This is a genomic window from Sphingomonas sp. Root710, assembly GCF_001429065.1.
GTDB lineage: Bacteria > Pseudomonadota > Alphaproteobacteria > Sphingomonadales > Sphingomonadaceae > Rhizorhabdus.
This window is the reverse complement of sequence record NZ_LMIB01000001.1, coordinates 280,748-338,418: the sequence shown is the minus strand read 5'-3', so window position 1 is coordinate 338,418 and position 57,671 is coordinate 280,748. Positions and strand designations below refer to the sequence as shown.

At 61.6% G+C, this 57,671-nt stretch carries 54 protein-coding genes (2 of these 54 running past the window's edge); 35 read left to right on the top strand and 19 right to left on the bottom strand.

All coding sequences use genetic code 11. The annotated features are described in order from the left end of the window. Positions 1–757: the 5' portion of a LysR substrate-binding domain-containing protein gene (locus ASE00_RS01620; RefSeq protein WP_056377240.1), read on the bottom strand. 119 nt of this gene lie to the left of the window's left edge; the window shows 757 of its 876 coding nt (coding positions 1–757); its start codon is at positions 755–757; the stop codon falls past the left edge of the window. Between the two features lie 115 nt (positions 758–872). Here ASE00_RS01620 and ASE00_RS01615 point away from each other — a divergent pair, with 115 nt between their 5' ends. The 3 genes from ASE00_RS01615 (at position 873) to ASE00_RS01605 (ending at position 3,733) form a co-directional block, all read left to right on the top strand. Continuing rightward, complete coding sequence (locus ASE00_RS01615; RefSeq protein WP_056377239.1) at positions 873–1,673, top strand: crotonase/enoyl-CoA hydratase family protein; 801 nt, start codon at positions 873–875, stop codon at positions 1,671–1,673. Between the two features lie 186 nt (positions 1,674–1,859). Next, positions 1,860–2,651 carry an alpha/beta fold hydrolase gene (locus tag ASE00_RS01610; protein WP_056377236.1) on the top strand — a complete coding sequence of 264 codons (792 nt, stop codon included), beginning with the start codon at positions 1,860–1,862 and terminating at the stop codon, positions 2,649–2,651. A gap of 137 nt (positions 2,652–2,788) precedes the next feature. Further along, a complete protein-coding gene (locus ASE00_RS01605) occupies positions 2,789–3,733 on the top strand; it encodes a bile acid:sodium symporter family protein (RefSeq protein ID WP_156405231.1) in 945 nt (314 codons plus the stop codon). Positions 3,734–3,768: 35 nt separating this feature from the next. Here ASE00_RS01605 and ASE00_RS01600 read toward each other — a convergent pair whose 3' ends face one another. The 3 genes from ASE00_RS01600 to ASE00_RS01590 all read right to left on the bottom strand — a co-directional run bounded on the left by ASE00_RS01600 (position 3,769) and on the right by ASE00_RS01590 (position 6,963). Continuing rightward, positions 3,769–4,731, bottom strand: coding sequence for a LysR family transcriptional regulator (locus ASE00_RS01600; RefSeq protein WP_056377233.1), 963 nt, complete (start codon positions 4,729–4,731; stop codon positions 3,769–3,771). Positions 4,732–4,983: 252 nt separating this feature from the next. Then, entirely contained in the window at positions 4,984–6,507 is a 1,524-nt protein-coding gene (locus ASE00_RS01595) for an aldehyde dehydrogenase family protein (protein ID WP_056377231.1), read from the bottom strand. A gap of 18 nt (positions 6,508–6,525) precedes the next feature. After that, positions 6,526–6,963, bottom strand: coding sequence for an Lrp/AsnC family transcriptional regulator (locus ASE00_RS01590; protein WP_056377230.1), 438 nt, complete (start codon positions 6,961–6,963; stop codon positions 6,526–6,528). Between the two features lie 144 nt (positions 6,964–7,107). On the opposite strand from ASE00_RS01590, the gene ASE00_RS01585 reads away from it, so the two are divergent. Next, positions 7,108–8,184, top strand: a complete 1,077-nt coding sequence (locus ASE00_RS01585; RefSeq protein WP_056379181.1) for an ornithine cyclodeaminase — start codon at positions 7,108–7,110, stop codon at positions 8,182–8,184. Here the strand turns inward: ASE00_RS01585 and ASE00_RS01580 are convergent. Then, on the bottom strand, positions 8,181–9,110 hold the full coding sequence (locus ASE00_RS01580; protein ID WP_056377228.1) for a LysR substrate-binding domain-containing protein: 930 nt from the start codon (positions 9,108–9,110) through the stop codon (positions 8,181–8,183). The genes ASE00_RS01585 and ASE00_RS01580 overlap by 4 nt on opposite strands. 107 nt (positions 9,111–9,217) lie before the next feature. Beyond that, the gene (locus ASE00_RS01575; RefSeq protein ID WP_321163994.1) at positions 9,218–10,297 is read right to left on the bottom strand and encodes a CaiB/BaiF CoA-transferase family protein; all 1,080 of its coding nucleotides are present in this window, start codon (positions 10,295–10,297) and stop codon (positions 9,218–9,220) included. A gap of 38 nt (positions 10,298–10,335) precedes the next feature. On the opposite strand from ASE00_RS01575, the gene phhA reads away from it, so the two are divergent. Together phhA and ASE00_RS23695 are read left to right on the top strand one after the other, a co-directional pair. Continuing rightward, entirely contained in the window at positions 10,336–11,211 is an 876-nt protein-coding gene (phhA, locus tag ASE00_RS01570) for a phenylalanine 4-monooxygenase (RefSeq protein WP_056377226.1), read from the top strand. 199 nt (positions 11,212–11,410) lie between these two features. Next, entirely contained in the window at positions 11,411–11,623 is a 213-nt protein-coding gene (locus ASE00_RS23695; protein WP_056377224.1) for an MbcA/ParS/Xre antitoxin family protein, read from the top strand. Here ASE00_RS23695 and ASE00_RS01560 read toward each other — a convergent pair. The 3 genes from ASE00_RS01560 to ASE00_RS01550 are packed head-to-tail and all read right to left on the bottom strand — an operon-like array spanning position 11,620 to position 12,991. Then, positions 11,620–12,162, bottom strand: a complete 543-nt coding sequence (locus tag ASE00_RS01560; protein ID WP_056377221.1) for a GNAT family N-acetyltransferase — start codon at positions 12,160–12,162, stop codon at positions 11,620–11,622. The two genes, ASE00_RS23695 and ASE00_RS01560, sit on opposite strands and share 4 nt — an antisense overlap. 24 nt (positions 12,163–12,186) lie before the next feature. Beyond that, positions 12,187–12,393, bottom strand: a complete 207-nt coding sequence (locus ASE00_RS23690) for a DUF4880 domain-containing protein (protein ID WP_056377220.1) — start codon at positions 12,391–12,393, stop codon at positions 12,187–12,189. Further along, a complete protein-coding gene (locus ASE00_RS01550; protein WP_235538498.1) occupies positions 12,377–12,991 on the bottom strand; it encodes an RNA polymerase sigma factor in 615 nt (204 codons plus the stop codon). The genes ASE00_RS23690 and ASE00_RS01550 overlap by 17 nt, the downstream gene beginning before the upstream one ends. A gap of 215 nt (positions 12,992–13,206) precedes the next feature. On the opposite strand from ASE00_RS01550, the gene ASE00_RS01545 reads away from it, so the two are divergent. Next, positions 13,207–15,219: a hypothetical protein gene (locus ASE00_RS01545; protein ID WP_056377218.1), complete on the top strand. Its 2,013-nt coding sequence runs from the start codon at positions 13,207–13,209 to the stop codon at positions 15,217–15,219. 15 nt (positions 15,220–15,234) lie between these two features. Here ASE00_RS01545 and ASE00_RS01540 read toward each other — a convergent pair whose 3' ends face one another. The 4 genes from ASE00_RS01540 to ASE00_RS01525 all read right to left on the bottom strand — a co-directional run bounded on the left by ASE00_RS01540 (position 15,235) and on the right by ASE00_RS01525 (position 17,768). Next, a complete protein-coding gene (locus ASE00_RS01540) occupies positions 15,235–15,939 on the bottom strand; it encodes an extensin family protein (RefSeq protein ID WP_056377216.1) in 705 nt (234 codons plus the stop codon). A gap of 72 nt (positions 15,940–16,011) precedes the next feature. After that, entirely contained in the window at positions 16,012–16,311 is a 300-nt protein-coding gene (locus ASE00_RS01535; protein WP_235538497.1) for a hypothetical protein, read from the bottom strand. A gap of 256 nt (positions 16,312–16,567) precedes the next feature. Further along, the gene (locus ASE00_RS01530; protein ID WP_056377213.1) at positions 16,568–16,873 is read right to left on the bottom strand and encodes a hypothetical protein; all 306 of its coding nucleotides are present in this window, start codon (positions 16,871–16,873) and stop codon (positions 16,568–16,570) included. A 184-nt stretch (positions 16,874–17,057) separates the two neighbouring features. Next, positions 17,058–17,768, bottom strand: coding sequence for a DJ-1/PfpI family protein (locus ASE00_RS01525; protein ID WP_200957864.1), 711 nt, complete (start codon positions 17,766–17,768; stop codon positions 17,058–17,060). 153 nt (positions 17,769–17,921) lie between these two features. On the opposite strand from ASE00_RS01525, the gene ASE00_RS01520 reads away from it, so the two are divergent. The 18 genes from ASE00_RS01520 to ASE00_RS01435 all read left to right on the top strand — a co-directional run bounded on the left by ASE00_RS01520 (position 17,922) and on the right by ASE00_RS01435 (position 42,291). Further along, positions 17,922–18,887 (top strand): GlxA family transcriptional regulator, encoded by a 966-nt coding sequence (locus ASE00_RS01520; protein ID WP_056377209.1) that lies wholly within the window; start codon positions 17,922–17,924, stop codon positions 18,885–18,887. 441 nt (positions 18,888–19,328) lie between these two features. Continuing rightward, complete coding sequence (gene argE, locus ASE00_RS01515) at positions 19,329–20,519, top strand: acetylornithine deacetylase (protein ID WP_235538496.1); 1,191 nt, start codon at positions 19,329–19,331, stop codon at positions 20,517–20,519. Positions 20,520–20,740: 221 nt separating this feature from the next. Further along, positions 20,741–21,934 (top strand): pyridoxal phosphate-dependent aminotransferase, encoded by a 1,194-nt coding sequence (locus ASE00_RS01510; protein WP_056377204.1) that lies wholly within the window; start codon positions 20,741–20,743, stop codon positions 21,932–21,934. 215 nt (positions 21,935–22,149) lie between these two features. Beyond that, the gene (locus tag ASE00_RS01505; protein ID WP_056377202.1) at positions 22,150–24,417 is read left to right on the top strand and encodes a TonB-dependent receptor; all 2,268 of its coding nucleotides are present in this window, start codon (positions 22,150–22,152) and stop codon (positions 24,415–24,417) included. A gap of 3 nt (positions 24,418–24,420) precedes the next feature. After that, on the top strand, positions 24,421–25,959 hold the full coding sequence (locus ASE00_RS01500; RefSeq protein WP_056377200.1) for an aldehyde dehydrogenase family protein: 1,539 nt from the start codon (positions 24,421–24,423) through the stop codon (positions 25,957–25,959). Positions 25,960–26,222: 263 nt separating this feature from the next. Beyond that, a complete protein-coding gene (locus ASE00_RS01495) occupies positions 26,223–27,215 on the top strand; it encodes a helix-turn-helix transcriptional regulator (RefSeq protein ID WP_056377199.1) in 993 nt (330 codons plus the stop codon). 145 nt (positions 27,216–27,360) lie between these two features. Further along, positions 27,361–29,526: a PQQ-dependent dehydrogenase, methanol/ethanol family gene (locus ASE00_RS01490; RefSeq protein WP_056377197.1), complete on the top strand. Its 2,166-nt coding sequence runs from the start codon at positions 27,361–27,363 to the stop codon at positions 29,524–29,526. Positions 29,527–29,571: 45 nt separating this feature from the next. Beyond that, the gene (locus tag ASE00_RS01485) at positions 29,572–30,531 is read left to right on the top strand and encodes a threonine dehydratase (protein ID WP_056377195.1); all 960 of its coding nucleotides are present in this window, start codon (positions 29,572–29,574) and stop codon (positions 30,529–30,531) included. Between the two features lie 378 nt (positions 30,532–30,909). After that, positions 30,910–31,881 (top strand): LysR family transcriptional regulator, encoded by a 972-nt coding sequence (locus ASE00_RS01480; protein ID WP_162256389.1) that lies wholly within the window; start codon positions 30,910–30,912, stop codon positions 31,879–31,881. A 137-nt stretch (positions 31,882–32,018) separates the two neighbouring features. Beyond that, positions 32,019–33,008: a VOC family protein gene (locus ASE00_RS01475; RefSeq protein WP_056377191.1), complete on the top strand. Its 990-nt coding sequence runs from the start codon at positions 32,019–32,021 to the stop codon at positions 33,006–33,008. Beyond that, positions 33,005–34,144: an FAD-dependent oxidoreductase gene (locus ASE00_RS01470; RefSeq protein WP_082594403.1), complete on the top strand. Its 1,140-nt coding sequence runs from the start codon at positions 33,005–33,007 to the stop codon at positions 34,142–34,144. Before ASE00_RS01475 ends, ASE00_RS01470 begins: the two co-directional genes overlap by 4 nt. A 22-nt stretch (positions 34,145–34,166) precedes the next feature. Then, a complete protein-coding gene (locus tag ASE00_RS01465; RefSeq protein WP_056377187.1) occupies positions 34,167–35,093 on the top strand; it encodes a 3-keto-5-aminohexanoate cleavage protein in 927 nt (308 codons plus the stop codon). 39 nt (positions 35,094–35,132) lie between these two features. Further along, a complete protein-coding gene (locus tag ASE00_RS01460) occupies positions 35,133–36,281 on the top strand; it encodes an alpha/beta hydrolase family protein (protein ID WP_056377184.1) in 1,149 nt (382 codons plus the stop codon). Beyond that, positions 36,278–37,321, top strand: a complete 1,044-nt coding sequence (locus ASE00_RS01455; RefSeq protein WP_056377182.1) for an SMP-30/gluconolactonase/LRE family protein — start codon at positions 36,278–36,280, stop codon at positions 37,319–37,321. The genes ASE00_RS01460 and ASE00_RS01455 overlap by 4 nt, the downstream gene beginning before the upstream one ends. Before the next feature lie 212 nt (positions 37,322–37,533). Beyond that, positions 37,534–39,726 carry a TonB-dependent receptor gene (locus ASE00_RS01450; protein WP_082594401.1) on the top strand — a complete coding sequence of 731 codons (2,193 nt, stop codon included), beginning with the start codon at positions 37,534–37,536 and terminating at the stop codon, positions 39,724–39,726. Between the two features lie 176 nt (positions 39,727–39,902). Next, positions 39,903–41,522 carry a phytoene desaturase family protein gene (locus tag ASE00_RS01445; RefSeq protein WP_162256388.1) on the top strand — a complete coding sequence of 540 codons (1,620 nt, stop codon included), beginning with the start codon at positions 39,903–39,905 and terminating at the stop codon, positions 41,520–41,522. Next, positions 41,519–41,737 carry a hypothetical protein gene (locus ASE00_RS01440; protein WP_056377176.1) on the top strand — a complete coding sequence of 73 codons (219 nt, stop codon included), beginning with the start codon at positions 41,519–41,521 and terminating at the stop codon, positions 41,735–41,737. The genes ASE00_RS01445 and ASE00_RS01440 overlap by 4 nt, the downstream gene beginning before the upstream one ends. 2 nt (positions 41,738–41,739) lie before the next feature. Further along, entirely contained in the window at positions 41,740–42,291 is a 552-nt protein-coding gene (locus tag ASE00_RS01435; protein WP_056377175.1) for a nuclear transport factor 2 family protein, read from the top strand. A 22-nt stretch (positions 42,292–42,313) separates the two neighbouring features. Here ASE00_RS01435 and ASE00_RS01430 read toward each other — a convergent pair whose 3' ends face one another. The 4 genes from ASE00_RS01430 to ASE00_RS01415 are packed head-to-tail and all read right to left on the bottom strand — an operon-like array spanning position 42,314 to position 46,256. Beyond that, positions 42,314–43,078, bottom strand: coding sequence for an SDR family NAD(P)-dependent oxidoreductase (locus tag ASE00_RS01430; protein ID WP_056377172.1), 765 nt, complete (start codon positions 43,076–43,078; stop codon positions 42,314–42,316). A 36-nt stretch (positions 43,079–43,114) separates the two neighbouring features. Beyond that, positions 43,115–44,437 (bottom strand): MFS transporter, encoded by a 1,323-nt coding sequence (locus ASE00_RS01425; RefSeq protein ID WP_162256387.1) that lies wholly within the window; start codon positions 44,435–44,437, stop codon positions 43,115–43,117. Positions 44,438–44,468: 31 nt separating this feature from the next. Beyond that, a complete protein-coding gene (locus ASE00_RS01420; RefSeq protein ID WP_056377168.1) occupies positions 44,469–45,227 on the bottom strand; it encodes an SDR family NAD(P)-dependent oxidoreductase in 759 nt (252 codons plus the stop codon). Then, positions 45,228–46,256: an amidohydrolase family protein gene (locus tag ASE00_RS01415; RefSeq protein ID WP_156405228.1), complete on the bottom strand. Its 1,029-nt coding sequence runs from the start codon at positions 46,254–46,256 to the stop codon at positions 45,228–45,230. Between the two features lie 318 nt (positions 46,257–46,574). Here ASE00_RS01415 and ASE00_RS01410 point away from each other — a divergent pair, with 318 nt between their 5' ends. The 6 genes from ASE00_RS01410 (at position 46,575) to ASE00_RS01385 (ending at position 52,246) form a co-directional block, all read left to right on the top strand. Further along, complete coding sequence (locus tag ASE00_RS01410) at positions 46,575–47,483, top strand: methylenetetrahydrofolate reductase (protein ID WP_235538494.1); 909 nt, start codon at positions 46,575–46,577, stop codon at positions 47,481–47,483. 16 nt (positions 47,484–47,499) lie between these two features. Next, positions 47,500–48,354 (top strand): formyltetrahydrofolate deformylase, encoded by an 855-nt coding sequence (purU, locus tag ASE00_RS01405; protein ID WP_156405227.1) that lies wholly within the window; start codon positions 47,500–47,502, stop codon positions 48,352–48,354. Between the two features lie 32 nt (positions 48,355–48,386). Beyond that, positions 48,387–49,226, top strand: a complete 840-nt coding sequence (locus ASE00_RS01400; RefSeq protein WP_235538493.1) for a tetrahydrofolate dehydrogenase/cyclohydrolase catalytic domain-containing protein — start codon at positions 48,387–48,389, stop codon at positions 49,224–49,226. Next, complete coding sequence (locus tag ASE00_RS01395) at positions 49,216–49,680, top strand: dihydroneopterin aldolase (protein WP_056377162.1); 465 nt, start codon at positions 49,216–49,218, stop codon at positions 49,678–49,680. The genes ASE00_RS01400 and ASE00_RS01395 overlap by 11 nt, the downstream gene beginning before the upstream one ends. After that, positions 49,677–51,080 carry an aminomethyltransferase family protein gene (locus ASE00_RS01390; RefSeq protein ID WP_056377160.1) on the top strand — a complete coding sequence of 468 codons (1,404 nt, stop codon included), beginning with the start codon at positions 49,677–49,679 and terminating at the stop codon, positions 51,078–51,080. The genes ASE00_RS01395 and ASE00_RS01390 overlap by 4 nt, the downstream gene beginning before the upstream one ends. Before the next feature lie 215 nt (positions 51,081–51,295). Then, a complete protein-coding gene (locus ASE00_RS01385; protein ID WP_056377158.1) occupies positions 51,296–52,246 on the top strand; it encodes an alpha/beta hydrolase family protein in 951 nt (316 codons plus the stop codon). A 98-nt stretch (positions 52,247–52,344) separates the two neighbouring features. Here the strand turns inward: ASE00_RS01385 and ASE00_RS01380 are convergent, their stop codons facing one another. Together ASE00_RS01380 and ASE00_RS01375 are read right to left on the bottom strand one after the other, a co-directional pair. Continuing rightward, the gene (locus ASE00_RS01380) at positions 52,345–53,223 is read right to left on the bottom strand and encodes an oxidoreductase (protein ID WP_056377156.1); all 879 of its coding nucleotides are present in this window, start codon (positions 53,221–53,223) and stop codon (positions 52,345–52,347) included. Between the two features lie 50 nt (positions 53,224–53,273). Beyond that, positions 53,274–53,693, bottom strand: a complete 420-nt coding sequence (locus tag ASE00_RS01375) for an acyl-CoA thioesterase (RefSeq protein ID WP_082594395.1) — start codon at positions 53,691–53,693, stop codon at positions 53,274–53,276. 246 nt (positions 53,694–53,939) lie between these two features. Between ASE00_RS01375 and ASE00_RS01370 the strand changes: the two genes are divergently transcribed. From ASE00_RS01370 to ASE00_RS01355, 4 genes are all read left to right on the top strand, one after another. Further along, on the top strand, positions 53,940–54,149 hold the full coding sequence (locus tag ASE00_RS01370; RefSeq protein WP_056377153.1) for a hypothetical protein: 210 nt from the start codon (positions 53,940–53,942) through the stop codon (positions 54,147–54,149). Beyond that, positions 54,137–54,367: a hypothetical protein gene (locus ASE00_RS23685; RefSeq protein ID WP_162256386.1), complete on the top strand. Its 231-nt coding sequence runs from the start codon at positions 54,137–54,139 to the stop codon at positions 54,365–54,367. Before ASE00_RS01370 ends, ASE00_RS23685 begins: the two co-directional genes overlap by 13 nt. Before the next feature lie 81 nt (positions 54,368–54,448). Continuing rightward, positions 54,449–56,686 carry a TonB-dependent receptor gene (locus tag ASE00_RS01360; protein WP_162256385.1) on the top strand — a complete coding sequence of 746 codons (2,238 nt, stop codon included), beginning with the start codon at positions 54,449–54,451 and terminating at the stop codon, positions 56,684–56,686. A gap of 129 nt (positions 56,687–56,815) precedes the next feature. Continuing rightward, positions 56,816–57,671, top strand: partial view of an aldehyde dehydrogenase family protein gene (locus ASE00_RS01355; protein WP_056377149.1) — the 5' portion only. It continues 632 nt past the right edge of the window; the window shows 856 of its 1,488 coding nt (coding positions 1–856); its start codon is at positions 56,816–56,818; the stop codon falls past the right edge of the window.

Genomic DNA, 57,671 nt, shown 5'->3' with positions numbered 1-57,671 from the left:
CCCGGTCCGGCGCGAAACGCTGCGCCTTTGCTGGAACCAATGCGACCCCCAGTCCGCTTTGGACGAGGCTCAGAATCGTTTGAAGCTGCACCGCTTCTTGCACGATGCGCGCGACGAAACCGGCATTCTGGCATGCGGCGACCGTCGTCGCGCGCAATATGCTAACCTCGCTGTGCACGATGAAAGGCTCGTCGGCCAATTGCCTCAGGTCCAGGCGCCGTTTGCGTGCAAGCGGGTGGGAGTTGGGAAGCGCCGCCACCAGTTGATCGCGCTCCACCACCGCTGTCGTGACTTTGCTGCTTCGTTGCAGCGGCAGTCGAACGAGACCGAGATCGAGGGACCCCGCCTCGACCTTGTTTTGTATCTCGAGACTATTGCCCTCGTTCAATATGAGTTCGACGGCGGGATATTTCCTGCGGAAAGGTTCGATGAGACGCGGCAGCAATGCGAACGTCGCCGAACCGACGAAGCCGATGGTCAGCCGCCCCCGTTCGCCGGCCACGCCTTGTTTGGCGGCCTGGCGCACCTGTTCGGCTTGCGCCAAGGTAGCACGCGCAGGCTCCAGGGCGGCCTCTCCTGCTGCGGTCAGGGTCACGCCGCGCGGATTGCGATCGAACAGCGGCGCGCCCAGCTCCTGCTCGAGCTTGCGGATCGCCACCGTCAGCGGCGGCTGCGATATGTGCAGCCGTTCCGCGGCCCGGTGAAAATTGGACGTCTCCGCCAGGGTGACGAAATAGTGGAGCAGGCGCAGTTCCATGATATCTCCAAGCTATCGCTCGACGGGCTTTAAATATTATAATCGATAGCCCGTCATGCGGTATCGAAAAGGTTGAAGCGGCCGGAACGCCGTAAAATTGGGAGATCTGCCCGCAATGGAACCGTTTCTCGTCATCACGCGTGAAGGGCCCGTGGTAACGGCCACGCTCAATCGCCCCGATGAACGCAACGCGATCACCGACGTCGCTTATAGCGATGAGATTGCCGAGTTCTGCAATTCCATCGGCTCGGATGCTACGGTCCGGGCGCTGGTTCTCACCGGCGCCGGCAGCGCATTCTGCGCTGGCGGTAACGTGAAGAATATCCGCGACAAGGTCGGCATGTTCGCCGGATCGCCCTATGAACTCCGCAACCGCTACCGCACGGGAATCCAGTCGATCCCGACGGCGCTATACGACCTTGAGATACCCGTCGTGGCCGCCGTCAATGGCCCCGCCATCGGCGCCGGTCTCGATCTCGCCTGCATGTGCGACATCCGCGTCGGAGCGGAGAATGCCATCTTCGCCGAAAGCTTCGTGAAGCTCGGCCTTGTCCCCGGGGATGGCGGGGCCTGGTTGCTGCCACGGATCATCGGCATGTCCCGTGCTACGTTGATGACGCTTACGGGCGATGTCATCGATGCCGCGAAAGCGCTGGAATATGGACTGATCGACGAAATGGTGCCGGCTGATCAGGTGCTCGCGCGGGCACATAATATAGCGGGCAGGATTGCCGCCAATCCCGGCCATGCCACCCGCATGGCCAAGCGCCTGCTGCGCGAAGGGCAGGATATGAAACTGGGGCCGATGCTCGAATTGTCCGCGGCCTATCAGGCGTTGGCCCATCACACCCGGGATCATGAAGAAGCGATCGCGGCCTTTCTCGAAAAGCGCCCGCCGCGGTTCCAGGACGCATGAAACCGCCGCTATCGGCGCGCAAATGCCGGGCAGGAATATCCGCGATGAGAAGACGGTTCTTGTTGGCGCACGCGCCGGACCATAGGCCGGCCCGGTCGGATCTAAGCCGTTGGAGTTGTGCTGCCTGAAGCGGACCCCGCTCGATGCAGCGCTTACCTACGGCTTTGCTCACATGGAGAGACCAGGATGGCGCAGACGCAATTCAAGCAGGTCGGCAAGGTACGGGTCGCCTACGAGGCTGTCGGCGAAGGGGCCCCGCTGATCCTTCTGCACGGCGGTGAAGGCGACAGCGGCATGTTCAAGGAGATCATGCCCTATCTCGCAAAGTCGTTCCTGACGATCGCCTATGATCAGCGTGGCTGCGGCGGCACGACGATGGAAGACTCTTCGGACTACCGTCTCGAAGATCTTGCGGACGATGCGGCAGGCTTCATCGAAGCACTCGGTTATGAAAAGGCTCATGTGCTCGGCCATTCCGCCGGCGGCTTGGTTGCGCAGATGCTCGCCGTCCGGTCGCCGCATCGGATCGACAAGCTGATCCTGGAATCAACCGCCCCGATCACGACGTTCAAGAAGACGATGAGTGATGGCGCGATCCAGGAGCATGGAAGAAGGATTTCCGAAGGAGGGCTCGTCGCTCTTGCGGAATTCTTCACCACGCCTGAGTTCATCGCCGAAAATCCTGGATTTCTGGATCGCTTGTCGGAGATTCGGGCGGCGGTGTCCCCCGAAGCGATGGCGCAGCGCCTGAGAGCGCTGCAGACCTTCGACGATATCGATCTGAGCCGGATACGCACGGAAACGCTGGCGATCTATGCCGAGCGGGATCAGTTGGTAGCGCGCGATTCCTTCGAGCATATGGCCAACGAAGTGCTGCAAAATGCCAGACTGGAAATCTATCCCGGCGCCGGGCATGCCAGCGTCGTCCAGTTTCCAGAGGGCTATGCAAAATTGATTACGGCATTTCTCGAGGGCTGACGGCGATTTTCTCCATTCGGCCACCCGCGCGGCAAGGGCTCGCAGCACATATGCGGGCCGCGCCGGTCCCATGCCGAATATCAGCGAAAGGGTTTTGAGTGGCGCGCCTATCCCGGTTCATCGATCCCTACATCGTGATGATGATCGCCACCGTGGCGTTCGCGGCGGTCATGCCGGCCCGGGGGATCGGCGCGGATATCACCAGCTTCGCCGTCGATGCGGGCATCGTCTTTCTTTTCTTCCTGTATGGCGCGCGAATTTCGACCGCTGACGCTTTGATCGGCATGTCGCACTGGCGGCTGCAACTGGCGGTGGCCGCAACGACATTCGTGCTGTTCCCGGTCCTCGGGGCGCTGATCTCGGCCGCCTCTGCCGGTCTTATCCCGAAGTTGCTACTGACCGGCCTGATGTTCCTGTGCGTCTTGCCGTCGACCGTGCAATCGTCGATCGCCTTCACGTCGATCGCGCGCGGAAACGTGCCCGCCGCGCTTTGCGCCGCTTCGGCATCGAATATCATCGGTGTCGTGGTGACGCCGCTTCTGGCGGGATGGCTGCTGCAAGCGGCCGGCGCCCAGCTTTCCTTGGGGGTGTTTCGCGATATCGTCCTGCAATTGCTGGCTCCGTTCGTCGTGGGCCAGTTGCTGCGGAAATGGATCGGAGCCTGGGTAACGCGGAACAAGAAGCTGCTCACCATCGCGGACCGGGGCTCGATCCTGCTGATCATCTATGCCGCTTTTTCCCGCGGCATGGTCAGTGGCGTGTGGAGTCAGATCGAACCGTCCGATCTGGCGATCCTCCTGGTGGTCCTGGGCCTGCTGCTGAGCTGCGTTCTCCTGATCACCAAATGGGCCAGCCGAAGCGTCTTCCGGTTCAGTGCGCCGGACGAGGTCGTCCTCCAATTCTGCGGGTCGACGAAATCACTCGCAAGCGGACTGCCCATCGCGAGCGTCCTGTTCAGCGGCGGCGGCGTGGGACTGATCATCCTGCCTCTGATGCTGTTCCACCAGATGCAGCTCATCGTTTGCGCGATATTGGCCCGGCACCGCGGCGAACAGCCACAGGCCGCCCTCGCCGAAGCCTGACTCGCGTCAGGAACGGCTTTCGGCCGAACCGCCGTTCAGGCGGACATTCTCAACCTGTCCTCATCGGACGACGCGGCCTCGGTCAGGATGCGCGCGGTTGGCCAGGCGCCGCTATCGATCAGCTCGGCGACGCGCCGCTGCAGCATAAGGCTCAACTGCGTAACCGCGGCGGATCCGACGCGCTCGTAGGACGTCGCGATGGTCCACGCCATTTCCAGATCCCTGATCGGGGTCGCCCGGATGTTGCTGTCGGCCATCAACACCACCGCCCCGCCGGGCACGATCCCGGGGCCTGCGCCGGCGCGCACCAGGTCGATCACGAGCGAAGCCGTGGTGACCTCGCATCGGGAGGTCGGCGGGTTCGTCATCGCATTGAACCGCTCTTCGAGATACGGCCTGGCAGTGTTGGGATGCCCGCTCAGGATCAGCGACTGCCCCGCCAGATCCTCGAGCTCGATCGCCGACCCGAACCGGTCGGGAACATCGGCGCGTTCGACGAGGCACATGAGGTCGGCAAATAAAGGTTTGTAGCTGAGGCCGCGCGAGGGGGTCAGCGTTGAGATGATCGCCAGATCGATCTGGCCGTTGATGACGGCGTCACGCAGATTTGCACTGGAGTTCTCCGTGACCTTGAGGGCCACGTCGGCAAACTCCTGGTAGAATGCGCCAACGACCGGAGCGGTGATGATCGACTGCATCGACTGCGGCACGCCCAGCGACACGGCTCCATGGGGCTTTCCCAGGTTCACCGACATCTCATCGGTCAGCAACTTCATACGGCCGAGAATGTCCACGGCGTGCGCGTAAAGCCGCTCCCCGGCGTCGGTCAGTGCAACGCCGTTGCTATGGCGGAAGAAGACCTGTTGGCCGATCTCGGCTTCGAGGCTCGCCATCGAACGGCTGAGGGCCGGCTGGGCGACACACAGCTGATGCGCGCCGCGCACGAAGCTCTTTGCGTCGGCAATGGCCTTGAAATAGCGAAGTTGACGCAAATCCATACCGGTTACCTCAATGGTCGGCCAGCGCGCTCCGGCATGAAACGAAACCTCGACGATCTCTTCGCCATGCGGACCTCAGGAGCTTCTTGAAGCGCTCGGAAGCGTCACTCGCCAAAGCCATAAGACACAGCGCCGACCTTTATAGGCCGATCGATCAGTTGCTGCAAGATTCGCTCCCCGCAAGGCATCAGTCCGGTTGGAATCTTTTGGACCGCCGGATCGCAAGAAGCGCGGCCATGACGGCCGATCCGTTCAGGCATCGACGTCGAATGTCACGCCCTGCGCCAGCGGCAGGCTCCGGCCATAATTGATCGCGTTGGTCTGGCGGCGCATATAGGCCTTCCAGCTGTCCGATCCGCTCTCGCGGCCGCCGCCGGTCTCCTTCTCGCCGCCGAACGCACCGCCGATCTCCGCCCCCGACGTCCCCATGTTCACATTGGCGATGCCGCAGTCCGATCCGCCCGCCGACAGGAATAGCTCCACCTCGCGCATGTCGGTCGCGAAGATCGAGGACGACAGGCCCTGCGGCACCGCATTCTGCAACGCGATCGCCTCGTCGAGGCCGTCATATCGCAGGACATAGAGGATCGGCGCGAAAGTCTCCTCGCGCATGCAGGCGGCCTGCTCGTCCATCTCGACCAGCGCGGGCCGCGCGTAAAAGGCGTCGTCTCCGTTCAGGTCGAAGCGCCCGCCGCCATGCACGCGCCCGCCCGCCGCGCGCGCCGCCGCCAGCGCGCGCTCCATCGCCGCGAAGGCGTCGCCGTCGATCAGCGGCCCGACCAGCGTGCCCGGCGTTCGCGGATCGCCGATCGCGATGCTCTCATAGACCTTCACCAGCTTGGGTATGAGCTGATCATAGACGCTGCGGTGGACGATCAGCCGCCGCAGCGTGGTGCAGCGCTGCCCCGCCGTCCCCATCGCCCCGAAGGCGACCGCGCGCAGCGTCAGGTCGAGTTCGGCCGAGGGCGTGACGATCGAGGCGTTGTTGCCGCCCAGCTCGAGGATCGCCCTACCGAAGCGGCGCGCGACCCGCTCGCCGACCGTGCGGCCCATCCGGGTCGATCCGGTGGCGGAGATCACCGGCACGCGCGCGTCGTCGACCAGCTTCTCACCGAGGTCGCGCCCGCCGATCAGAAGGCCGAGCAACCCGGCGGGGGCATCGTCGCCGAACCTGGCGATCACCCGCTCGACCAGCGCAGTCACCGCGAGCGCGGTCAGCGGTGACTTCTCCGAAGGCTTCCACAGCACGCTGTCGCCGCAGATATAGGCGAGCGCCGCATTCCAGCTCCACACCGCGACCGGGAAGTTGAACGCCGAGATCACCCCGACTGGCCCGATCGGATGCCATTGCTCGGTGATGCGGTGGTCGCCGCGCTCCGAGGGCATGCACAGGCCGTAGAGCTGGCGCGACAGGCCAACCGCGAAGTCGCAGATGTCGATCATCTCCTGTACCTCGCCGAGGCCCTCGGACAGCAGCTTGCCGACCTCGATCGACACCAGCATGCCCAGATCGTCCTTGGCCGCGCGCAGTTCCTCGCCGATCAGCCGGACGAATTCGCCGCGCCGTGGCGCAGGCAGTCTGCGCCACGCCAGGAAGGCGGTGTGCGCCGCCGCGATCCGCGCCTCGGCCTCATCGGCGCTGGTCTCGCGCAGCGTCGCGATCACCTCGCCCGTGATCGGCGAGCGCACGACCAGCGCCCCGCCGTCGAGCGCCGCCGGATCGACGCCCAGCTTCACGAGAAGGTCGCGCATTTCAGCCGCTACCGCTTTGGTCATAGGATCGTCCTCAAGCCTTTAGACGGTGCTCAATAGCAGGCTCGTCTCGCTATTGGCGACGCCGTCGATCATCCGCACCTCGCGCAGCACGCGGTCGAAGTCGGACAGGCTCGCGGCACGGATATCGGCGACGAGGTCCCAATTGCCGTTGGTGGTGTGCAGCGTTCTGATCTCGGTGATGCCGCGCAGCTTGTAGATGACCTGGGTGGTCGACTTGCCGGTTACCTCGATCATCATCACCGCGCGGACGCTGGCATCGTCATAATCGTCGCGTACGCGCACGGTGAAGCCCAGCAGCGTCCCCGTCGCCAGCAGCCGGTCGAGCCGGTTCTGGATCGTCCCCCGCGCCACGCCCAGCGCTTCGGCCAGCTTCGACAATGACGCCCGCCCATCGACGCGGAGATGAGCGATGATCCGGCGGTCGAGATCGTCCGGCAGAAATTTGGCGATGGTCATCGATCAACTCCGGTTGACAAAATGGGCATTCTTCTTGGGCAAATCGATCAAAATCTGACGATTTTCAATCCTGCATTGCCATTTTGTCAGAATATCCTTCCGGCTAGCTTCGGCGGCATCACAACCCGTTCCAAGGATCGCGCCATGCCGCCTTCGCCGTCAGCCCTTGCCTTCATCCCCTTCGTCAGCGTCGAGAACATGATGCGGCTCGTGCATCATTTCGGCATCGAGACCGTGCTGCGCGAACTGACGGACGCGATCGAGGCCGATTTCCGCCGCTGGCCGCTGTTCGAGAAGACGCCCCGCCTCGCTTCGCATTCCGAACAGGGCGTGATCGAACTGATGCCGACCAGCGATGGCGAGGTCTACAGCTTCAAATATGTGAACGGGCACCCCAGCAACACCGCGAAGGGCTTTCAGACCGTCGCCGCCTTCGGCCTGCTCGCGCGGGTCGACACGGGCTATCCGCTGATGCTGACCGAGATGACCCTGCTCACCGCGCTGCGCACCGCCGCCACCTCGGCGATGGCCGCGCGCCACCTCGCCCCGCGCGACGCGAAGGTGATGGCGATGATCGGCAACGGCGCCCAGGCCGAGTTTCAGGCTCTCGCCATGAAAGCGGTGGTCGGGATCGAAGAGGTCCGCCTGTTCGACATCGACGGCCAGGCGATCCGCAAGACCGCCGCCAATCTGCGCGACAGCGGCCTGCGCATCGTCGCCTGCGAGACGGCCGAGGAAGCGATCGAAGGCGCGCAGATCATCACCACCTGCACCGCCGACAAGGCCTATGCGACGATCTTGACCGACAACATGGTCGGCGCGGGAGTGCATCTCAATGCGATCGGCGGCGATTGCCCCGGCAAGACCGAATTGCACAAGGATATATTGTCGCGCGCCCGGACCTTCGTCGAGTTCGAGCCGCAGACCCGCATCGAAGGCGAGATTCAGCAGATGGCCGCCGACTATCCCGTCACCGAATTCTGGCGCGTGCTCCAAGGCGAAGCGCCGGGGCGCAGCGACGTCCGGCAGATCACCCTGTTCGACAGCGTCGGTTTCGCGGTCGAAGATTTCGCGGCGCTGCGTTACGTCCACGCCAAGCTGCAGGGTACCTCCTTCTTCCAGGACATCGACATGCTCGCCGATCCCGACGATCCGCGCGACCTGTTCGGCATGCTCCAGCGCGCCGCGCCTGAAGCCGCGCTCGTCCAGGCCGCAGGCTAACCGCGCTCCAGCCGTCCCGCTTCCGCCGCAGCCTCCTCCAGGAGCCACTCCCGGAACGCGCGGAAGCGGCGGTTGGSGAGCCGCTCGGGCGGATAGGCGAGATAATAGGCCTCGGGGCCCGACACCGCTCGGTCGGACAATGGAACGAGCGCACCCGACTGCAATTCCGGTTCGACCAGGAAGGACGGGACCAGCGCCGCCCCCGCCCCTGCTGCCGCGGCCTGCGCCAGCATCAGGAAATGTTCGAAGCTCGGCTCGGGGGTGATCGGCGGGGCATCGACGCCTGCCGCCGCGAACCAGCGCTGCCAGGCCTGGGGCCGCGTCGTCAGGTGCAGCAGTGGAAGGCCGAGCAGCGCTTCTACTTCCCCGCCCGCCACCCGGTCGCGCAGCGCTGGCGCGGCGAGCGGAAGGGCGCTCTCGCGGAACAGCAGATCGTGCGCGGCCCCCGGCCAGTCGGGCAGGCCGAAATGAATCGCCGCGTCGAAATGCGACGATGTCAGGTCGAACAGGTCCGATCGCGCTGCGAAGTTTACGACCAGGTCGCCCTGCCGCGCGGTCAGCCCGGGCAACCGCGGCGCCAGCCAGCGCATCCCGAAGCTCGGCAGGGTGGCGATGGTGATCGCCCCGCTCTCTGTCCGGTCGATCATCTGCGCGGTCGCATGACGGATGCGCTGCAATGCCGGGCCGATCGCATCGATATAGGCCGCGCCGTCGGGCGTCAGCGTGACGCGGCGGCCATTGCGTTCGAACAGTTTGACGCCCAGCCAATCCTCGAGCAGCGCGACCTGCCGGCTGACCGCGCTCTGGGTCAGCCCCACCTCCGCCCCGGCGCGCGAGAAATGGCTGTGCCGTGCGGCAGCGGCGAAGCTGTGCAGCGCCGCCATCGGCGGCAGCAGCCGGCGGGCAAGGTCGGTCCGGTCGGCCATCGCTCATTCCATCCGATCATCAATCCGATGGCATAGTCTTACATGTGTTCGCTGTTCCGCGGCCAGAGCCCTTTGAGGTCTTATGCGCGGTGCACATCAACCATCGGCTAGCCCGCCAGCCATTCGGCCCGGCGGGCTTCGCCATCGGCATCGGCCGCGATCACGCCGGGCGTGCGCGACAGCCGCGGCGCAGGGGCGGCATACCAGAGGCCGTTGCGAATCTCGCCCCGGTCCGCCATGTGCGGATGCGCGGGCACCTCGTCGAGATCGATCACCGGCGCGAAGCAGACGTCCGATCCTTCGAGCCGTTCGGCCCAGGCGTCGCGCGGCCGGGTCAGGAAGGTTTTCGTGAACAGCTCCACCATCTCGGGCCAGCGCGCCTCATTCTCCTGCTCGGCGGCGAGCTCGGCGGGAAGACCTAGGCGGTCGAGCAGTTCGGCGAAGAATTTCGGTTCCAGCGGGCCGACCGAGACATAGCGCCCATCGGCACATTCATAGCATCTGTAGAACGGCGTCGCGCCCGCCAGCACATTATGTTCGCGCGCGACGCGCAGCTTGCCGCTTTGCGGCAGCCCGGCGAACATGCCCATCATCGAATTGACGCCGTCGACGATCGCGGCGTCGACCACCTGGCCCAGCCCCGATCGCTCGCGCTCGAGCAGCGCGGCGAGTATCCCCATCACCAGGAAGGTCGATCCGCCGCCGAGATCGCCGACCAGGTTGAGCGGTGGCGGCGGCGGCGTGCCCGGCGTGCCCATCGCCGCCAGCGCACCCGTCACCGCGATATAGTTCAGGTCGTGTCCCGCCGCGCGCGCCAGCGGCCCGGTCTGCCCCCAGCCGGTCATCCGCCCATAGACGAGGCGCGGATTGCGGGCATGCACCGCCTCGGGCCCCAGCCCCAGCCGCTCCATCACCCCCGGACGGAAGCCTTCGACGATCACGTCGGCCTTGTCGGCGAGCGCCAGCACCTGATCTCGGCCCTCGTCGCTGCGGATGTCGATCGTCAGCCGGGCGCGGCCGCGGTCCACCACCGGATTGGGCCAGCCATTGCCGCCCTCGCGCTCGATCAGCAGGATTTCCGCGCCGAAATCGGCCAGCAGCATCGCCGCATAGGGGCCGGGCCCGATCGCGCCGAATTCGAGAACCCTGATCCCGCTCAGCGGCAGCGCCTTCTTATCCATCATCATTCCTGGGCTATATCGAGAATCGGTGCCATAGCCGCGCCATGGCCGCAAAGAAACTCGATCGCCCCGCCGGCGCCGCCGAAGACTGGACCATCCCGCAGGGGTGGGAGGATTATTCCCCCGCCGAACATGCGATGTGGGACAGGCTGTTCGATCGGCAGGCCAGGCTCCTCCCCGGCCGGGTCGCACCCGAGTTCCTCGACGGGCTCGATGTCCTGCGCATGGAGCGGCCCGGCATCCCCCATTTCGACGAATTGTCGGAGCGGCTGATGCAGCGCACCGGGTGGCAGGTCGTGGCGGTGCCCGGCCTGATCCCCGACGAGGTCTTCTTCGATCATCTCGCCAACCGCCGCTTCGTCTCGGGCAATTTCATCCGCACCCCCGAGCAGCTCGATTATCTGCAGGAGCCCGACGTCTTCCACGATGTGTTCGGCCATGTCCCGCTGCTCGCCCATCCGGTCTTCGCCGATTATATGCAGGCCTATGGCCGCGGCGGCCAGCGCGCCACCGCATTGGGCGCTATCGAGAAGCTGTCGCGGCTCTATTGGTACACGGTCGAATTCGGCCTGATCCGCGGCGGCGACGGCCTGCGGGTTTATGGCGCGGGCATCGTATCCTCGCATGGCGAGACGAACTTCGCGCTCGACGATCCCTCGCCGAACCGGCTGGGCTTCGATCTGCGCCGGGTGATGCGCACCAAATATCGCATCGACGATTATCAGCAGAATTATTTCGTGATCGACAGCTTCGACGATCTCCTCCGCGAGACGCTCGAGACCGATTTCGGTCCGGTCTATGATGAGTTGGCCCGGCAGGACGATATCGAGATCGACACCATCCTGCCGCAGGACCGCGTCTACACGCGTGGCACGCAGGATCACGTCCGCAGCCGGGCCGCCTCGGCTCCGCAACGATAGACGGAGCCTCTGCAGCGGCGGGAAACCGCCGCACCCCGCGTATCGTGACCGGTATCACAGGGGCCGGCCCGCCCCCTGTCCTACTTCGGTCAACGGGCCGACGACCCCACATCGCCGGCCCGATCGGACGGAGTCCACCGGCAAAGCCCCCCCGCCGGTGGATTCCAATCCGGGGCGCGATCGGGAGGATAGGTGGACGATGAGCAGTTTTGAGGGCGAGCGCCGAAGCCTCGTCATCCGCCATGCCGTCGAGCGGCTGGGCCGGGACGAAGCCGCCAGCTTCCTCGCCCGTCCGCATCATGCGCTCGGCGGTCAGACCCCGATCGACATCGCCGAAAGCAGCGACATCGGGCTGCGCGCGGTGCTCGGAATATTGGCGTTCCTCACCCTCGGCGCGGCGCTGGATAGCTAGGAAAGGTTCCGGCCCATCCGCACCAATGGCACCGGCACCCCGCCGGGCGCCTGCGCCTCGAAAGGCTCGATCATCGTATAGCCGCAGGCTTCGTAGAGCGGCACCCCGGCCAGGGTCGCCGCCATCTCCGCGCGGCGGAAGCCGGCCGCCCGCGCCGCGGCTTCGCACAGGCCGATGATCATCCGCCCCACGCCCCGCCGCACGAAGGCCGGGTCGGTGTACATCGCCCGGATCCGCGCCGGGTCGCGCTGCGGATCGAGCATCGCCGGGTCACGCCCGCCGCTCGCGTCGCCGCCGAACAGCGTGGCGCGCGCGCTCCAGCCGCCGCAGCCCGCCAGTTGCCCGTCGGCGATGATCAGGAAATAGCTGCCGTCGCGGATCAGCTGGCTGTCGAGACCCATATGCGCGCGGCTGGCCGCGATCTCCGCTGCGCTCAGATAGTCCCGCTGCAACTCGCCGATCGCGCGGTCCATCAGCGCGGCGATCGCGGGCACGTCATCCAGCGTGGCGAGCCGATGGGTCAGGCCGCCGCCCGTCACGCCTGGGCGCGCCCCGGCGCGGGATCATTGCTGGCTGCAATCGCCCCCGCCCGGCGTCGCCGCGGGCGGATACTCGTCATGATCGGGCATCGGCAGCCGCTGGCGCAGCACGGCGGCGCGCTCCCAGGCGGCCTCGACCTCGGCATAGGCGACCGCGTTGCGCGGATCGGCGGCCAGCCAGCGATCCCGCTCGGCGCACGCAGCGGACGATGCGTCATCGAGCAGCCTCACCAAGAAGCCCGCCGCGCGCTCCCGCCGCTTGTCCTCGTCGCTCTGCGGCGCTTCCGCCACGGTCGAACACCCCCTCCTCGATCTCGGCGATGGCCCGCGCCAGCAGCGCGACCGCCTTGCCGAGATGTTTTTCCACGGTGGAGACCGACAAGCCCATCTCCGCCGCTATTTCGCCGATCGAGCGCTCATGCACGCGGCGCAGCACGAATACACGCCTCGCCTGTGGCGGCATAGAGCCGATCGCGCGCTCCACCTGCCGCAGCTCATCGCGCGCGGATATTCCCGATTCGGTGCGGCTGTCGGCCTGGCGATCGTCAATGTCGGCGACGCTGTCGAACGACACCAGCGCGTTGCGCCGGGCATTGTCGATCAGCACGTTTCGCGCAATCCGGAACAGATAGTGGCGGCCATTGTCGACCGCCGCCCAATCGTCCGCGCCATAGGCGCGCGCCAGCGCCTCCGACACCAGGTCGTCAAGGTCGGCTTCACTGCCGGCGGCGCGGCGCATGCGCCCCCGCAACGCGGCGGCATGCGGCAATATCCGCACCTTGAACCAGTCCATGCGTTCGGCAAGATCGACCACGCCAGTCCTCAACAACTGTCGAACCGATCCTCTCCGATTTGTGATTATGACAATCAGCAGACCATCTTTGCGCAGGCATGTCCAGTGCGGATATCAGCGCTTTTGCACCGGTCACCGCCCCGTCGCGCCACAGACTGAGGGGCATGATGCCGCCAATATGGAGCGGTTTTGAGCGGGTGCGTCGCTTGATCCGTTGCTGGCCGTCGCTAGGCTCGCCAGCGGAGGGCCCCATGATCATATCCATTGCCGCTGCGTTGCTGGCTTCCGTGGCGGCTGAACCCGCTGGCTCCGCCGCCGCCGCGCCGATGCCTGCAACTCCGGCGAAGCGGACGGTGCAACAGGACTTCGACGCAGCGAGCCGGGCTATCGAGGAGGGCCGTTACGAGGAAGGGGTAAAGACCTTCGAAGCGATCGAACAGCGTGCGCCCATTCAGCGCGATCCCATCGCACGCGGCACCCTGCTGGCGCGCAAGGGGATCGGGCTGATGGTGCTGGACCGGCTGGGCGAAGCCCAGACAGCGCTGACCGGTGGATTGAAACTGATCGCCGCCGAACGGAGCGACCTGCTCGTCGATCGATTCCGGGCGCAGCACGCCTTGGGGCAGGTGGCGCTCAAGCAACTCAATTATGCCGCCGCAGCCGACGCGTTCGGGCGCTCGCTCGCGCTGGCCTATGACAACAGCTCGCGGATCCGGGCGTTGACGGCGCTGTCGCGCGCGACCGCCTTCGATGCGGGCGATGCATCCGTCCGCTATGCGGAACAGGCGCTGGCCATCGCCCGGGCGGAGCCTGACCAGGCCGCGATGAAGAGAATGATCGCGGGCATCGACACGCTGCGCGGGCGCGCCCTTTTGAACCATGGACGGGCCGAGGAGGCCTATGAAATACTCCAGAAGGCGATGGAGGAACAGGGTGGCCTGGATCGGAAGGTCGACGCCGATGAAATCATCACCCGCTCGGACCTCGCCATCGCCGCACTGCTGACGGGGCGGGAAGACGCCGCGCGTCGGTATCTGGCCTTCACCGGCGCCGGCAGGATTGCCGAGACCCCGTTCGAGACCCCCACGGACATGCGCCCGCCGTCCTGCGGAGGTCCGGCCGATCTCAAGCCCGACGACGTAGCGGTCGTGGAATTCAGCATCCGCGATGACGGGTCGGTCGGCGTGGTGGCGCCGATCTATGCCTCGGTCAACGGTCAGGGGGCGCTCGTCTTCGCCGATGCGGTGCGAAACTGGTCCTGGCAGCCCGAAAATGTCGCCAGGATACCGCCCCTGTTCCGGCTTGTTACGCGGGTCGAACTCCGCTGCTCGACCGGTGCTGACCGGCCACCGATTTCCCAGCTATTGTCAGCCGCGTTCATGAATTGGGCGGCAAGCCTGCCGGGTGGGCCTCCCCGGCCCGTCGCCGGCGAAGCCGCGGCGCTCGTGTCGCTCAAGGCCGAACTTGCCCGGCGTGAAGCGTCGGGCGGCGGCATCACATTGCTCCCCGTGCTGGCCGCCCTTGGCAGGAACGATGTCGCACCGCGCGCCGAGCGGGAGGCCTGGCTGATCCGCGCGCGCGATTTGACGATCAATGCGCGAGGACCGGTTACCGCGCGGGTGGCTATGGAGGCGGCTCTCGCGGAGCTGGCCCTAGACTGGACGAAGCGCGGCAACGAAACCTACCGTACTGCGCTGCGAACGATATTGGCGCGCCCGGAGGTCGGCGCTGACGCCATCGCCGCCAACACGCTCAAGCTGATGATCTCGGATCCGCTGTACCGCAGTCCGGCCCCCGCCGACGCCTCCACACTTCTCCGCGAGGTTACGGAAGACCCGCGACTCTCGACGGCCAACCAGCTTCGCATCGGCGCCCTGGTGCGGCTGGCGACCCTTCAGGCGGCGTCCGACAATCTTGCCGCCGCCGCCGCGAGCTACGACCGCACGGGCCTCGACACGAAACAATGCGCGCTGCTCGATGCGGAGCCGGTTCGGCGTGCACAAGGCAACCTCGGCGACTTTCCGATGGAAGCGATGCGTTGGGGTTTTGAAGGCTGGGTGCGGACGGAATATGATATTCTGCCCGACGGCAAAACATCAGCACAACGCGCGATCATCGCCTACCCGCCCTTCGTCTTCCGGCAGGCCGCCCTCTCGGTAGCGAAGAACGTCAGCTATGCGAAAAGCTACCGGCCCGACGGCAGCGCCGGCTGTGGCGGCATGCACCTCAATATTGGCTTCCGCCTTCCTGCTTTGCGCCACTAGCCTGGCGCTCCCGTCTCAGCGGCAAAAGCTCCAGCCGCCGCGCGGCGCTTGATCCAAATGCAGATGATCCCGGTGCAAGCTGTTGTAATCGGGTGATAGTACCGTTCCGAACATCCGGCATGCACCGTCGCGCACCTCATGCAGAAAGGCAGCGTCGGCGCCCTGTCCGGTCCAGCCGGTGGCCACACCGATGCGTCGGCCACCGGCCAGCCGGAACCCCGCTATGTCGATCGCATTGGCGCGCGCATGCTCGCTCCACCGGCCTTCCCGACCGCCGCGGATCGGGCGGCAGGCATAGCTTCCAAAGCTGTCGATCCGCGTCACCTGCTGGCCGAAATGCCGCATCGCCGCGGGTTCGACGACCTGCTTTTCCCAGAGGAACAGGCCGATAGCCACCGGGCACGAGATTTCGGCGCGCGGCGCATAAGGCGCGCGCGGCAAGCGCACGCCATCGTCATAGCCGCAGGCGGGGCCCGCCGTGACGGCAGGAAGAACCGTATAGTCGATCCGTCCGCCGTCGAGCACCGCCCGGCACGCCGGAAAATCGTCACGCAGCCGCGCGATCTTGTAGTTGGTGAAGCGTCCCGCCGTATCGGCAAGGATCAGGGGCGTCCAGGGCACATCCTGCGGATGCCTGCTGAACCAGCTATAGGCCGCGAGCGCCAGCGCGCCCAGCTGGGTCAGGATGAAGAGGCGGTATCCCAGGCGCGCGAACGACATGCAGGGAATACGAACGGGACGGCATCCGTGTCCGTCGCGCGATCGATCGCGGCCACCGCCTTCCGGCGTGCGTCAGCGCCGTGCGCCGCTTGCGACCGCCGACCAGGCTGCAACCGCCATCAGGAAAACGAAGTCCGCCGCGAGGATGCCGATCGCCAGCGAGTCGGTCGCGCGCGCAGCCAGATGGCCCGGAATGACGAGCAACGCTATTCCGCCAAACACGGCGGCGACGCGGCCCAGCCGCCTGCCCGGGTTACGCGGCTGCCGGGTTGACGGCGCGGCGATGCGCACCGCCGGGCCGGCTGGCCGGGTCTGGACGGGCGCCGTCGAGGGCGGAACTTCGCTGTGCAGAAACGCCATCGTCAATCTCACGCCGCCCGGATTGCGACCATCGCAATCTCCTGTCGCCACCCATATAGGATCACCGCGTACCGATCGGTACGCCATATCCCGCAACACAGCGTTTACATATCTTCACGATTCGCGAAGTGACGCCGCTCACAGGCGGGACGGATTGGCGCCGGTCGAACCTGGATCGGGGAGCTATAGCGGAGATGGGGGATTTTTCTGGCCCGGCGATGGAGGCCGCTAGACAGACGTGGCTCTCCGTTGCGCGCCGCGGCTTTGCTTACTCGTCGAGATCGTTATCGGTCTCACCCAGATAGCCCTCCTCGTCATCATGCATCGGCTCGCCGGCGAAGGCTCCGTTGTCGATATGCCCGCTGCGCACCATCTCGGTCATCTTGTCGACAAGGTCGGGAACGTCGTCGGGGATCAGCGCGGCTGGATTGCCGCCGCCCGCGCGCTCGCTTTCCTCGGCCGGGTCATCGCCCAGGTGAAGCGCATCCTCGGCCACGGCGTCGGCCTGACCATCGTCGACCTGCTCGCGATTCTCTTCGCCGGGCATGTCGTCAAAGCCGTTGATCCTGCTCATCTTTTTTTGTCCTGTCCGCTATCGATGCGAGAACGAGCGGAACACGGCCGCGTTCCTTCGGAGGCGTGCGAAATCGGGTTAGAAGGGCGGAAGCGTTGCAAGGGATACGGCGCATCCTAACATGCAGAGCTGGGCGAGCTGCTGCACGTTAGGATGAACAGGCTGCTGCCCGCCTCGTCTGATCTCAGCGGCGGGTGCGGAGCGTGCCGATCATGTCATTATCCATGGTGCCCAGAAGCAATTTTGCGGCATCCACGACTTCGGGTGTTGCACGATCCGGCGTACCAGCGCTGAACGGTGGAGCCGGGTCGTACTCAACAATCAACTGCGCGGTCTGAGCTGCTTTTTCGTCGCAAAGCTCGGCGAGCAACTTCAGGCCGAAGTCGATGCCCGCCGTGACGCCACCACCGGTGATGCGGTTGCGATCGATCACCACCCTTTCATGCACCGGAATGGCACCGGTTTCTGCCAGGGCGCCATAACACGCCCAATGCGTGGCAGCCTTATATCCGTCAAGCAGCCCAGCCATGCCCAACAGGATGGAGCCGGAGCAGACCGATGTGATGTATCGAGCCGATGTCCCGGCACGTTTCAGGAAAGCCAGAATTTCTTCATCCTGCATGGCATCGTTGGTGCCGTAACCGCCGGGCACGAACAACACGTCCAGAGCGTCCGTACATTCATCGAATGTCGTCGTCGGATTGACTGTGTTTCCGGACTCAGTGCGCACTGGGTCAAGCGACTTCCATAACAGCATGGTCTTTCCAAAAATACTCAGGACAGTCTGTGGCCCGACGAGATCGAGGAACGTGAGCCCGGGGTAGAGCAGCATTCCTACTGTAAACGAATTTTCGGGTGGTGGCGGCGGCATATTATTTGACATGATGAATCCCATTCTTTTCCAAAAATCGTCAACGGCCCAATTTGATGGGTTGACCGATATCCTCTTCTTCCAACCAGCGTCGTCACCGGCACATTCACAGTTGACCTCAGTGTATTGGGCCCTAATCACGATGGCGTAAACGACACAGGTACCTCCTTTTCCGCCATGACCGATCAGCGCTCTCCGCCCCTCCATATTGGGTTCATCATCTTTCCCGATTTTCAGATCATCGACCTCACAGGTCCGCTTTCGGTGTTCGAAATCGCGAACGAACTGACTGGGACAGAGGCATATCGGCTCCGGACGTTGTCAATTTCGGGCGGCATGATTGCCAGTTCCGGAGGACTGGCCGTGGCATCCGAACCCGTGGATGGCACCATTTTCGACACGGTGGTTGTCGTAGGCGGCAATGGCTCGCGCTCGGTGGCATCCGACCACGTTCACAGCGCCATGGTAAAAAGGCTCGATGAGGGCGCGCGTCGGGTTGCAAGCATATGCACGGGGGCGTTCGTGCTCGGTGGCGCCGGCTTGCTCGATGGCCGCCGTGCGACGACGCATTGGCGCTATGCGTCATCACTGCAAAAGCAATGTCCAGCGGCTCGGATTGAACCGGATCAGATATTCGTGCGCCATGGTCGTGTCTGGTCCTCTGCGGGAGCGACAGCGGGAATCGATTTGGCGCTGGCGCTTATCGAGGAAGACTTCGGGGCCGACCTGTCGCGCGCGGTAGCGCAGGAACTGGTCGTATATCATCGGCGGCCCGGCGGGCAGTCGCAATTCTCGGCCATGCTGGAGTTGGAGCCGTCGTCCGACCGCATCCATCGCGCCTTGCTCTATGCTCGCGAGCATCTTGCCGAACCGTTGAGCGTGGGCAAGCTGGCCGAAGTAGCCGCACTTTCCGAGCGGCAATTCGGCCGCGCCTTCCGGGCTGAGACGGGCGAGACACCTGCTCGGGCCATCGAAAGACTGCGGGTAGAAGCTGCACGGACCCGTCTCGAAAATGGCAGGGAGACCATCGAGTGCATCAGCGATGCTGTGGGTTTCTCGGACACAGAGCGTATGCGCCGCGCGTTTCTCAGAGTATACGGCCAGCCACCCCAGGCGCTGCGGCGCGCCTGGCGCGGCGGATAAGGCTCCTGAATGTGCGAGAGAAAATGAACGCGTTTTTTTAATAAGCTCCCACGGCACCAGCTGTTGCTACAGCGTGATTTCCTCGTCGGCTGGCGGATGAACGCTCCGGCCCGATCGCAATGAACTCGAGCATATGTTCATCTTGCGGAACGCTTGCTGACGTTGACGAACAAAACTCTGCCGCTTGCCGAAAACATCCGCCAACAGCTCAGCTAAGCACGTTGGAGATAACTCGTGCCGTGTGGACTGGCAGTGCAAGGAAGCTAATGGTTATTTCTAGGAAGCCATTGCCGGAACTACTGAATTTACGGCAATTCAGCTTAGCGAATATACCCTTGCGGCCTTGATGGATTAAAAGCTGACCTCATTGGCAGTCCCAGCGGCGGCATATCAACCATCGACCGAAACTACCGGTCAGACTCACGGCTGAAAGGAAGCCCTTTGACAGCATTGGAAACCTTTTCCGCATCCAGCGTGCGCGCCGTTGATATTCTGGCAGACCTCATCAGTTTCGACACGACGTCCAGCAACAGCAATCTGGCGCTGATCGGTTATATAGAGTCGCATCTGGCGAAGCTCGGGGTCGAGTCGAAGCGCATCTGGGACGATGCGGAAGAAAAGGCCAATCTGTTTGCGGCGATAGGACCTGCTGGCCCGCACGGGGTGATCCTGTCCGGGCATACTGACGTCGTGCCCGTCCAAGGCCAGCAATGGACCAGCGATCCGTTCGTCATGACGGCGCGTGGTGACCGCCTATACGGCCGCGGGACCGCCGACATGAAGGCGTTTATTGCTTGCAGTCTTGCCGCGCTCGAATTTGCCGACCTGGCTGCGTTACAGCGCCCCGTCTATCTCGCCTTCAGCTATGACGAAGAGATCGGGTGTCTTGGTGCGCCGCGCCTGATCGAGCATATCCGCTCCAATATTGCCCTTCCGGCAGTCGCCGTCATTGGCGAGCCGACGTCCATGGGCGTCGTGGGCAGCCACAAGAGCGTGCATATATACAATGTCGGCATTGTCGGGATTCCAGCGCATTCCAGCGCAGTTCATCAGGGCCTTTCAGCGAATACGCTCGGGATCCGGCTGATGAACATATTGATCCAGATCGCTGATCGCCTGGCCTCCCCTGAGCATCATAACGACGATTTTACGCCGCCTTTTTCGACTCTTACGATCGGACTGATGCAGGGCGGCACCGCCGTCAACATATTGGCTGCCGACGCCAGCTTCGCGTTCGACCTGCGGTGTTTGCCGGAACATGACGCCGATGAGATCCTTGCACCCTTCTACGACGAGGTGGAGAAGATTCGCCTGAGCCATCCTGACGCGGTGATTGTCATCGAACCGAAGGCTATGGTCCCGTCGCTTGCGCGCGTCAGCGGCGGAGAAGCTGAAGCGTTGGTACGCAAAATCGGCGGAGACAATGCCGACATGACGACCGTGTCCTACGGGGCCGAGGCCGGTCAGTTCCAGCGCGCCGGCTTTTCAACCATCCTTTGCGGGCCGGGATCAATGGAGCAAGGGCATCAGCCCGACGAGTTTATCGAAGTTCGCGAAATCGAGAAGTGCATGCGCTTCATGGCTCGCCTTTTCACCGAAATGTCACACCCGGCGGCAGAGGCGCTCTCATAATATTCGCGCTGCACTTATCCTCGACGTATTCGAATATTCGACATCTTCATCAAGCGTGTCCTGCCAATGTAATTGCATAAGATTTTGTTTTCCAATGCCAGATGATCGAGCCCATCAGCCCGAGCTCAGCATAGTCTGTGCTCGTTTCTATTTACGATATCCGGGCTGCAATTCTTCCAGAATTGCGCGGGCGATAATATCCAGAGATTGAGAGATTGCCCATGAGATTTTCGGAGCGCGCAGCGTCTATTGCACCGTTTTACGCAATGGAGTTCGGTAAGCACGCAGCCGCTCTCGAGGCGGACGGTGCAAGGGTGATCAGGCTGAACCTCGGGGAGCCGGATTTCGGCGCACCGCCTGCGGTGCTCGAAGCCGCCCGGCACGGCGCGGACGGACGGCAATTGCCGTACACCGCGGCCCTCGGTACGCCCGATCTGCGAAAAGCGATTGCCGGCTTTTACGCTCAGACCCACGGGGTGAACATCAGCCCGTCACGCATCGTCGTGACAGCCGGCGCGTCGGCGGCCTTGCTACTCGTTACGGCCACGCTGGTAGACCCTGGCGATGAAGTGATCGTCGGCGACCCCTCCTATCCCTGTAACCGTCAGTTTCTCGCGAGCTTTGGTGCCAATGTGAAGCTCGTGGCGACGGATGCGGCGTCGCGCTTCCAGCTCGGTATTGACGCACTGAAAGCCAATTGGACGCCGGAAACGCGCGGTTTGATGATCGCAACGCCCTCCAACCCGACCGGTACGTCGGTGCTCCAGAGCGAGCTGATGCAGATGTGCGACTGGGCCCGATCGCATGACGCGTGGCGCATCGTGGACGAGATCTATCTCAACCTTGGTGATCCCGATCGCGATGGCCGGCCGCCGCAGACAGTGCTGGCTTTCGACGACGACGCGATTGTCATAAACAGCTTCTCCAAATATTTCGGCATGACCGGATGGAGGCTGGGATGGTGCGTCGTCCCCGATGCGTTGGTGCCGGTCGTCGAGCGAATGGCCCAGAATTTCTACATCTGCCCTCCGACGCTTTCTCAAATCGCCGCCCTTGCTTGCTTCACCCCGGAATCGTTGAAGATTTGCGAGGAGCGCCGTTCTGAATTTTCACGTCGCCGCACTTTGATACTCGATGGACTCAAGCGGATCGGCCTGCATGTGCCGGTCGCCCCGGACGGCGCATTCTACGTCTATTTCGATGTAAGTTCGACCGGCCTCTCCTCCTGGGATTTCTGTATGCGCGCGCTGCACGAGGCGCATGTGGCCCTCACTCCAGGCAAGGACTTTGGGCCTTCAGGCGCCGATCGGTATGTCCGCCTGTCTTACGCCGCATCGTCCGACGATCTTGTGGAGGCGGTCGACCGGCTGGGTGATTTCCTGGCCAAATTGCCGCGGCATAACCCTTCAAAATGACAATTGGCCGCATGCACAGCTGCACGAGGAAGGCTTGCTGACGCTGGCAAACAAAACTCTGCCGTTCGCCGAAAACATCCATCGACCGCTCGGCTAAGCAAAGCCTTGAAAAGAACAGCGACGCCGCCTGGAGAGCAACATAGGGGATTTTTATGACAGTTTTCTGCAAGTCTATTGTTGGATCGCGTCGGCTTTCAGTGAGCGTAGGACTCTTGATGGCGGGCCTGTCTTCTACCGCGCTCGCACAGAGCGCCAATACCGAGGATTCGGGCGGTCTGGGCGACATCGTCGTCACGGCCAATAAGCGTGGCGCGGAGTCGCTCCAGAAAGTTCCCGCCAGCATTTCGGCGGTTTCGTCCGATACGCTTCAGCGGACGGGCGCCCAAAGCGTGCAGGATTATGCTCAGGCGATGCCGGGCCTCGCCGTGTTCGACACGGGGCCCAACCAGAAGAAAGTCCGCATCCGTGGTGTTTCCGGGTCTTCCGAGTCCGAGCCGCAGGAAACGGTCGGTGTCTATCTGGATGACGTCTCGCTCACCAGTCCCGGCGGCACGAACAACGAAAACAACGCTTCGCCCGACCTCAATTTGTTCGACATCGAACGGATCGAAGTTCTGAAAGGGCCGCAAGGCACGCTGTACGGTGCGGGTTCGATGGGCGGCACGATCCGCTTCATCACCAAGGCGCCGAAGCTCGACCGTGTTGAGGGCGAAGCCCAGGCGCGAGTGTCGACGACCCGGTCCGGCGACATGTCCTATGGCGGTGATGCGGTCGTCAATCTGCCGATCGCCACGGATAAGATGGCCGTCCGTATCGTTGGAACCTACCGCAAAACTGGCGGATATATCGATAACGTGTCGCCCGATTTCAGCAAAAAGAACTATAATGACGACACGAGCTGGCTGGTACGCGGAACGCTGCTCTATAAGCCCACCGAAACCGTCGACATTGCCCTCAAATATATCCATCGCGATGTAAATGTTCATGGTCTGAATGCGGTACCACGGGGTGCGAACCTCACTTCGGCTTATCTCGTCGAACCGCGCAGCACGAGCAACATGGACATCATCAACGGCGTTGTGTCGGTCGATGTCGGTGGTGCGACGGTTACCTCCTCGACATCCTACCTCGATCGGCGGGATCTGGGCTTTCGTGACCTGACCCCGCTGGGCCGCAGCTACGTCTCGATCGTATCGGGCTTCGCGGAGCCTGCCCCCGGCATCGGCCTTTACAATCGGCAGGGCTATCATGAGTTCGCGCAGGAACTGCGCCTTGCCTCGGATGATAGCGGCCCCCTCAAATATATCGTCGGCGCTTATTATTCGAAGCAGGTCAAACGTTTCACGCAGGATGGGCCATGGGCCGGCTTTGCCGCTTACCTCGCCCGTAACGGAACGCCGGCCGCCCTCGTTGGCAAAGATCCGTTCGTGTCACCGGTCACGGGGGTTACGGACCTTAATTTCTACTCAGCGATCGTTGATCAGGACTTGCGCCAGCTGGCCTTGTTCGGCGAGGCGACATACTCCTTCACGGACCAGCTGGATCTCACGGTCGGTGGCCGCTACTTCGACATCAGCCAGCATTCGCTGTTCGTTGCCAACCCTCTGGCAATCTTCGTCACCGCCGATGCTGCCTTCCGCCAGGCAAGCCTGAAGGAGGATGGCTTCAATCCGAAGGCGACGCTGTCTTTCCAGGCGAACCCCGACCTGCTCGTCTACGCGACGGTCGCCAAGGGTTTCCGCCCCGGCGGATTTAACCAGCCGGTGTCGACCAACCCGCAATGTCTGGCCGAATTCCAACAGATCGGCTTCAATCCCAACGACATTGCGGGATTCAAGTCGGACTCGCTGTGGAGTTACGAGCTGGGCCTGAAAGGCAGCACGCCGGATCGCCGGGTGCAGTTCAATGGTTCGGCGTATCAAATCGACTGGAAGGATATCCAACTTCGCAACCCGTTGACCTGCGGGTTCACGATTTTCGACACCGCATCGAAGGCGCGAATCCGAGGCGCCGAGGCGTCGGTGACGGCCCGTGTGGCCGATGGCCTCACGCTTAGCGTGAACGGCGCCTATACCGATGCCAAGCTGCTGGCGGCAGCGCCCACCACAGGTGGTGTTGCGGGTGATCGCCTGCTCGGTGTGCCGAAGTTTACGCTTTCGGGTTCCGCCGATTACGAAAAGAGCATCAACGCCACGATGAGTGCGTTCGTTCGTGTCGATGCCAGCTATGTCAGCACCTATAAATCCTATTTCTCGACGCAGATTTACAACGGCACCCTGAAGAACCGCGACCTTGGCGATTTCACGCTCGTCAATGCGCATTTCGGCGTGGCGCAGGACGACGGCGGCTGGGAAACCCAGCTGTACGTGAATAACGTGTTCAACAAGCTGGGTGACACCGGCGCGCAGAACGACATCTTTGGTGACGTTGTCTTCCGCAACCGTCCTCGTGAGATCGGCCTCCAGGTCAGCAAGAAATTTTAATTCATGGTGAATGCGAAGCAGGACATGGACAACGTTAATAAAGAGGATTGGGAAGAGAGAGCAGCCGCTCTCTCTTCCCTTATTTCGCCGTTTATCGAAGGCGAATATATCGACAGCGGGTCCGAAGCGTCCTTCACCAAATATAATCCCGCCGATGGCGAGGTTCTTCACCAGCTTCCCGAGGGTGCCCAGCAGGACGTCGATAAAGCGGTGGCGAGCGCCCGCCGCGCGTTCGAAGATCGGCGTTGGCAGGGCTTGCCACTTTCGGAACGCAAGACGATCCTGCTGACGCTGGCTGATCTGATAGAAGCCAATAGCCAGGAGATCGCGCTTCTTGACGCCATCGAGGTAGGCAAACCGATCAACGACGCTCTGTCGATCGATCTCCCCCTGTCGGTCGGTATCGTGCGCTACTGCGCCGAAAGTGTCGACAAGATCTTCGGGCAATCGTCGTTCGTGGACGACAGCAGCCTTGCCGTCGTGACTCGTTCGCCGCGCGGAGTGATCGCGGGGAGTATCGGCTGGAATTTTCCAACCGTGCTCGCGGTCCAGAAAATTGCCCCTGCCCTGGCAACGGGGAACAGCCTTGTCCTCAAGCCGTCGGAACTCTCCTCGCTGTCGGCGCTCAGGATCGGCGAATTGGCGATCGAAGCGGGGGTTCCCGCCGGCGTTCTGAACATAGTGCCCGGGATCGGTGCTACGGTCGGCAACGCATTGGCGCTTCACCACGACGTGGACATGATTTCCTTCACCGGGTCCAGTGCGACGGGGAAGCGGATCATGCAGGCGGCGGGCGCATCCAATATGAAGCGATTGCTGCTCGAATGCGGCGGCAAATCTGCGAACATCGTTTTTCCCGATTTCGAAGATCTCGACGCCGTCGCCCAAGGCGTGTTTGGCCGCATGTTCTGGAATCAGGGGCAAGTTTGCACCGCGGGAACGCGCCTGATCGTCCACAACTCCATTAAAGCTCGATTGATCGACAAGCTCGCGCAAATCATCGAAGCTCTTCGTCCCGGCCATCCGCTCGATCCCGATGCCAATTTCGGCCCATTGATAAGCAAGCTCCAGATGGACAAGGTCCTTGCCTACGTCGATCACGGCCGGTCGCACGGCGCGAGCCTGGTATATGGCGGTAGGCCGATCCTGGAGGAAAGCGGCGGCTATTACGTCGAACCGACGATCTTCGATGAGGTTACCAGCGATATGGTGATTGCGCGGGAGGAAATCTTCGGGCCGGTGCTGAGCGTGATGGGCTTCGACACTGTGTCAGAGGCAATGCGCCTGGCCAATGCAACGGATTATGGCTTGTCGGCGACGGTATGGACCACCGACGTCTCCCGTATGCATGAGGTTATGCGGAGTTTGCGCGTCGGCGAGTTGTCGATCAACGCCTGCCCGCGGCCCAGTGCAGGAGCGGCCTTTGGTTCGCTACCGCTGGAACCGCACAGGCAGTCAGGCTTCGGTGTCGAAAGCGGCGGACAGGGGCTGCTGTCCTATACGGCGCTGACCAGCGTGCAAATCCATACACAGCGTAGCTGACCCATCATGCGCGGGAATGTTCGACAAGAGGAGAAAAGCTGACTCATATTCGTGAATGCTCAAAATCGACCATAGCCAGCTCCCTCTTCGAGGGTCCGTTGATGGCCGGAAACCGCCCTCGACTTCGCGTGGGGGGCATGACATGATGGGCTTAACTCACCTATTTCTCGCGAGGGGAGCGGTAGTTGGACGCAGATCGACCACCTTCACTGACCCGTGGAACGGACGACGCTTTCGCGTCGATCGTAGGCGATCCTGCGTGCGTGGACAGCGCGTTTCCGACCCTGCCCTTCGCCAGTCGTGAGATTATCGACGGGCACGTCCATAATAGGGTCGACGAGGAATATGGCGAAGGAAGCCGCCACATAGCCGCCCTGCCCGGCGACATGCGCATCATGCGATGCGATTATGAGTTTCGGCGCGACGCGAGTGGCCCGGCCGTCGGTCAGGATTTTCTCAAATTCCATTATAAGTTGAACGGCCGCAACGTCCTGCGCTTTGCAGGGCGTCCTGACACGCTTCTGGAAACCGGCCGTAGCGTCATCGCCTATCATCCCGAAGGCCTGGTCAAGGACGATTGCTTCGCTGCGGGGGTTCGAGAGGTGTCGCTGACGATCGCCTGCCGCCGCAGCGCGATACTGGATCTCCTTCGGACCTCATCGGATGAACTGCCTAAACCGGCGCGGCGCTACTTCGACTGTGCGGATTCCGATTTCTTGTGCGATGAGTTGCCGCTGAGCTTGCGGATGAAGGAGGCCCTGGGCGATCTGGATCGCCCCGGTTTCAGTCCATGGCTGCAACAAATCCATGTCGAGGCGAAGGTGCTCGACCTTATCTGTCTGTCCTTCCACGAATTAACGTCGCGAGATCAGTTCATCGGGCCGAGCTTTTCACTCAAAGCGCGCGATATCGATATGCTGCACGCGGTGCGCACGGCCTTGGAAAGTGATTTCCGCCAGCCCATCACTATCCCGGCGCTGTGTCGCCAGTTTGCAACCAACCGCTCAAAATTGTCCGAAGGTTTCCGAATATTGTTTGGCGAAACGATCTTCGAATATATTCATAAGCTGCGCATGGAGCATGCCCGCCTTTTGCTAACGGACACCGATTCGCCTTTGTCCGAGATCGCAGATCAGGTGGGTTATTCACGGCAAAGCAGCTTTTCCACGGCGTTCCGGCAGCATCATGGCTTTCGTCCGCTCGACGTTCGCCGGAACAGTCCGTTGCGAGCGACGAGGATGCCAGGCTCGGCCTGAAGCCGGATAATGCTGTCCGGTGGCGATAATGTTCGCTGCGAGCAGAAGCTTTTCTGTTCCCGTCAGAAAATGCTTCACGAACCTGTCTTATTGCGCGCGGTTGGATAGTCCTTGCCGCTAAGAGTAGGTGTATAGGGGTTTCTTCGTGGCAAAACATCAGTTCGCCAGACCATTGGCTGTCGCCGGTATCACCCTTCTTGCCGCTGGCGTTGTTTCCGGCGCTGCTGCGGTCCAGAAAAAGAATGTTGAAGCGCGCGGAGAGCGCCCCGTTTCTGCGCAACGGATAATCGATGCCCCGCATGCTGAACCCGGCAGTTGGCTTACGCCCGGCCTGACCTATGGAGAAGACCGGTTCAGCCAATTGACGTCGATCAACACTGCGAATGTCGGCAAGCTCGGTCTCGCCTGGTTCTACGATCTGCCGGTGGACCGGGGACAGGAGGCGACTCCGCTCATGATCGATGGCGTGCTCTATTTCTCGACCGCGTGGAGCATGGTCATCGCAGTCGATGCCCGAACCGGCAAACATCTTTGGACCTATGATCCGGAGGTGCCTCGCGAAACTGGCTTCAAGGCCTGCTGCGACGTCGTCAATCGCGGGGTAGCCGCGTGGGGCAACAAGATTTTCGTGGGGACGATCGATGGCCGCTTGGTAGCGATCGATCGCAAGACGGGCAAAAAAGTCTGGTCCGTCGTCACCGTTGACCAGAGCCAGCCCTACACGATCACCGGCGCGCCCCGCGTCGTGAAGGGTAAGGTGATCATCGGAAACGGCGGCGCCGAATATGGCGTGCGCGGCTATGTCACCGCATATGATGCCGATACCGGTCGACAGGACTGGCGCTTCTATACGGTGCCGGGAGACCCATCCAAGGGCTTTGAAGCACCTTATCTGGCGGAAGCTGCCAAGACCTGGACCGGAAAATGGTGGGAAAATGGCGGTGGCGGAACCGTCTGGGATTCGATGGCCTATGATCCCGCGCTCAACCTTCTGTATATCGGCGTCGGCAACGGCAGCCCGTGGCGGCGGGACATCCGCTCTCCTGGCGGCGGCGACAATCTGTTTCTGTCTTCGATCGTAGCCATCAATCCCGATACCGGCGCTTATGTGTGGCACTATCAGACGACGCCCGGGGACGATTGGGATTTTACGGCAACCTCACAAATGATTCTGGCCGACCTGACGATAGAGGGGAAGGTCCGGCAGGTCATCATGCAGGCGCCTAAAAACGGCTTCTTCTACGTGCTGGACCGCAAGACCGGCCAGCTCATTTCTGCGAAGAACTTCGTGCCGCAAACCTGGACGACCGGCATCGATATGAAGACGGGGCGGCCGATCGAAGCACCGGGTGCTCGTTACGAGCCCGGCAAGCCGTTCCTGATGCGGCCATCGGCATTCGCTGCGCACAATTGGCATCCGATGTCTTTCAATCGCTCAACCGGACTGGTCTATATTCCGGTGATGGATATTCCCGTCAAATATGTCGTGGATGAGAAATATAAGCGGCGCCCCGGCACCTGGAATTTGGGCGTGGATTTCTCGGCCGCGGCAATTCCGGACGACTTCGACGAACGCAAGAAGGTGAAGAAGCTGCTGCAGGGGCGGCTTCTCGCCTGGGATCCCGTCCATCAGCGCAAGGTGTGGAGCGTCGAACACGCCAATCCCGCGAATGGCGGCGTGGTCAGCACCGCTGGCAATCTTGTCTTCCAAGGCACCGCCGACGGTCGTTTCGTCGCCTATCATGCGCAGACCGGAAAGAAGCTTTGGGAGTTTCCGACCCAGATGGGGATCGTCGCCCCGCCGATCAGCTATGCGGTGGGAGGCAGGCAATATGTCTCCGTACTGGTCGGATGGGGGGCAGGTTATGCGCTGGCTTCCGCGTTTAATGACCCTTCGGTAGGCAGCCGTTTCGCCCCTCGCCGCCTGCTGACGTTCGCGCTGGGTGCCACTGGCAAATTACCAAAGCCCGTCAAGGAAGAGCTGACGCGCGTCGATCTCTCACCGGCGTCGAAGTGGACTGCGCAGCAGATCGAGGACGGTCGCAAGGCCTATTCTCTCAACTGCAGTTTCTGCCATAGCGAGGCGGCCGTCGGTAATCATGTGCTTCCCGACCTGCGTTATTCGGCGGCGATCGGCAGCGAGGAGACGTTCCGTCAGATCGTGATCGACGGGCTGCTGAAGGATAACGGCATGGCGAGTTTCAGCCGCTACCTCAGCGCTGAGGATGCTGAGAATATTCGCGGCTATATCTCAAAGGAAGCCCGCCGCTTTTGGGAATATCAGGACAAGCAATCTGGTAAGGCACGGTGACGGCCGCATTGTCGTGATTAGGCAGGATTCCGTGAGGGAGTAGCTATGTTTACGTTGGCCGAATTGGAGGACGCGGCGCAGCGCATCCATCGGGTATTTCCTGCTACGCCTCAACAGCAGTGGCCTCTTCTGTCGGCGAAGCTTGGGGCGGAGCTATGGGTCAAACATGAGAACCACACGCCCACCGGCGCCTTCAAGCTGCGCGGAGGGCTGATCCACGTCGAGCAACTGGCGATCCAAGGCTTGGCACCGAATGGATTGATCAGCGCAACCCGCGGCAATCATGGTCTATCGCTTGGATATGCGGGCCAATGGTTCGGTTTGCCGGTCAAAATTGTCGTTCCGCATGGCAACAGTGCGGAGAAGAACGCTGCCATGCGAGCGCTTGGTGTCGACCTGGTCGAGCATGGCACCGATTTTGATGCTGCCCGTCTTGAAGCGACACGACTTGCGGACCATGACGGCTTGAGGCTGGTTCCGGCATTCCACCGCGACCTTGTGTTGGGCGTCGCGACATGGGCATTGGAACTCTTCAGGGCAGCCAAAGCTCTGGATATTCTCTATGTTCCGATCGGCCTCGGTTCCAGCATCTGCGGCGCGATCATGGTGCGCGACTTGCTCGGCCTCTCCACGCAGATCGTCGGCGTAGAGAGTACAGGCGCACCAACGTATCAGCAGTCTATCGAAGCCGGCGAACCCATCTCGCTGGATAGGGCCGAAACCTTGGCCGATGGCCTGGCGGTGCGAATTCCTGACCGCGATGCATTCGACATGATTCGAGCTGGCGTTTCCCGGATCGTCACCGTCACAGATGAAGAGATTGCCGAGGCCATCCGCTTATTTTGGACATGTACGCACAACCTTGCCGAGGGTGCTGGGGCTGCCGCGCTAGCCGGCGCCCTGAAAGAGGCGGTTGCCATAAAGGGCAAGCGCGTTGGAATTCCGTTGTCCGGCGGTAATATCGATCTCGCGCTGTTCGAGAAATGGGTGTCTGGACATCGTTAATCACCACATAAGCCGTTGACCGCTGCGACGGGTGCGGGCGGTGGCCGCAAGCTCTGCGACGGGACCACCCGATCACGATATAGTGCGGCCGATCGGCCGCAAAGATTTCTCGAAGGTGCCCGGATGCTGGCACCAGCGCCGTTTCGGGGGACCGTCGAAGAACTAGCGATCGAGGCCCACAGACAGCGGCACGAAAGCGGCCAACGTACCTGACGCTGATCTCCCCTCCCCTCATATCGGTTTTCCGCGAGGTGGACCTGTGTTAACTCTGCAGATGGGACGGACAGTCTCCAGAGTAACGAAAGCTAGAGCCCGGGGGGATCACCCTCACGGAGCCACGGCGGCGAGGACGGAATGGCTCGATTCGATCTTAACTTGTTGGCGGCTCTCAACGCGCTGCTTTCCGACCGGAATGTAACACGCGCCGCCGAGCGGCTGAACGTCACCCAGCCGACGATGAGCGGCATGCTTCAGCGGTTGCGTTATCAGTTCAACGACCAGTTGCTCATCCGTAACGGTCGTGAGATGGAACTGACGCCATTTGCCACATCGTTGGTCGAGCCTGTACGTCAAGCGCTCTTTGGCGTTGAACAGCTGATACACGCTGAACCCGTCTTCGATCCAACAACCAGCACACGCGAATTCACGCTGATGGCGTCGGATTATTGCACGTCGATCTTTCTATCGCTGGTGGTCAAGGAGATCTCGGAGGCTGCCCCCGGCGTCCGTCTGAGCATATTGCCGATCAACGCCCCAGTGAAGCGCATGATTTCCGGCGAGTTGGACCTGTGCATAACGGCAGACGACCTGTCTCTGCTCGGCAACGACGATGGCGGCGACAAGCTTCATTCCGAGCGTCTTTTCTCAGACGAATTCGTCTGTGTCGTCGCGAATGACCATCCAGCGACCGAGCAAACCTCCCTGGACGAGCTGCTGGGCTATCCGCATGTCAGCGTGCAGATGATCGGCACGGTCAATACAATCGAGATTGCCTCTCTTCGCCAGCGGCTGCCGATGTTCAAACCCAACTTCACTGTACCGGACTTCTCCATGGTGGCATCTATGGTGGCCGGCTCCAAATTGGTCGGCGTCATCCAATCGCGACTAGCCGAGGTCGCTGCGAGAACGTTGCCCGTTCGCACTTTCCCTGCGCCATTCGATATGGCGACACTCCATGAGACGATGTTTTGGCATTCCCGGCATATGCACGACCCAGCCCATACGTGGCTCCGGGGTAAGTTGCGAACGGTGGCGGAAACCTGGAGCAGCGGCACGCCGATCCGGTACGCCTCGCCAGCGTCTCCCAATCAGGAAAAAAGCCTGAAGCCGAATTTGCAGGCGGTTCGATAGCCCGAAATACCGGCGCGAAGGCAATATACGCCCCCAACCGTCGGCATTGCGCCCCCCGATTGTAAACATTGTAAATAGCAATTTTCCAGCTGCGCCCCGCCACGTCTAACTCGCCCAAACCAATGTTGGAGGCGGGGATGGCGATTGTCGGGATCGAGAGGCTGACCTATGCGGTCGAAAATCTCGAAACATCGACGCGGTTTTTTGAGGATTTCGGGCTGACTCGGGAAGAGGCGCCCGACGGACAGACCGTGTTCTTGCTTCCGGAAGGCTCTCGAGTGGTGCTGTTGCCGCATGGTCATTCCGCATTACCAACGATGTCCAAGGTGGTCGGCGACGGCGTTCAGGAGATCATTTGGGGTGTAGACAGTGTGGCGGCCCTCGAAGCCCTGGTCGCGAAGCTTGCGGTCGACTGCGAGATTAGCCGCGGCCCAGACGGCGCCGCTCGATTCGTGACTCCCTTCGGCATCGCGATGGGCCTTCGGGTGTTCGCGAAAACCGCTGTCACATGTGCGCCCGACCCTCTGAATGCGCCGGGACATGTGGGACGCATGAACCAGCATCGCAAATGGCGGCGCCGTGCGCGGCCCAAAGTCATTTCGCATTGCGTGTTCGCGGTCGCCGATTTCGACACGGCTTACCGGTTCATGATCGACAGGCTCGGCTTTCGGCTCACCGATATCCAGCGCGGCTTCGGCACCTATTTGCGGGCCGATGGTGCGATCAACCATCACAGCTTTCTATTGCTGAATGCGAACGCCCCGCTGCCCGACATGGACGGCCAGATCCGCTTCCATCATGCCAATTTCGGCGTTGAGGACGTGGACGAGATCATGATCGGCGCGAACTATATGCAGCGAAGAGGTTGGGAACCGTCGCATTTTGGCCTTGGCCGGCATCGCATCGACTCCGCACTGTTCTACTATTTGCCCTGCCCCGCGGGCGGCGAAGCTGAGTATGGCGCGGACACCGACTATGTCGACGATAGTTGGGTCCCGCGCGACTGGACCGTGCCGCTGTTCGGATATGCGCACCATGTGCACAATCTGCCCTCTTTCCTCATCGAGGAGCCGGCGTGGGAATTCAAATATTTGGGCGATGAAGCGATATCGGGAGCAAAGTCATGACCGCTATTTCGAGCGCGCTTGTGGTCGGAGCAGGTATTGGGGGATTGACTGCGGCCGTCGCCCTCATGCAGCAAGGTATTTCGGTCGAAGTCATTGAAATCGAGCCGGAGATCACCGTCTACGGCGTCGGGATCATCCAGCCGAACAATACGCTGCGCGCGCTCGACCGATTGGGCCTGGCGCAGGCGTGCGTCGAACAGGGCGCTCCATTTCCGGGTTGGCGAATCTACGATGCCGCCGGAAAGGTGCTCATGGACGCACCGGCCACCAGCGATGCCGCACCAGACTTTCCGCCAAATAACGGCATCACGCGACCCAAGCTGCACCGTATTCTGACCGGCGCCGCGGCCGAATTGGGCGTGCCGATCCGCTTTGGCACCTCGATCGTCACGTTCGCGGATACGCCCGAAGGGGTCGATGTCGCCTTCTCTGACGGCACCACAGGCCGATATGATCTCGTGGTCGGCAGCGACGGCCTATATTCGAACCTGCGCCGTAAGTTGTTCGGCGACGGGTTGAAGCCGGAATTCACTGGCCAAGGGGTGTGGCGCTACAACCTCCCTCGCCCGGCCAGCGTCGAATGGGGTGAACTTTATGTGGGGCCCAGCAGCAAGGTAGGGCTGGTACCTCTTTCGCCGACGCTGATGTACATGCTGATCGTTACACCGGAGCGTAAGGAAGCGCGATGGGAAGGTGCACAGCTGGCGGTCGAGATGCGCCAGAGGCTTGATGAATATTCCGGGCTAATCTCCGAACTGAAGCCGCTGATTACCGATCCCGCTCAGGTCGTCTACCGCCCCATGGAATCGATGCTTCTGCCGGCGCCTTGGATGAAGGGCAGGATCGTGCTGATCGGTGACGCGGCACATAGTACAACCCCGCATCTCGCCCAGGGTGCCGCAATGGCGATCGAAGACGCAGTGTTGCTGGCCGAACTCATGGCGCGTGACGCCCCGGTTCCAGCGCTTCTTGAGGAATTCATGTCGCGCCGCTTTGCGCGGGCAAAGTTTGTCGTCGAGTCCTCTCGCCAGATCGGCGACTGGGAGTTGGAAGAATGGGCCGGTGCTCTGACACCGGGCGCTGATCCCGGAGCGCTGCTCCACAACGCCACACAGGCGCTGATGGAAGCCTATTGACCGTAACTCCGAGGGCACATTCATGAGCAAGGTCATCATATCCTGCGCAATGACAGGTTCGGTGCATACGCCGTCCATGTCCGATGCGCTTCCTGTGACGCCGGAAGAGATTGCGGAGCAGTCCGTCGCAGCAGCGGAGGCCGGCGCCGCGATCATCCACCTTCATGCACGCATTCCCGAAACGGGGGCGCCCACGGGTGACCCGGACGTGTTCGCGCAGTTTCTGCCGCGCATCAAGCAGCGGACCGACGCCGTGATCAATATCACGACCGGCGGCAGCACGCGCATGACCGTTGAAGAACGGCTTGCCGCAGCGGTCAGATTCAAGCCGGAAATGTGCTCGCTGAATATGGGGTCGATGAACTTCGCCTATTTCGGTGCGGCGAAGCGGATCACCAACTGGAAGCACGGCTGGGAGGAAGCCTATGTCGTCAATTCGGACGACTACATCTTCCGCAATACGTTTCGCGACATCGACTATATCCTAACCAGTCTTCGCGAAGCTGGAACTCGCTTCGAGCATGAATGCTACGATGTCGGCCATCTCTATAACCTCGCCCACTTCGTTGATCGCGGACTGATCGAGGCGCCCTTCTTCATTCAGATGATCTTCGGGATTCTAGGCGGGATCGGTGCCGATCTCGACAATCTGATGTTCATGAAACAGACTGCCGACCGGCTGTTCGGCGCGTCCACCTATCAATGGTCGGTGCTCGGCGCCGGCCGTCATCAGATGCCGTTCATCACCCAGGCGGCGCTGCTGGGCGGACATGTACGTGTCGGCCTGGAAGACAGCTTGTTTATCGAACCGCGCAAGTTCGCCGTGTCGAATGCCGAGCAGGTGGCCAAGGCGGTCCGCATCCTCGCTGAGATGGGACACGAACCCGCATCCCCGGCAGAGGCTCGGGCCATGCTGGGCCTCAAGGGCGGCGACCGCACCGAAATCTAGGGACCGCCGCTTCGCACGGCCACAACAGGGATCGATCCAATGTACGAGCCTTTTCCCGGCAATTACGTCTGGAACTTGTCGGTCAACCTCGCCCTCGCCATGGGTGGCGTGATGGGAGAGATCGACCGCGCCAACGACGAAGTGCGCGATATCGCCAAACGGGGCGATGATGAAGGCACCGAAGCCTTCTTCAACGCCTGGGGCGCGATGGGAGACAGGCTGGTGGCGCTTGGCGACGAAGCAATGGCCGCCGGCCATGGGCTCAGCGCATCGCAGAAATACCAGCGCGCCACCGCATATTATATGACCGCCGAGCGCATGCAGAGCGTCCACTATGCGCCGCGCTGGCCGATGTACGACAAGATGCTCGACACGATGGGGCGCGCGATCGAATCCGGCGGACTGAACGCGGAGCCTGTCGAAATTCCCTATGAGGGCAAAAGCTTCCCCGGCCTGTTTGTTCGCGGCAAGGGCGAGGGTCCGCGGCCGTGCATGGTTTTCTGCAATGGTCTCGATAGCATAAAGGAAATGATCTACCTGATCACCCGCGACACGCTGGCTGATCGCGGGATCTCGATGCTGGCTATCGATCATCCGGGTGTCGGGGAGGCGCTGCGCAAGCGCGGCCTGACGGCCGTAGTGGAATCGGAGCGCTGGGCCGGGGCGGCCGTCGATTATCTTGAGGGGCGTGACGATGTGGACCCCGAGCGCATCGGAATGATGGGCTGGTCGCTTGGCGGCTACTATTCGCCCCGCGCCGCCTGCTACGAAAAGCGCTTCAAGCTCTGCGTCGCATGGGGTGCGAACCATAATTGGGGCGAGTTGCAACGCCGTCGCCTTCTTCGAGAGGGCGACATGCCCGTCCCACATTATTGGGACCACGTCATGTGGGTGTGGGGACAGCCCGACATGGAATCATTCATGGAGCTGATCCCGCGCATCACATTGGAGGGCCACCTCCAGAACATGACCATTCCTTTCCTGATCACCCACGGCGCCAATGATCGGCAGATTCCCATCGAATATGCTCATCAGAGCCACGACCAGGCGATCAACAGCCCGGATCTTGAGCTTAAATTCTTCACCGATCGTGAGGGCGGAGTGGAGCATGTGAGCGCCGACAATTCAGAAGTCGTGCGCAGCTACATCGCCGACTGGATCGCCGATCGGTTCGGGAGAATGGAATGACCCTCATTCAACATGGCCGTGGGCCAAACCCGCTCCTGGGCTTTTCTGTCGACAGGAGCAAGATCGGCACGATCGGGCACGATCTGCAGCGCCCGGAATGTATCCTGGCGGAGCGGGATGGAACCCTCTGGGCAGCCGATGCCCGCGGCGGGGTGATGCGGATCGCTCCCGACGGGAGCCAGCGCCTCATTGCGCAGTCGGTCGATACCCATTTTGACGTGGGGGCGGATGCCGCGGCGAGCCTGCTCGCGGGGACCCTACCCAATGGCCTCGCCTTTGCCGCAAATGGCGATATCCTGATCTCGAACTTCGGAACCGATCGGCTCGAGCGGATGACGAGGACCGGCGAAACCACGGTGCTGATTGACAGCATCGAGGGCAGACCGCTCGGCAAGGTTAACTTCGTCCTGCGCGACAGCCGGGACCGGATTTGGATCACGATCTCGACGATGATCAATCCGTGGAGCGATGCGATGACCCCGTCGCTTTCCGACGGATATATCGTTCTCCTGGACGAGAAGGGACCGCGGATCGTCGCAGATGGGTTCAGCTTTACCAACGAGATCCGCCTCGATGCGAAAGAAGAATGGCTCTACGTTGCCGAAACCACAGGCAAACGGGTCACGCGCCTGCGAGTTGGTGCCGACGGTTCGCTAAGCGACCGGGAAATATTCGGGCCATCCTCGCTCGGCACCGGGGTAATCGACGGTATTGCCTTCGACGCCTATGGCAATCTGTGGGCGACGATGATCTTTGCTGAGCGCCTGATCGCCATCACGCCGCAAGGTGACGTTCTCGAGCTTCTCGACGATGGCGATCCGGCTGGAACGGCTGCCTTTGAGCAAGCCTTCCACAGCGGGAAGCCAGTGCCATTTGAAACGCTGATGGGCGCAGGCGGTCAGATCTGCACGTGGCTCGCCAGCGTCACATTTGGTGGGCCCGACCTCTCCACGGTCTATTTAGGCGGCTTGCGGAGCACCGCGATCCCCTATTTTCAAAGCCCCGTCTCCGGCCTGCCGATGGTTCACTGGCAGGCCTAAGCCTGCCGATGATCAGCATGTTGGGACGCAATGTCTGGGATCGGCAATCACAATTGGTCAGGGATGCCCGAGCTATCTAGCACATACTGACGCGAGAACGCGATGGTCGAAGTGGTGCCGGAAGCGGATCCATTCAGTCGGCCGATAGTCGAGCTCGCTAGCCCAATATTCCATCCAAGGCTTGGGCGAGACAAAAAGAGGGAGGGGACAGAATGGCTATTGCAGCACTGCGACGTTTTTGGATCGTGAGCACCGTCTTGGGGGCCGGTATACTTCCGGTAGCCGCCCATGCGCAGGACGTGGCCCCACAAGCAGCCAATGCCGACACGGATCAGGCGCAAGGGGCTATTGAAGACATTGTCGTTACGGCCCAGCGTCGCGCTGAACGTCTCCAGGACGTTCCGATCGCCGTGTCGGCGCTCAGCAGCGAACAGCTTGCGGCGAAAGGAGTCGCCGGCACGCTCGATATCGCATCCGCAACCCCGGGCTTGACCTACACGCAGGTCGGCGGAACGGCCGCTCCAAGAATCCGCGGTGTCGGCAGCACGACCGCAATCGCCGGAAACGAAAATTCCGTCGCGACCTATGTCGACGGTGTATATTACGCTTCCTCCAATACGACGTTGCTGTCGCTCACCAATATCGACCAGGTTGCCGTCCTCAAGGGCCCGCAAGGCACTCTCTTCGGCCGCAATGCGACGGGCGGCCTTATCCAGATCACCACGCTTGATCCTAAACAGGAATTCAGCGGCAAGCTGACCGGGGGATATGGCAACAAGGACACCGTCACCGGATCGATGTATGTCACGGGTGGCCTCGCCGATGGCGTTGCCGCCGATCTGGCGGTCTATTATCGCAACCAGCGAGACGGTTTTGGCCGAAACCTCACGACCGGTGCCGACACCGGCGATTCCAAGGAATTTGCCGTCCGCTCCAAGTGGAAGTTCGAGCTCGGCCCGGACACCAAGCTGACGATTAGCGGCGACTATGTCGATGCCCATATGGCGGGTCTTGACCGTCGGCCTGTCACCGGCTCGACGCCGCAGGTTAGCGCGCCGTTCAACGGCGTACCGTTCACCGGCGGAAAGTGGGACACTTACAGCAACATCAGTCCCTCCTATACGAACCGTCAGGGTGGCGGCAGCGTCAATCTCACGCACAGTTTTGACGGCTTCGACTTCGTCAGCCTGACCGCCTATCGCGACTCGACCAGCCGGCTCATCTTCGACATCGACACTTTCCCGGCTGCGGTGATCCAGACTAACAACCTCGTCCGGGACACGCAGTTCAGCCAGGAATTCCAGCTGATTTCGAAAAGCTCGGGGCCGTTCGTCTGGACTGCGGGTGCCTATTACATCTGGTATCACGGGAACTATAAAGACGTTAATATTCGCCTGCCCACCGCCCTCCAGCGGTTCGAGTCAGGCCAGCGAACCAAGTCGCCGGCGATCTACGCGCAGGGTACCTATAAATTTGATGAGAGGACGTCGCTGACGATTGGCGGTCGTTATTCCTGGGAGACCCGGAAGCTCGACGCGAGCGGCACGACAACCGTGATCGCGACTGGTGCTGTCATACCGACAATCGCAACCGGCAAGATTTCAGTCAACAAGCCTACCTGGCGGGTTGCGCTCGATCATCGTTTCAACCCCGATGTTCTGGTCTATGCGTCGTATAATCGCGGGTTCAAGAGTGGCGGGTTCAATGCAGCCTCTCTCCTCTCCCCGCCCAATCCTTTCCTTCCCGAAAAGCTGGATGCTTATGAAGTCGGTCTGAAGTCGGATCTACTTGACCGCCACCTGCGCGTGAATGGATCTGCATTCTACTATGATTATTCGAACATTCAGGTCTCGAGCTTCATAAATGGTCTCATCAGGGTCAGTAACGCGGCGAAGGCGCGCATTTACGGTTTCGATCTTGAGGTGACCGCCAAGCCAACGGACGAACTGACTCTTACGAGCGGCGTGTCCGTGCTCAATTCGAAGTTCAGGGACTTCCCGGGTGCTCAGCTCTCCACGCCGAATGCGACGGGCGGCGGCAATACGATTGGCTCATTCAATGCCAAGGGGAACGACATACCCTATACGCCGCGATGGACGCTCGATCTCGGGTTCAATTACCGTGTGCCGCTGTCCAGCGGAAGCGTGGTCCTGAATGGAGCCTGGTTCCACAGCGACGGCTGGTATTCCGACCCCGACAATCGGCTGCAGCAGCGGCCTTACGATCTGCTGAACGGCTCGATCTCCTGGAATATCGGGGAGGACGAGCGGCTCAGTGTGGCGGTCTGGGGACGCAACCTGACAAACGAGGCCTACGCCACGACGCTTCAGTTCCAGTCTTATGCCGACATCACCGTAACCGCCCCCGGCAGAACTTTTGGCGCATCGCTAAACTACAAGTTCTAGTGGGAAGAACTGGCTGAGGATGAGCAAGTACTCATCCTCAGCCACATAACGGCCCGCGACAATGCTAGGGGCTCCATCGCGTTCGACCTCTTTCGGCTCGAGGAGGGAATTATAGTGGAGCGCTGGAGCCTCGACGGGCCGGTACCGGAAATGACCGCGAGCGGTCGCAGCGTGTTTTGAAAAATCGCACGCAGAGAGAGGGCGACCGCGTGACAACGAGTAAATTCGATGTTGTCCTGATCGGCTCGGGGCATAACGGTATGATCGCGGCGGCCTATCTTGCGAAGGCTGGCAAGAAGGTCCTGGTGCTCGAACGCAACGCGGTCCTTGGCGGCGGAACGATGACGCAGGAGCTGGTGGCTCCAGGTTTTCTGCACGATCCGCATTCGACTTTGCACATTCTGATCCAGGCAAACCCGGTCATACAGAATGACGAGCTGGGCCTTCTTTCGAAATTCGGCCTCGAATATCTCTATCCCGATGCCAACTTCTCGACGGTGTTCGACGACGGCGACTATATCGTCAGCTATACCGATCTCGATCGGACCTGCGCATCGATAGCGCGGATTTCTGAAGCCGACGCGCGAGGCTACCGCGCTTTTGCTGAACAAAGCTTGGCGCTGTTACCTATGATCGTTCAGGGCATGTTCGTGCCGCCGCCAACGCAGGGATTGTTCTGGGCGTTGCTGGATCAGAGCCCCGAGGGGCAAACGATGATGGCGAACATGCAACGCAGCATGTTGGACGTCCTCAACCAGTATTTCGAGAGCGAGAAGGTGAAGATTCACCTTCTCAAATGCGCCGCGGAGTTGCTTGTCGGGCCGGAGGAAAAGGGGACCGGGGCGCTGATCTTCAATATGGCCGGCTTCATCCACCGGTTTCCCTGGGGCATCCCGGTCGGCGGAAGCATCGCGCTGGCCAAGGCGCTTGAAGCCTGTCTGACGTTCCATGGCGCCGAGTTGCGCGTCAACGCAGAGGTCGAGAAGGTGCGGGTCGACGGCGGCCGGGCCCGTGGCGTCACGCTCAAGACTGGCGAGACCGTCGACGCCGACATCGTCATTGGCCAGATCCACCCCTGGCTGCTCGACGAAATGGTCGAGAACCTCGACCTGGCCGTAACCCGCCCTGCGCTCGCGACAGACACGTCGGGATTCTGCCTGATGTGGCTCATGTACGCGCTCAATCAGCAGCCGCAGTTCCGCGATGTGCCCGATGAAGCGCGCGCCGCGCAGACGAACTTCGCGCCGGCCTCTCTAGAGGCCTATTTGCGGACGTTCGACGACGTGCGCTACGGCGACCTGCCCCGCAGCGAGATGCTCTCGGTGCTCGACCACACGGTCTGGGACAAGCGCCGGGCGCCTGAAGGCGGGTCGACACTGACCGTCAGCGCCTTTTGCCCTTACGATCTGCGGGACGGTGGTGCCGATGCCTGGGAACACCGCGCTGCCGAGATCGAGACTCATATGCACGAGATGGTAGCACGGCGCTTTTCAAACTTGACCGCGGACACCATCGTGGGCCGGATCTTCCATTCACCGCTGGATGCCGCGCGCTATTCGCCCACATTTCAACGCGGCGATGTCGGCGGCATCGGCAAGTTCTTCTATCAGATTGGAGGCCACCGGCCCACACCGGCGCTCGCCCAATATGCGGTGCCCGGCGCCGAAGGCTTGTACCTCGCCGGCACGTTCATGCACCCCCCGGGCGGTGTCACGGGCGGAGGGCGCGCGACCGCGGTCCGGATCTGCGGCGACCTGGGGATCGATTTCGACAGCCTCTGCGGAGGGCAATCATGAAGCTGTACGGTCCTGACAAATCGATGCTGATGGAGATCCAATCGATCAGCGAGCACCCGGAGGGGCTGCTGATCGAGGGAAAGATCATGGGCGCCATGCCGATGAAGGCTGTACTGCGTCCCAGCGAGCTTCGTGGGGGGCGGAAGCTCATCGGAATGAGGCTGGCATGGCACATACTGCGCATGCTGTTCCAACGCGACAGATCGAAGAGCTGATCATGTCTGATGATTTTGAGCAAGTCGTCGCCGAACTGAAGGCGCGCCAGGACATCCATGACCTCCTCGTGAGATACTGCCGGGGCGTGGACCGCTGCGACACCGAGATGATCCGGAGCTGTTTCCACGAAGATGGTTGGGACAATCACGGCTTCTTCGACGGGCCGGCCATGGAGTTTGCCGAACAAGCCGCCCAGAGCCTCGCAACGCGCTTTACATCGACTCATCACTTCATGACCAACGAGCATGTCGAGATCGATGGCGACACGGCCCGCAGCGAAACGTGCAATCTCACAATCCTCCGTGCAGAAGCGGAAGGACGTAAGTCGGACACCTTGGCTTGGTCACGCTATCTCGACCGGATCGAGCGGCGGGACGGCGTTTGGAAAATCGCGCATCGCACGCTGGTCAGTGACGGTACGCATGTGATCGAAGTTGCTGGCGAGAATGCCCGTCTTAGTCAGGGTAAGCCCGGCGGTCGCCGGGCGCAGGATCCGTCCTACGGCTTCTTTGACCGGCGGCCTGGGGCGATCGACTCCGATCTCACGCCCTGACCCGCTCAATAGCCTCCAACGCTCAGCCCGCCGACTTCAGCGACCATCCTCCGTCGACCTTGAACTGGCATCCCGTAGCGTAGCGAGATTCGTCCGAAGCCAGATACAGCACGAGCTGGGCAATATCCTCCGGCTCTCCGCGGTCACCAAATGGTATCGCCTGCTTCACGCGCGCCTCGATGGCTTCGAAAGGCACGTCGGCAGTCTTGGCGATCGCGGCGAACATACTGTCGCTCATCCGGCTTCGGATCGAACCGGGGTGAACCGTGTTGCAACGTATCTTAGCGCCGTCTTGAGATCCTATTGCTGCGAAGGATCGCGCGAGATGCGTGGCGCCGGCCTTGCTGGCGCCATAGGCGAGCGCCCCTGAAGTCGCCATGTCGGTAATGGCGGAAGCCAGGATGATGACCGAACCTTCCTTCCGCTTCAGCATCTCGCCGAACACGGCCTTGCAGCCCAGGAAGGTACCTGTGAGATTGACGCCGAGTACACGGTTCCAGTCTGTCTCCGTGGTGTCCAGGCCGCGTTCGTGACTGCCCTCGATCCCGGCACAGTGGACGAGGACGTCGATCCGGCCGTGACGATCGACGATATGAGCCACTGTGCGAGCCCAATCGCCTGCGCTCGTCACGTCGAGCGGCAGAAAATTGCCCCCCCTTTCGTCCCCGTCATGAGGCAGATCGGCTCTGAAGACCTCCGCGCCTTCGTCCGACAGCATTCGGGCACAGGCCGTTCCGATACCGCCCCGCGCGCCCGTCACCAGCGCGATCTTTCCCATCACCCGCATGTCACTCTCCTGTGTCTTCGATAATTGAAAGGATCGCTATGTGAGCGTTGGCGGCGCCACCCTGAAGCGCCACAACAGAGCCACGCATATGATGGCCGGCGCTGCCATGAGCGCCGTAACTTCCATTCTACTGGCGCCTGCGGTGAACATAAGACCGGCGACGACCGGTGGGAGAATGCTGCCGAGCCGGCCCACGCCAATGACGAAGCCCGTTCCACTTGCGCGGGCATGCACAGGAAATGTGCGCTGCATGATGACGTAGAACGCCACCATGCCCCCCTGCAGGAAGAAGCCTGTCACGATGGCGCCCGCGATCAATAGGCCGAGGCTCGCCGGCAGAAGCGAAAAGAGCAGTATCAGAACGCCGCCAACTACCATCAAGGCCAGCGTCAAAGGCTTGATGCTGATCCACTGGGCACCTGCTGCGATGCTCATCCCCGCGGTTACGCCGCCGACGCTGAAAAAGGCGGAGACCAGCGCAGCTCGCGACGGCGAAAAGCCGAGATCGGCGACGAGGGTTGGCGCCCAAGTCTGCAAATAGAACTGCGGGATCATATATAGAAAGTACACCGCTGTGAGGATCAATGTGCTCTTGCCCATCCCTCCCCGGAACAGCGCAGCGATCGGCGCGCCAGCTTGCTCCGATGGCGGCAATGCGGACAAAATGGCATGGCCGCAGCGGCTGAGATAGGCATTTGCGCGCTCGAGCCCATCGCGGCCCGGGCGGGCTATGACGAGCGCCAGCGGATCGAGCAGGAAGCGCCAGACCAGCAGGAGCATCACGATGCCGAGTCCGCCTCCGCACAGGAAGATGGCCCGCCACCCGAATGCCTGGAGCAGCCAGGCCGAAAGAAATCCTCCCGAGATCGCGCCGATCCCAAAACTCGTCACCACGAAGCTTACGGCGGTGTCGCGACGGCGCGCGTTGGAATATTCCGCCGCAAGCGAATAGACTATGCTGATCACCACACCCAGGCCCATGCCGGTCAGCAGCCGCGAGATAGCTAGGTCGACAATCCCTTTGCTGAAAGCGGTCCAGAATGTCGCCGCCGTGATCACCACCAGGCTGGCGAGCAGCACGCGCCGGCGCCCAAAAGAATCCGCAAGCGGCGACAGGACGAGAGATCCTGCCGCCATGCCAAGCAGTCCGGCGGCGAGCACATAGCCGGTATCGGCTTTGGTGACGCCCCACTCCCGAAGCAAGGCTGGCGCGGCAAAAGTGATCGCGACGACATCAAAACCGTCGACCGCAGCCAACAGCCCGCAAATCGCGACTGCGAAAACCTGAAAGCGGCTCATGGGCGCGTCGCGGAGCATCGCGCGCGGATCGCTTGCCTGTTCGGCGGAAATTACTGTCACGTGGGACGCTCCGGCTATGGAAAGAGATGCATCAGTGGAAAACCGAGCCGCCGTCTGCCGCCAATACCTGTCCGGTAATGAAGCTGGCATCCGGGCCCGCGAGAAAGAACACGACGTTGGCGATGTCGGCAGGTAACTCATGGCGCTTCAGCAGGCGGGACGAGACCGCGACCTTTCCAAAGGCATCGACCAGGTCGGGTGAGGCTTGCACACGTTCGCTGAGCGTGAAACCTGGAGCGATGGCGTTGACCAATATGTTATCCTCGGCCAGTTCGCTGGCGAGCGATCGGGTCATTGCGATGACGGCACCTTTGCTGGCGACATAGTGCATCAGCCCGGACGTCGCCTTGAACGCGGCTCCCGACGCGATGTTGATGATCCTTCCTGCACCTGCGGCCCGCATGTGTGGCGAGACGGCGCGACACATGCGAAAAATCCCCACGACATTCACATCATAGATACGGTGCCAGTCAGTTGCGATCAGCTCCTCGAAAGGCTGAGGCTTCAGTTCGGCCGCGACCGCTGCGTTGTTGACCAGGATGTCGATATGGCCGAAGCGGCTCATCACCCCGTCAACGAGCGTATCAACGCTCACCTCGCTCGTGACGTCGCCCTGCACGGCGATCACGTCATGCCCGGCGCCGGCCAGCATGTCCGCGGCCTCTTCCTGCCCCCGGACATCGCTGATGACCACCTTGGCACCTTCCTCGGCAAGGCGCCGCGCGACTGCGAAACCGATGCCGCGTCCAGCCCCGGTAACGACCGCACAAGCGCCTTCGAGCTTGGCCATTTAGGCAATGTCCAAAAGCGTGGCGGCGTTACCACCCGCAATCTTCGCCTGATCAGCCTCGGTCAGCGCCGTGCTGGCGAGGAAGTCGATGGGGTCGAGTGCGGCCACGGGATAATCGCCACCCAGCACGACGCGGTCGATTCCGACCCGCTCGACGAGCAGTTCAAGCGTGCGGGGGTCGTAAACGCAGCTGTCATAGTAGAAGTCCGTGAGATACTCGCTCGGCTTCTTACGGATGTTCTTCGTCGTATAGGGCTTATCGGTTACGTTGCGATCGAGCCGGCCCATATAGTGCGGCATATAGCCGCCGCCGTGCGCCATCACGATTTTGAGACCGGGCAACCGGTCCATGACGCCTTCGTAGATCAGCGAGGACATCACCCGCACTTCCTCGATCGACTGCCCGATCGAGTTCCACAGGGCATATTGCTGAAACCACATGTCGGTCACGCCCTCGGGATGGATGAACACGATCATCCCGCGGTCTTCGATCGCCGACAGCAAGTCCGTGAATCGTGCTGCGCCGAGATATTCGCCGCGGTAGTTGCTCGGCAGCTGGATGATACGAAACCCCGCTGACGCTGCCCATTCGATCTCGTCGAGCGCCATGCGCATGTCGCCCAATGGCACCACCACGGTGCCGATGAAACGATGCGGATGGGCGTCGACCCAACGTGCGCATTCATCGTTTACCAGCCGCGTCATGCGCCGTTCGGAATCAGGCGTCGCCCAGGCCCTGCTCTGCACCACGTCGCAAGACGTCAGAATGTTCACATCGATGCCGCGCGCATCCATGTCCTCAATCTGCATTTCAGGCCGGAACATGCGCTGGAATGAAGGCAGTTCAGGGGAAAGCATGTTCTCGCCGAAGCACGAAGACACGCTGTGCGGATGACTTTCCTCGAACACTTCCCGCCGCAAGAAGTGCGCATGGAAATCGATGCATTTGGAGCAATGGCACCGCAGGCGATCCGCTATTTCGACCGACATGTGATCATCTCTCCTGATTTCTCTGTCATATTCCAGCACGCCTGATCAGCGACCGGAGCCGCCACCCGCCCGAAAAGCCGTGCCGGGCCGATGTTAAGAAATGCTGGCACGAAGGCCAAAGGGCGGCCAATCGGATTATTCTATCCGAAGCATTGCCATACGCCATGGTCGGTTTTCGCGCCTCACCATTGCAAGCCCAAATCGCTGGCATCGAACATCACGATTTTTCAGTCTCCCGTCGCCTTGCTTAGGCTTACCCCATTCAGCGCTGGAAAGGTGAGGAGGCGAAGGTCGTCGCGGCGAACGTCTGCGGTTGTCTCACGTCCGGCGCTTCCAATAGTCGGCAGGACGCTAATGATGATGCCTCGGGAGAGCAGGGCTGGAGATATCGGTGACAGCAGTTCGCCTCGCGCATTGCTGGCTGATTGCTCGCTGGAGATCACGGCCCGGGATGCCGCCGCGCTCGACGAGGTCCGCGCCGACCTGCCTTCGGGCACACAAGTGTCGATCACCTATCTTCCCGGCGATTCCATCGAGAAGCTGATCGACGCGGCAGCGCGAGTACGCGGTGCAGGTTTCGAACCGGTCCCCCATATTTCGGCGCGCAGGCTATCCTCCCTCTCAGAGCTGCAGCGTTTTCTATCGGGGCTCGCCAGTGGTGCCGGCATCGATCGTCTCTTCGTCATCGGCGGCGATCCGGCGCAGCCGGCTGGGCCATTTTCAAGCGCCCTGGATGTTATCCAATCCGGCTTCCTGGAGGATTTTGGCATCCGCAAAGTCGGTATTGCCGGTTATCCGGAAGGGCACCCCCAGCTGACGCAGGAGGTGCTGCGCAGGGCCATGTCCGACAAGTTGGAAGCCTTGACGCGCCGGGATATGGATGCCGAGATCGTCACCCAGTTCGTGTTCGACGCCGATCATGTTCTTGGCTGGCTGACGGCGCTGCGCGCGGACGGGATCGATGCGCAAGTTCGTATCGGCGTGCCTGGGCCAGCATCCATCAAGTCGCTGCTGCGCTTTGCTTCGAGGTGCGGCGTGTCTGCGTCGACCAAGGTCCTGGCCAAATACGGCATATCGCTCACGCGGTTGCTCGGGACAGCAACGCCCGACATTCTGGTCGAGGCGCTCGCGCAAGGGCTCTCAGAGTCCGCGCATGGCGGCGTGACCACGCATCTCTATCCTTTTGGCGGGGTAGCGCAGTCCGCTTCCTGGCTGGCGGGCCACCTCCGCGACGGAGCAAGGCCGGAAAAGCTCCGCCCGCGGTAGATAATCAGAGGGGGTTATCGTGATCGAACTAGTGCTCACTTTGTCATGCCCGGATCGGCCCGGTCTGGTGGCCGATGTTGCCGGAGCCGTTGTGGCTTTCCAGGGCAATATCGTCGAAGCTTCACAGTTCAACGACATGGAAACGGATCGCTTCTTCATGCGCGTTCGTTTCGCTCTGTCCGCAGACGCGGAAGCTCCCTTCCGTGCCGCGCTTGAAGCGTTGGCGCGAGGGCACCAGCTGGATTGGGAGCTGCGGCGAACCGACGCCGTGCGCAAGGTGTTGATGCTTGCCTCCAACTCCGGCCATTGCCTCGGCGATCTGCTCTATCGCAATCGTATCGGGGAGCTGGCGATGGACGTGGTCGGGATCGTCAGCAATCATCCGCGCGATGCTTTGAAGATCAATCTCGTCGGCGACATTCCGTTTCACCATCTTCCTGTTACCAAGGAAACCAAGAGCGAGCAGGAAGCACGCATCAAGCAGATCGTGACCGACAGCGGCGCCGATCTCGTCATCCTTGCGCGCTACATGCAGATTTTGTCGGACGATCTGGCAAGTTTCCTGTCGGGCCGGTGCATCAACATTCACCACAGTTTTCTGCCCGGGTTCAAGGGCGCGCGGCCCTATCATCAGGCCCACGCGCGGGGCGTGAAGATGATCGGCGCTACCGCACATTACGTAACCGCAGATCTGGACGAGGGTCCTATCATCCATCAGGATGTCGAACGCATAACCCACGCAGACTCCCCCGCCGATCTGATCCGCAAGGGCCGCGATATCGAGAAGCGCGTTCTCGCTGCCGCGGTTCAGCTCCACCTTGAGGATCGCGTGCTCCTCAACGGCACCAAGACCATCGTGTTTGCGAAATAGTGCAAGTGGCTAGAACTATCGATGGCAAGGCGATGGCCAAGGCCCTCACGGACCGCGTGTCGGAGGACGTGGCGGCCTTAGCCTCGGCGACGGCAGTAGCGCCTACGCTTGCCGTCATTCTGGTCGGTGAAGATCCAGCCAGCCAGGTTTATGTCGGCCGAAAAATTGCAGCATGCCAAAAGGCTGGCATAATTTCGCGCGAGCATCGCCTCGACCATGCTACCAGCCAGACTGCGTTGCTGGACCTGATTGAGCAGCTGAACGCCGATCCCGATGTCCACGGCATCCTCGTTCAACTTCCCTTGCCGAAAGGAATTGACGCCGGGGCAGTGCTCGACCGGATCGATCCGGCGAAGGACGTCGATGGCTTCCATCCGGTGAACGTTGGCCGGTTGTCAACGGGATCGGACGGCCTTGTTCCCTGTACGCCGTTGGGATGCATGCTGTTGCTGGAAAGCGTCATCGACGACTTCCGGGGCCTCAACTGCGTGGTGATCGGCAAATCGAACATCGTCGGAAAGCCGGTCGCGCTCCTATTGCTCGACCGCGAATGCACCGTCACGATCACCCACATCCTGACTCGCGGTCTGCAAGACATCGTCCGCACCGCCGACATCGTGGTCGTTGCGGCCGGCAGCCCAGGTCTCGTGCGCGGCAATTGGGTGAAGGCCGGTGCCGTGGTGATCGACGTCGGCATCAACAGGATCGTGGATGCCGACGGCAAACAACGCCTCGTGGGTGATTGCGCGAGCGAGGAACTCGGCCACGCTTCCGCGCTGACGCCTGTCCCCGGCGGCGTCGGGCCGATGACCGTCGCCTGCCTTCTCGCGAATACGGTGCGCGCCGCCAAGGCGCAACGACATGTCGCCTGACGGCGCCATCTCGTCCGCGACCGGCGCTTTCGCCGACGACGACGACGCGTTGGTCGAGGTACACGTTCGAGACCTGTGCATCGGTGCGCTGATCGGCGTACATGATCATGAGAGCGGTCGGCATCAAGGCTTGAGGATATCGGTTCGAATGGTCGTCCGCCCACCAAAACGGGATCGGATAGAGGACACGATCGACTATAACGACATTGCGGTTTCCGCGTCGGCGATCGCACGCGATCACATCGCCCTGATCGAGACATTTGCAGGGCGGCTCGCCGCCGCTTGCCTCAACAATGTCCGCGTGACGGAGGCCGAGGTCGTAGTGGAAAAGGTGGGGGCTTTGGTCAATGGCAGCGCCTCGTGCCGCGTTCGGCTCAGGCGGGCTTGCCTACCCAGTGGCCAAGCGGCTTCTTCGGGCCAACGAATATTCAAGACAGAAGGTGAGATGCGATGAAAAGCCTACAAGATCTGATCGACTCTAAGTCGAACCTGGTTGACTATTTCTACAACGACACCGTGTCGCAGTTTCACCGGTCACGAACGGACCTGTTTTCGTCATTGGGTTTGATCCAGCGTGAATATAGCAATTGGCGCGACGAGCACCGTGCAGCACGTGAGTCCTGCCTGATCGTCAATCAGTCGCATCACATGCCGGTTCTTTATGTGCGCGGGCCCGATGCCAGGAGGATGTTGAACTATTTGTCGCCCTGCTCCTTCGAAAATCTTAGGACCGATGGGGCCAAGCAGTATTTCGCGGTCACGCCGCGCGGGCATCATATCGGCGACTGTGTGATGAACTGGTATGGCGATGATAAGGGATTCGAGCTGATCAGTGGAATGCCGCTGCTGAACTGGGTTCGTTATCATGCCGAAACCGGCAATTACGACGTGGAGCTCGAATTCGATCCGACGACGCCATATCACCCGACCGGGCAGCGCACGAAGTTCCGCTTCCAGGTCGAGGGGCCCACAGCGCGCCAGGTGCTGGAGGACGCGGCGGGCGGCGCGTGGCCGGAACTCAAATTCTTCCGCAGCGCCATGGTCAATATCGCAGGTGTCGAGGTCCATGCGTTGCGTCACAGCATGGGCAGTGTCGGCGGTGCCGAGTTGGCCGGTCCTTATGATCAGTTGGAACGCGTTCGAGACGCCCTCCTCGCTGCGGGGGAAAAAAATGGGATCGTTCAAGGCGGAACGATAACCTATTTCAGCAATGGTTCGGTCAGCGGCTGGGTCCCCTATCCGCTACCCGGCATCTACACCGGGGACGAATTGAAGGCGTATCGCGAATGGCTCCCGGCTGAGGGCTGGGAGGCCAATATGCAGCTTGGCGGAAGCATGGTTTCCGGGAATATCGAGGATTATTACTGGACGCCGTCCGCCCTTGGATATGACCGGTTCGTGAAGTTCGATCATGATTTCATCGGCCGGGAGGCGCTGGAGGCGGCACAGGATAAGCCGCGCCGCGTTCGCCGCGTGCTGCAATGGCATCCCGACGACCTCGCACGAGTCTTCAGCTCGCAATTCGGTGAAGGCGACGCATTCAAAGCGATCGACCTGCCCACCCCGATGTATGGATGGCCGCAGGCGGACGAGGTTCGCACGACCGACGGCAAGCTGGTCGGAATGTCGCAATACTGCGCCTATGTGCTGAACGAACATGACCTGATCTCCACGTCGCAGATCGATGAGGAATATGCCGCGCCGGGCACCGAGCTCGTCATGACCTGGGGCGAACCCGGCGGCGGCTCGCGCAAGCCGCACGTCGAGCGCCATGTCCAGACGACGATCAGGGTGACGGTGCACGAGGCACCTTACGCCAAGGTCGCCAAGCAACTGCAAAGGGCGGCATTATAGCCGCCCGAGGCGCCCATTCCCCTTGGACGAGATCGGGCAGCCGAGATGTTTGGAAGGCTGCCCAACATCGATATGCCCTATCGCAGCTATCGCAAATCGCCATTTTGACGAGTGACTGACGCTTCCTAGATAGGTCGACTATGGTCTGCGGGGCGCCTTCTCGCGCGGGGATCGATCGCCCGCATGCAAGACCCGCAATATTCTGGAGCAGGACGATGAGCGAAGCGGTTGCCGACACGAAGATATGGACGCAGAAGGAAATCGCCGAGACGATCGACCGCTTTGTTGCGGGGTACAGGACGGCTGCGCGATCCCCTATCCTGAAAAATCCCGGCGATTACGGTCTCGCCTATGAAGACGTCTGGATTCCGGCCCTCGATGGCGTTCCGCTGGAAGCCTGGCTGGTCCCGTGCGAGGGCTCTGACAAACTGGTGATTGCCAATCATCCGAAGAACTTCAACCGCTACGGCTTCGCCTCGCATCTCGACCCCTGGAAGCAGTTTGGCGCGATCGGCGGCAATGATTTCGAGGTGGATTTCGTGCGGGACATCAAAATCCTGCATGATGCCGGCTACAACGTCCTGACATACGACATGCGCAACCATGGGCACAGCGGAGCCGCAAATGGCGGCATACCGACCGCCGGCATCTATGAATATCGCGACGTCGTCGGATCGATCGAATATGCGAGGACGCATCCCAGATTGCGAGACATGGCGATCGGCCTGTTCAGCCGCTGCTTTGGCGCCAATTCGACGATCGCCGCCATGGCCAGGATGCCCGACGCCTTCACCGGAATAAAATGTCTCGTCGCGTGCCAGCCGCTGTCGCCGCGACACTTCCTGGAACGCACGATTGAACTGCTGGGCCTGCCCGACGGCACCGCCGCGGAGATCGAAAGACAGGTCTCGCTCGCGATCAGCTTCACGCTTGACCAGTTCTCCCCGGTCAGCCGCGCCGAACATGTCACGGTCCCCACGTTCATCTATCAGGTGCGCAACGACGTGATGACGCGCGAGAGCGACGTCCAGGCGATTTTCGACAATGTGGCGGCGAAGAAGAAGCGGCTCCATTGGATCGAAGGATCGACGCGGCGATGGGACGGCTACAATTACTTTTCCGCCAACCCCGCCCCCATGCTGGAATGGTTTGACGAATATATGTGATCGCCGGACCTGTGGCAGAGATGGGCCAGGTCGACGCACGAAGCGACGCCCCCGGCCCGTCGCCCACGCCCTTGATCGGCGCGGGCTCGTTTATAGGGTTATACGGTCTCGGCGGCGGCAATGCCGTCCAGCTTCTCGAGTGCAGCCGGCGTCAGATCGACATCGCCCGCGAGCAGGTTCTCGCCAACCCAGTCGATCCGGGGCGAGCCTGGTATGAGCAGGATGTTGGGCGAACGCCTCAGCAACCACGCAAGGGCGACCTGCACCGGAGTATGGCCGAGTTCGGCCGCCACGTCGGACAGGATGGACGATTGAAGCGGCGAGAAGCCCCCGAGCGGGAAAAAGGGCGTGAAGGCGATCCCTTCGGCCGCCAGCTCGTCGATCATTGCATCGTCGGCGCGCATGCGAAGATTATACATGTTCTGAACACAAACCACCGGTGCGATCGCCTGGGCTTCGCGCACCTGCGCCATGGTGGCGTTGCTGATCCCGAGGTGGCGCACCAGGCCTTGCTCGCGCAGGCGTGCAAGCACCGTCCATTCGCGTTCGATCGAGGCTTCGGCGGGGCGCACCTCGCCGTCGCCGAGCAGGCGCAGATTGACGACGTCGATCACGTCTTTGCCGAGATTGCGCAGATTATCGTGCACCGCCTTTTCGAGATCGGCATCGGAATAGGCTTCGTCCCACGACCCGTTTTCGCCACGAAAAAAGCCGATCTTGGTGACGATGGTCAGATCTTCGGGATAAGGCGCTAGTGCTTCCCGGATGATCTCGTTCACGACATGCGGACCGTAATAGTCGCATGTGTCGATGTGGTTGATGCCCAGGGCGACCGCTTCCCGGAGCAGCGCCACGGCGCCGGCCCGATCGGCGGGCGGTCCCCATACATTCGCTCCGGCCAATTGCATCGCGCCATAGCCGATCCGCCGCACAGTGCGGTCGCCGAGGGTATAGGTGCCTGCGCTTTCGATTGTCATATCCTGCTCCTTTCGGCCATTGCCGGTTTATCGCTGGGACGCGCCGGGGTTCACTCCAGCAAGGTCTCGAGCGCCGAACGCCAGCGCGGCGGCAGCGAGACCGGGCGGCGTCCCGCGCGATCGACATAGACGTGCGTGAAATGCCCCTCCGCGGCGGCTGCCACTTCGCCTTGCGGGAAAATTCCGAGATGATAGGTGACGCTGGAATTGCCGATCCGGGCGACGGACAAACCGATATCCAAATTCTGCGGGAAACCGATCGGGGCTGCGTATCGGCAGCCTGTCTCCACGACAAGGCCAATAGGATCGCTCGAGCCGAGATCGAGCAGTCCTTGCTCGATCAGCCAGCTTTGGACGACAGTGTCGAACCAGGTATAATATTCGACGTTGTTGACATGGGCGTAGATGTCGATGTCGCGCCAGCGGGTGGCGACCATATGCCAGTGGCGGTAGTCCGTCCGTAATCTCATGATCGATCTGCCCACCCCGGCTCCTATCGACATTCGGCTCGTCGAACTCGCGGCCGCTTGACGCGATTCTGCTGACAGGCCCATCACGCTGCGGCCAATCGTAATTCACGATCCTTGATATCGCTGCGCGGAATGCGGTCAGACCATCGCCCGCACGGATAGCGTCGCTCGAAGAGCGCCGAGCGTAAGCAAGAGACAGCCGATCAGCGCGGCACTGCCCAGGGTCGTCACCGCCATCCGGCCGATATGGACCGTCAGGCTGCCCGTGGCGATCTGCCCTGCAGCAATGCCAAGCCTATGATCGCAAACGGCGCGATCAGCATGACCACCGCCATTGTGAGGAATTCGGCCGCGGCCAGGCGTGATGCGGAAGCCAACGGAACCCCACCGGCGACGAACGCGTCGACGAAGATCGGCGCGATCGTACCGATAGATGCGCCGGATTGGAAAGCGTGACCAGCGCCAGCAGCGTTGTCCAGCCCGTGGTGCTCGCCATGCGCCCGCCTGCAGCTTCGGATCCGGAGTCCGAATTGCGCGCCCCCTCGCGTCCGCCGAACATCGCGCGGCTTCTGTCTCCGCGCATGTTGAGCGGAAGGAATGACAGTCACGACTTGCAATTCTCGATGGTTGATATCGGCGATCGCGATTGGACTGCCGATAAATGCAATGCCTAGACCCGCCGAAAAGCAAGGCGGGATTCCAGGATTACACCGCCCAATAAATAATATGTGCAAACAAATATGGGGAGAATGTTCGTGAAGAGGATCTTCAAGCTATCAGCGAGCGCCATTGTCCTTTCGATGATGTCGCAGCCCGCCTTTTCTCAGTCTCGATTGCCCGAAGAAAGAGCGAGTGAGGCGACGACATCGTCGAACAACGAGGCCGCCATAGCGGACATTGTCGTTACCGCGCAGCGCCGGAGCGAGCGCCTGCAGGACGTTCCCATTGCGGTGACGGCGGTGACCGCAGAAAAACTCGCGAATGTCGGGATCACGAGCGCTCAGGATCTCAGTCTCGTAGCGCCGAGCTTGTACCTTCCAGTGGCTGCCGGCAGCATCCAGCCGCGAATCCGCGGCGTCGGCACGACGTCGAGCGGTGTCGGCTTCGAGAACCCGGTCGCGCTCTACGTCGACGGGGTCTACATCGCCAATGCCGCCTCCGGGTTGCTCACGCTCAACAACATCGAACGCGTCGAGGTTCTCAAGGGGCCGCAGGGTACCCTATTCGGTCGGAACTCGACCGGCGGGCTCATTCAGGTCGTTACCAAGGATCCCAAGCAGACCGCAGCCGGATCGTTCAATGCGAGCTTCGCGCGCTTCAACGACCTCACTCTCGGCGGCTATCTGACCGGCGGGCTCGGCGACAAGGTCGCTGCGGATCTGGCGGTTCGTTACCAGAGCCAGGCCGAAGGTTGGGGAACCAACCTTGCCACGGGCAAGGACGTCAACCGGATCGAACACGACATCGCCGTGCGCAGCAAGTGGCTGTTCGAGCCCGATGACGCCACCAGGATCCGCTTTGCAGTGGACTATGCCGACCGACGTGATTCCATGATCGCCTTCCACGCGACGCCGGGCTATCCGCTGACGTTCAACAACGCATTCTTCGGCGGTCCATATGATCAAGGCGGCCGCTATGACAACAACAAGGACCAGCCCGAGATCGCGCGTTTGAAAACCGGCGGCGTGTCGCTGCAGATCAACCACGATATAGGCAGTGTCGCCTTTCAGAGCATCACTGCCTATCGCAAAACGCGGTTTAATTTCGATCTCGACCTCGATCTGACGCCGATCAGGATCGTCGCATGCTGCGGCAAGACGCGGGCGCAGCAGCTGAGCCAGGAATTTCAGCTATCCTCGACGGGCGCCGGACCGTTGAAGTGGGTGGCCGGGGTTTATCTCTGGTCGGCCAAAGACGAATATACGCGGCTCGATATCATTCTCGACAACGGACTGGGTTTTACGCCCAGCGGCGTCACCGATATTCGCGATATCAACGCGCAGCGAACCAAATCGGCCGCCGCCTACGCGCAGGGAAGCTATGAAATTCTCCCCGATACTACGCTTACCCTGGGCGGTCGTTACACCTACGAGCGTAAGACCGAGTCCGGAACGGAAAACATCTACGACGGCGTGAATGGTCCGCTGTTCATCGCCGGCCCTTACCCTGCCGCGGGGATTCCGACGAAGCTGACTTTCAAGCGCTTTAATTATCGCATCTCGCTCGATCACAAATTCAGCCCGGATATCCTGGGTTATGCTTCATATAGCACAGGCTTCAAATCCGGCGGTTTCAACCCCTCGCAAGCTCAAAATCCGCCCTTCAACCCTGAAGAGATCAAGGCCGCCGAAATCGGCTTGAAGACGCAACTGTTCGACCGCCGTCTGCGGTTCAACGTCGCCGCCTTTCACTATGATTACTCGAATATTCAGGTCGCCCGTTTCCTGAACGGCACCCAGCAGGTCACCAATGGCGCCAAGGCGGAGAATTACGGCTTCGACCTCGATGCCGACCTCGTTGTCGGAGGCGGACTTTCGTTCAGCGGAGGGCTTGGCTATGTCCATGCCCGGTTCAAGTCCTTCCCCGGTGCCGACCTCTATTCCGGCTTCAAGGGATGCGCTCTGCCGCTTGGCCAATTCTGCAGCGCCTCGGCCGCGGGCAACCAGTTGCCGGGCGTTCCCGCCTGGACCTGGAATATCGGCGGGGAATATCGGACGGATCTGGGGAGCGGCGAAATTGCCCTGAACCTCACCTATTCGGGCGTGAGCAAATGGTTCGCAGCACCGGACAACTATGCCTTCCAGCCGGCCTACCAGCTGCTCAACGCATCAATCGGCTGGACGGATTCTAGCCAGCATTACTCGATCCGCGTCTGGGGCAAGAACCTGACCAATGAATATTATGCGATCGGAATCTTTGAGGCTAACCAAGGCGTCAACAGCGAGTTGGCGGCGCCGAGAACCTACGGCGCTACCGTTGGCTTCAAGTTTTAGTCGGTATGTCGCGATCGATCATGGCTCGATCGCATTCGCGCCCGTGGTCGGGGATGGGGCTCGCGTCCCATCCCCGATCGAAAGCCCTGCTCGTCGCCGTTGCGCAACTTCTGCTTTAGGAGAAATCAGATGGAATTGACACTCGACCGAACGAGAGAAGCGGCTGCGCAGTTGAGCCAGAAAGCCGTGTACGGTCATTTCATCGGCGGCGAATGGGTGGAGGGCGATAGCGGTGACACGATCGCCCTGGAGAATCCGGCGACCCGGCAAGTGCTTGCCTATATTCAATCGGGCAATGCGAAAGATGTCGACCATGCGGTTCAGGCGGCCTCGGCGGCGTTTCCGGCATGGTCGCGATCATCTTCGCTGCGGCGCCAAGAAATCTTGCTGGCCATCGCGCAACGGCTGCGCGACCGGCATTTCGACTATGCGATGATGGAGACGCTCAACAACGGCAAGCCGATTTCCGAAGCATATGCGATGGACGTGAATTGGGCGATTGCCCAATTCGAGTATTTCGCAGGCACGCCATGGCATATCCAGGGTCAGACTCTCGATTTCGACGATGCCACGATGATCGTGCACCGCGAACCGATCGGAGTAGTGGCTCAAATCATTCCCTGGAATGTGCCGTTGACGATGGCGGCGATGAAACTTGCGCCAGCCCTCGCTGCGGGCTGTACGGTGGTGCTGAAACCGGCCGAGGTCGTATGCTGGGCTGTCATGGAGTTTATCCGCGACATCGCCGATCTCCTGCCTCCCGGCGTCGTGAACGTCGTCACCGGCTACGGCGCCGCGGTCGGTGGTCCGTTGGTGACGCATCCGAAAGTTCGAAAAGTAGCTTTCACCGGATCGCGCGCTACCGCGCAGAAGGTTATCGAGAATGCTGCTGCAAACATCATTCCGCAGACGATGGAACTGGGAGGCAAATCGGCAAATATCGTGTGCGAGGATGCCGACGTGGAAGCCGCGGCAATGTCGGCGG

What these genes read in the sequence shown, in the direction of transcription:
- ASE00_RS01615 (WP_056377239.1), top strand. Translation starts at nt 873, where the DNA reads ATGGAACCGTTTCTCGTCATCACGCGTGAAGGGCCCGTGGTAACGGCC.
- ASE00_RS01610 (WP_056377236.1), top strand. Translation starts at nt 1,860, where the DNA reads ATGGCGCAGACGCAATTCAAGCAGGTCGGCAAGGTACGGGTCGCCTAC.
- ASE00_RS01605 (WP_156405231.1), top strand. Translation starts at nt 2,789, where the DNA reads ATGATGATCGCCACCGTGGCGTTCGCGGCGGTCATGCCGGCCCGGGGG.
- ASE00_RS01600 (WP_056377233.1), bottom strand. Translation starts at nt 4,731, where the DNA reads ATGGATTTGCGTCAACTTCGCTATTTCAAGGCCATTGCCGACGCAAAG.
- ASE00_RS01595 (WP_056377231.1), bottom strand. Translation starts at nt 6,507, where the DNA reads ATGACCAAAGCGGTAGCGGCTGAAATGCGCGACCTTCTCGTGAAGCTG.
- ASE00_RS01590 (WP_056377230.1), bottom strand. Translation starts at nt 6,963, where the DNA reads ATGACCATCGCCAAATTTCTGCCGGACGATCTCGACCGCCGGATCATC.
- ASE00_RS01585 (WP_056379181.1), top strand. Translation starts at nt 7,108, where the DNA reads ATGCCGCCTTCGCCGTCAGCCCTTGCCTTCATCCCCTTCGTCAGCGTC.
- ASE00_RS01575 (WP_321163994.1), bottom strand. Translation starts at nt 10,297, where the DNA reads ATGATGATGGATAAGAAGGCGCTGCCGCTGAGCGGGATCAGGGTTCTC.
- phhA (WP_056377226.1), top strand. Translation starts at nt 10,336, where the DNA reads ATGGCCGCAAAGAAACTCGATCGCCCCGCCGGCGCCGCCGAAGACTGG.
- ASE00_RS23695 (WP_056377224.1), top strand. Translation starts at nt 11,411, where the DNA reads ATGAGCAGTTTTGAGGGCGAGCGCCGAAGCCTCGTCATCCGCCATGCC.
- ASE00_RS01545 (WP_056377218.1), top strand. Translation starts at nt 13,207, where the DNA reads ATGATCATATCCATTGCCGCTGCGTTGCTGGCTTCCGTGGCGGCTGAA.
- ASE00_RS01540 (WP_056377216.1), bottom strand. Translation starts at nt 15,939, where the DNA reads ATGTCGTTCGCGCGCCTGGGATACCGCCTCTTCATCCTGACCCAGCTG.
- ASE00_RS01530 (WP_056377213.1), bottom strand. Translation starts at nt 16,873, where the DNA reads ATGAGCAGGATCAACGGCTTTGACGACATGCCCGGCGAAGAGAATCGC.
- ASE00_RS01525 (WP_200957864.1), bottom strand. Translation starts at nt 17,768, where the DNA reads ATGGGATTCATCATGTCAAATAATATGCCGCCGCCACCACCCGAAAAT.
- ASE00_RS01520 (WP_056377209.1), top strand. Translation starts at nt 17,922, where the DNA reads ATGACCGATCAGCGCTCTCCGCCCCTCCATATTGGGTTCATCATCTTT.
- ASE00_RS01510 (WP_056377204.1), top strand. Translation starts at nt 20,741, where the DNA reads ATGAGATTTTCGGAGCGCGCAGCGTCTATTGCACCGTTTTACGCAATG.
- ASE00_RS01505 (WP_056377202.1), top strand. Translation starts at nt 22,150, where the DNA reads ATGGCGGGCCTGTCTTCTACCGCGCTCGCACAGAGCGCCAATACCGAG.
- ASE00_RS01500 (WP_056377200.1), top strand. Translation starts at nt 24,421, where the DNA reads ATGGTGAATGCGAAGCAGGACATGGACAACGTTAATAAAGAGGATTGG.
- ASE00_RS01485 (WP_056377195.1), top strand. Translation starts at nt 29,572, where the DNA reads ATGTTTACGTTGGCCGAATTGGAGGACGCGGCGCAGCGCATCCATCGG.
- ASE00_RS01475 (WP_056377191.1), top strand. Translation starts at nt 32,019, where the DNA reads ATGGCGATTGTCGGGATCGAGAGGCTGACCTATGCGGTCGAAAATCTC.
- ASE00_RS01470 (WP_082594403.1), top strand. Translation starts at nt 33,005, where the DNA reads ATGACCGCTATTTCGAGCGCGCTTGTGGTCGGAGCAGGTATTGGGGGA.
- ASE00_RS01465 (WP_056377187.1), top strand. Translation starts at nt 34,167, where the DNA reads ATGAGCAAGGTCATCATATCCTGCGCAATGACAGGTTCGGTGCATACG.
- ASE00_RS01460 (WP_056377184.1), top strand. Translation starts at nt 35,133, where the DNA reads ATGTACGAGCCTTTTCCCGGCAATTACGTCTGGAACTTGTCGGTCAAC.
- ASE00_RS01455 (WP_056377182.1), top strand. Translation starts at nt 36,278, where the DNA reads ATGACCCTCATTCAACATGGCCGTGGGCCAAACCCGCTCCTGGGCTTT.
- ASE00_RS01450 (WP_082594401.1), top strand. Translation starts at nt 37,534, where the DNA reads ATGGCTATTGCAGCACTGCGACGTTTTTGGATCGTGAGCACCGTCTTG.
- ASE00_RS01440 (WP_056377176.1), top strand. Translation starts at nt 41,519, where the DNA reads ATGAAGCTGTACGGTCCTGACAAATCGATGCTGATGGAGATCCAATCG.
- ASE00_RS01435 (WP_056377175.1), top strand. Translation starts at nt 41,740, where the DNA reads ATGTCTGATGATTTTGAGCAAGTCGTCGCCGAACTGAAGGCGCGCCAG.
- ASE00_RS01430 (WP_056377172.1), bottom strand. Translation starts at nt 43,078, where the DNA reads ATGCGGGTGATGGGAAAGATCGCGCTGGTGACGGGCGCGCGGGGCGGT.
- ASE00_RS01420 (WP_056377168.1), bottom strand. Translation starts at nt 45,227, where the DNA reads ATGGCCAAGCTCGAAGGCGCTTGTGCGGTCGTTACCGGGGCTGGACGC.
- ASE00_RS01410 (WP_235538494.1), top strand. Translation starts at nt 46,575, where the DNA reads ATGATGCCTCGGGAGAGCAGGGCTGGAGATATCGGTGACAGCAGTTCG.
- ASE00_RS01400 (WP_235538493.1), top strand. Translation starts at nt 48,387, where the DNA reads ATGGCCAAGGCCCTCACGGACCGCGTGTCGGAGGACGTGGCGGCCTTA.
- ASE00_RS01395 (WP_056377162.1), top strand. Translation starts at nt 49,216, where the DNA reads ATGTCGCCTGACGGCGCCATCTCGTCCGCGACCGGCGCTTTCGCCGAC.
- ASE00_RS01390 (WP_056377160.1), top strand. Translation starts at nt 49,677, where the DNA reads ATGAAAAGCCTACAAGATCTGATCGACTCTAAGTCGAACCTGGTTGAC.
- ASE00_RS01385 (WP_056377158.1), top strand. Translation starts at nt 51,296, where the DNA reads ATGAGCGAAGCGGTTGCCGACACGAAGATATGGACGCAGAAGGAAATC.
- ASE00_RS01380 (WP_056377156.1), bottom strand. Translation starts at nt 53,223, where the DNA reads ATGACAATCGAAAGCGCAGGCACCTATACCCTCGGCGACCGCACTGTG.
- ASE00_RS01375 (WP_082594395.1), bottom strand. Translation starts at nt 53,693, where the DNA reads ATGAGATTACGGACGGACTACCGCCACTGGCATATGGTCGCCACCCGC.
- ASE00_RS01370 (WP_056377153.1), top strand. Translation starts at nt 53,940, where the DNA reads ATGGACCGTCAGGCTGCCCGTGGCGATCTGCCCTGCAGCAATGCCAAG.